The organism is Roseibium sp. AWQ4_254 (assembly GCF_056161025.1).
The window spans coordinates 1-53,141 of record NZ_JBSWYH010000033.1; the positions used below are offsets into that span (position 1 = coordinate 1).

Sequence of the window (53,141 nt, forward strand, 5' to 3'; positions counted from 1 at the left end):
GCTGGCCTCCTTGTCCAGCCCTCAGCTTGAATCACTATTCACCACAAAAGGGAACCCAAGACGATTCAGACTTTTTGGGAAATGCTCTAGTTGGCGCGGAGGCAAAGCGCGGATCCTTCAGCCAATTGTGGATCATATTGGCATTTGCCGAATACCGGCGCGCCACCTGCGCAACCGATGTGCCGGGACCACCCGCTTGCTGGCAGATCTCCCGCTTCTCCTCATCAGACCAACTCCGCCGTTTCTTTCGTTTGCTCATCACGCGCCTTTAAGTGTCCATTTGCATAAGTGGACACTTAAGGCGCAAAATCGAAAAGCGGGAGGTGGGGTTCAGCGGACGCTCACGGATGAAGTGCCGGGACCTTTCATAAGGAGACAGTCTGCGTGCTCTTGCTCAAGCCGAATTGTGAATGTTGCGACAAGGACTTGCCGCCAAACACCATGGACGCCATGATTTGCACGTTCGAATGCACATTTTGTGCCGGCTGTGCGCAGGACCGGTTTCAGGGAACCTGCCCCAATTGCGGCGGAAATCTTGTGGCCCGGCCGATCCGCCCGGCAGGTCTTTTGGACAAGGCGCCTGCCTCGCAGGACCGGTTTGTCAAACATCATCCGGAATGTGCTGCTTTGCAATCAGCGTGATCCGGCAGGCAACAGGTCCGTTACATGACTTCTTGCGGCTTGACGGTTGCACAGCCGTTTGTCTTGGGCAGCTGTGAGGTCATCAGGACCGGTCTGAGCGCATGCGTCTCTTGTCGATCCGGAAAAGAAGCTCGCCGATGAGGCCGCGGGGGAGAAACATGACGCAGCCGATGAACAGGCCCCCGAGAATCAAAAGCCAGGTTTCCTCGAAGACGGAAGAAAGATTGCTTTCCAGAAGCCGCACGATGATGGCCCCAAGGCAGGCGGCAATCAGCATGCTGCGCCCGCCAAGCGCGGCCCAGATCAGCACCTCTGCAGACAGGGTGAAGCCTATCAGCGACGGAGAGACGAAGCCGAACTGGGCCACGAACAGGGCACCAGCCAGTCCCGAAACGGCAGCCCCAATGGCAAAGGCAGCCGCCTTATAGGCGGTTGTGTCATAGCCAAGGGCGCGGGTCCGGCTTTCATGCAGGGAAATGGCCTTTGCGGCCAGACCCCATCTGGATTTCAATACCAGGGTCAAGACCAGAAATCCGAGGCTGAGAATAAGCAGGGACGCATAATAAAGCGGAACAGTGTCCCAGATCTCCGGCCCGCCGCCATTGAGGCCCAGATTCAGGGGCGGCACATTCATCAGCCCGTTGAGACCGCCGGCAAAGTCCCAGTTAATGAACAGCCGTTCCAGAACGAAGGCGATTGCCAGGGTCACGATACCGAAAAAGGGGCCTTCGAGGCCCTTGGCGGAAAACAGAAACAGGCCGAGCCCGTAGGCAAACACCGCAGGAACGAGCATGGCAGCCCCGAGCCCGGCCCAGGTCGACACAAGACCCTCGGCGGCAGGAACCATCCCGAGCGTCACAAAGCTCATGGAATAGGCCCCAAGGCCAAAAAACACTGCCTGGCCAAGACACAGGAGCCCGCAATGGCCCCAGACAAAGGCTAGGCTGGCGGCAAACAGGGCATAGGAGAAATAGATCGACAGGTCCGACAGGAGCCAGCCGGCAGCGAGGGCCGGCAGACAGAGAAAGACACCCAGACACACAAGGGCGGCTAGCGTTTGTGTGTCTGGAGCAGCGTAGGCGGTCCGGGTCATGTTTTGCGCCTCTTGCGGGCCAAAAGCCCACCGGGGGCCAGGCGGATGACGATGATGGCCAGAACGAACACAACAAGCTGCGCCCAGACCGGGGACAGGAAAGTGGCCGTCAGATTGTCCGCCATGCCGACGCCCCCGGCCCCGGCGATCGGGCCGGTGATGGTGCCAAGCCCGCCGACCAGAACGGCGAGGAAGGCGGGAACCAGAAAGCCCAGGCCCATTTGCGGGTCGAGAGAGATGAGCGGGGAAATCACCGCACCTGCAAGACCGGCCATTCCTGACCCAAAGGCAAAGGTCAGCCGGTCGAGACGGCGCGTATTGACCCCAAGACAGGCGGCCATGGACCTGTTGGCGATCACACCGCGCGCCGCCAGTCCGGTGCGGGTTTTGAAGAAGAACAGATATGTGGCCGCCACACAGGTGAGCGACACGGCCATGATGAACAGGCGGTAGGCAGGATAAGGGGTTCCAAACACCAAAACCGAGGCGCTCAAGGGGGCTTCGACGGAATAGGAGCCAGGACCGAACCCGATCACGATCAGCTGCTTGATCAGCAGGGACAGGCCCCAGGTCGCCAGAATGGTGTCGACCACCCGATGGTAAATGCGCCGGATCACCAGTTCCTCGATGACAAGGCCAATCAGCCCGACCACAAGCGGGGCCAGCAGCAGGCCGAGCCAGAAAGACCCGGTGTGGGTCTTCACCATGAGCAGCACATAACCGCCGAGCATCAGAAACTCGCCATGGGCCAGATTGATCACATTCATCAGGCCGAAAATCACGGCAAGACCAAGGGCAATCAGCAGAAGAATGAGCGCATAATTGGCTGCATCCAGAAGGGTTATGGCCATGTCACTCATGATCCGAACGCCAGGTATTTTTGAAGAAGGCTGGTGTTTCCGGCCAGTGTGCTGGCCGGTACGTCGTCCCGAATTGCCCCGTGGTCCATAAAGACGACCCGGTCGCAGGTGCGGGTCACCATATCGATATTCTGTTCCACAAGCAGGATCGCAACCCCCTGGTCCCGGCAGATCTTGCGCAGGATCTGGCCGATTTCGGTGACAATGGAAGGCTGGATCCCTTCAGACGGCTCATCCAGCAGGAGCAAGGCGGGCTTTCCCATCAGGGCGCGGGCGATGGCCAGCTGCTGCTGCTGCCCGCCGGAAAACGCTCCGGCCCGGGTTCCGGCCCGTTCACGCAGCACGGGAAAGATCCGGTAGACCGCCTCCAGATCTGCTCTGGCTGCGGCCAGATTGCCCAGAAGCAGGTTTTCCTCAACGGTAAAGTCCTGAAAGATTTCCCGTCCCTGCGGCACATAGCCTATTCCGGCGGCTGCGGCCTGAAACGGGGGAGCGTTGGTGAGGGGGCGGCCGCAGGAGCTGATCCGGCCGGTACGCACCTTCAAAAGGCCCATGATGGTTTTCAAAAGGGTCGACTTGCCAACGCCGTTGCGCCCCATCAGGCCGACCACCGTTCCCGCCTCGAGCGACAGGGACAAATCCTGCAGCACGGCGCCTTCGCCATAACCGGCGGTCACATGGTCCAATTCAAGCAGGGGTTGGGCCAATATATGCCTCCTGCACGGCTTTCATCTGCCGGATCTCCTCAAAGCGGCCATCCGCAATGAGCTTTCCTTCCATCATCACGGCCACCCGGGCGCCCAGTTTTTCGACAAACCACATGTCATGTTCAATCAGGATGACCGAGACGGTTTTGGAGCGCATCAAAGCGGCGATGAGATCGGCCGTCTTCCGGGTCTCCTGCCGGGTCATGCCGGCTGTGGGCTCATCCAGAAGCACCAGGTCCGGCTCGGTGCACAGAACCATGGCGATCTCCAGCCATTGCTTCTGCCCGTGGGACAGATGTCCGGCGGTCACACGGGCAAGACCGGCCAGCCCGGCTGTTTCCAGGATCTCCGCCATGCGGGCCGCCTTGGCATTTTCGGAGGAGAAAACGCCGAGCAGCCCGCGCTGGCCCGCCTTGGAAAAGGCGGCCACGTTCAGATTGTCCTGAACCGTCAGGTCGTCATAGACGGACGGCACCTGAAACTTCCGCCCGATCCCGCACCGTGCAATCTGGTGCGGGGCAAGCCCTTTCAAGGGGCGGCCGCGAAAGGCAACATTGCCACCGGTGGGGGTCAGAAACCCGGAAACCAGATTGAACAAGGTGGTCTTGCCGCAGCCGTTCGGCCCGATGATGCATAAAAGCTCACCATTACCGACGGACAGGTCAAGCCCGGCAAGGGCCTTGACCCCGCCGAAGCTCATCGACAAGTCCCGTATTTCCAGACACGCTCGGGACATGAGGGGCTCTTGATCTTTCAGGTCACGAACACAGGGCGTCCGGCGCGAGGCTGCCAAGGTCTTTGACGACCACCAGCTCCTGTCCCTCGGTCTTGGCCAGATACATGTTCATTGTGACGTGATGATCGGCCGCCCCAATGGTCAGCGGGCCTGTCGGCGTGTCGATTGTCAGGCCCTGCAGCCCGTCCACGAGAGCTTCCTTGTCCACAGTCCCTGCCTTTTGAACGGCGGCCTGAACGGCTTTCAGGGAGTTGTAGTGGGTCATGACATAGTGGGAGATGGGCGTACTGTCCCCCGCTGTTTTCCGGATCTTGGCCACGAACTCCTCAACGCCGGGTGTCTTGAGCGATTCCGCAAAGGGCACCGTGACCCACATGTTCTGACCCTTGCCATCGCCAAAAGCACCGAGATAGGTCTCGGCAAATCCGAGGAAGCCGACCGTCACCTGGTCCATAAGTCCCAGATCTTCCGCTTGTTTGATGAAGGTGATGCCATCTGCGCCCGGCAGGGCGAACAAGAGTACCTTGGCGCCGGATTCTTTGATCTTGCGGATGACCGGGGCAAAGTCCTTCACGCCCCAGGGGGTGAATTCGGTGCCGGCCACTGTGCCGCCCAGACTGTCGATCAGCCCGCTGGCGGTCGCGAACATTTTCTGCGGCCAGACATAATCTGCGCCGAACATGTAAAAGCTGTCGCCTGCATTTTCCTTCAGCGCCGGGACCAGTTTTTCCAGTTCCTGGTTGGGAACCGTGTTGAAGGCGAAGATATACCGGTCGCAGGCGCCGCCTTCATAGTTTGTCGCGTAAAGAAGCGGCGTTTTCATGCGTTTGATGGTAGGTGCCATGGCATCGCGCGCATTTGAGGTGATCGGGCCGCTCAGGGCCAGCACCCCGTCGCGCCTGATCAGGGACGTGGTCCGTTCAACGGAGGTTTTCGGGTCCGTCTTGTTGTCTTCATAGACCAGTTCCACAGGCTGTCCGAGAAGGCCGCCGGAGGCGTTTATTTCCTGGGCCGCAAGATCCAGTCCGAGTTTGGCCTGGTTGCCGAACAGTTCCAACCCACCGGAAAACGGCAGCACTGCTCCGATCTTGACCGGCTCTGCAGAGGCAAGGGCCGGGGCCGGCAGATGCGAGGCGGCAAGGGCGCCGCCGGCTGTGGTGAGCGTTGCCGACAAGAACCGGCGCCGAGACATATTTCCCATCAAATTGATCCCCTCTCTCATTCATGGAATTGCACAGCAGGTCTTCTGAACGCGCCTGATTAATTGTGTGTATACTAACAATTAAAGTGTGGCATGACAACGCCAGGCCGCCTGAAAATGCGGCGTGGCGAAAAAATGAGCAAAATTTAATGATTTGACGGCCACTCCCGATCCTTAAAGGAGTTTCTTCAAAAGCCGGGAGAGGGTGCGCCGTTCATTCATGGTCAGCGGGGCGATTGTGTCGGCGGAGACTTTGAGGCCAAGGGGGGCGTTGCGCAGAAAGTGCGCGCGCCCGTCTTCGGTCAAAGAGATCAATTGCCGACGCTTGTCGGTTGGGTCTTGATCAGAGCGAAGCAGACCGCGCGCGCCGAGGCGGTCGACAACCCCTTTTGTGGTGGCCACATCAAGCCCGACGGTCCGGCCCAGACGGTTTTGCGAGACCGAACCGAGTTCCGCCAGCCGGGCCATGACGGCAAACTGGGTCGGGGTCAGGTCTTCAATCGTGTCGGAGAAGATGACCGCATTGCGCTGATAGGCTTTTCTGAGAAGATAGCCGATCTGTTCGTCGAGCACATAAGGGGCGTCGGCGGTCTTCCCGCCTTCAGATGCTTCCGGAAAGGGTTGGTTCAGCCTGTTTTCGGCGCGATCTGTCACTGATGTCCCCAATCCCGGATGCCTGCTGGAGGGTCACACTGTCAGATAGGCATCTCGAATGTCCGGTTGGCTTTCAAGTTCGGCAAATGTGCCGTCGAACTTTTTCTCACCGCTTTCGATTATAACCGCTCGGTCCGCAACAATCCCGGCAAAATGCAGGTTTTGCTCGGAAATCACAACCGTCAGGCCCTCTTGCTTGAAGCGCAGGATGGTCCTGGCCATCTGTTCGACAATCACCGGGGCAATGCCTTCTGAGGGCTCGTCCAGCAGCAGAAGCTTGGGATTGCCCATCAGGGTCCGGGCAATGGTCAGCATCTGCTGCTCTCCGCCGGACAGGGCCTTGCCCCGGTTGTGGCGCCGCTCCAGAAGATTGGGAAAGATGTCGAACAGGGCTTCAAGCGTCCAGACTGGAGCTCCGTCCCGGGCGGGCTGGCGGCCCACTTCAAGGTTCTCCAAAATGGTCAGGTCCGTGAAGATGCGCCGTTCTTCGGGCACATAGCCAAGTCCCATGCGGGCGATCTTATGCGCCGGCAGTCCGCCAATCTCGGTGCCCTCGAAGCGGATGGTGCCGGATTTCGGGCGCACCAGTTGCATGACCGACTTCATGGTGGTCGACTTTCCGGCGCCATTGCGGCCCAAAAGCGCGACCACTTCGCCCCGCCCGACGCTGAAACCGAGATCGTTGAGAATGTGCGCCTTGCCGTAAAAGCTGTTTAGCCCGGAGACCTCAAGCATGGGCGTCTTCCTTTTCATAAAGCATGCCGCCGCCGAGATAGACGTCCTGCACCTTCTTGTTGTTGCGCACCTCTGAGGCGGTGCCATCGGCAATCAGAACGCCCCGGTTCAGCACCATGATGTGATGGGCATGGGCGAAAACCACGTCCATATCGTGTTCGGTAAAGAGCACGCTGACCCCGCGCTGCTTGACGATATCGGCGGTGAGCTGCATCAGCCGGACCCGCTCCTTTGGCGCCATTCCGGCCGTGGGCTCATCCATCAGCAGAAGGGTGGGGTCATGGGCCAGGGCAATGGCCAGCTCCAGACGTTTGAGGTCGCCATAGGCCAGAATGGCGCAGGCCCGGTCGGCCTGGTCCATCATGCCGACAATCTCCAGAAGGGCCAGGGCTTCGTCCCGGTAGAGTTTGTAGGCATAGGGGCGGATGGCAAACAGCTTGCGGTGATGAGACAGCAGCGCCATTTGCACATTTTCCGCCACCGTCATGCTCTGGTAGGTGCCGGTGATCTGAAAGGTCCGCCCGACGCCGCGCCGCCAGACCTGCCGGGGCGGCTTGCCGGTAATGTCCTCGCCATTGAGGAGAACCCGTCCCGAGCTGGGCTTCAACTGGCCCATGAGCATGTTGAAACAGGTAGATTTCCCCGCCCCGTTGGGGCCGATCAGGGCCTTCAATTCGCCGGGGGCGACCTCAAAGGAAACCCCGTCGACGGCCTTGATGCCGCCGAAGGATTTTTTCAGGTCGTCGACACGCAAAACAGCCGTCATCAGACAAACTCCCCGTTGCGGCCCCGGGTGACCCGGTCCTTGAGTTTGCGCAAGGTGCCGACAATCCCGTCCGGAGCGATGATGACCACGGCGATGATCAGAAGCCCCATGACAAGCCGCCAGTATTCCAGCCGGGTCAGCCAGTCCTTGATGCTTTCCATGAAGGCGGCGCCCACAACGCCACCTGAGAGGGTTTTCACCCCGCCGAGAAAGACAACAATCAGGGCATCGAAGCTTTTGGCGATCTCCAGCTCATTGGGAAAGACGGAGCCCTTGGAAAAGACGAACAGGCCACCCGCCAGTCCGGCCATGGCTCCGGCCACTGCGAAGCCGGTCCATTGCACGGTTTTCACATTGATCCCGGTGGCTTCCGCCTGCCGGGCACTGTCGCGGGTGGCGCGCAAGGTGTAGCCGAGCGGGGCGTGGTTCAGGTGACGCAGGGCAATGATCCCGCCGACAGCCACGATCAAGGTGAAATAATAATAGGCGGTGGTGTCCGACAGCCATTTTGCCGGCCAGATATTGACCAGCCCGTCATCGCCGCCCGTCACGTCATACCATTGGAACACCAGGGACCAGATCAACTGGCTGAAGGCCATGGTCAGCATGGCGAAATAGACCCCGCTGAGACGGATGCAGAACCAGCCAAAGAGGATTGCCAGCATGCCGGCGGCGACCGGCGCCAGCAGGAAAGCCAGTTCCATGGGCGTATTCGCATAGGTCACGAGCAGGGCGGCCGCATAGGCGCCGCCGCCGAAATAGGCCGCATGGCCGAAACTGACCAGACCGCCGGTACTCAGGATGAACTGGAGCGAGGCGGCAAACAGGCAGAAGATCAGGATGTCGATGATCAGCACCTGCTCGAAATTGCCGCCAAAGACCGGCACCAGCGCGAGCACCCCCAAAAGCGCTGCCACAAGCAGCCGGCCTGTGGTGCCTGCCGGGCGGATTGGCCGGTCCGGTTCACCGACCTGGCCGTGTTCCCCTGCCTTTTCCTCCCGGCCGAACAGGCCATAGGGGCGGATCAGCAAGACAACGGCCATGACCACATACATCAGCACCAGGGTGCTTTGCGGAATGTAGGCAACGCCGAAAACATTGAGCACGGAGATGAGGACAGACGCCACAAAGGCGCCGGGGATGGATCCCATGCCGCCAATGACCACCACCACAAAGACCGCTGCGATGATGTTGAAATCCATTAGAAGATCAGCGCCCCCCTTTGGCAGCTGGATTGCGCCGCCCAGGCCCGCCAGGGCAGAGCCGAGAAAGAAAACACCGGTAAACAGCCAGGCCTGGTTGACGCCGAGTGCCCCGACCATCTCCCGGTCCTGGGTGGCTGCGCGCACCAGAACGCCAACACGGGTCCTGGCAATAAGCCACCACAGGCCGAACAGGATGAAGGGCGTGATGGCGATCAGCGCCAGGTCATATTGCGGCACCGGCTCGCCCAGAATACGCACAACGGATTTCAGTCCGGGGGCTCGTGGTCCCAGCTGGTCCTCCGCGCCCCAGATCATCAGGGCCAGGTCCTGGATCACCAGAATGACGCCGAAGGTTGCCACAAGCTGGAACAGTTCCGGGGCCCGGTAGACCGGGCGCAGCACACAGATTTCGATCACGGCCCCGATCAGGCCGACAATCAGGCCGGACAGCAGGATCGAGCCCCAGAAGCCGAAGGCGCCAGGCAGGATCTGCATCAAGGTGACGCCAAAATAGGCGCCGAGCATATAGAGCGAGCCATGCGCGAAGTTCACGATCCGCGTCACGCCGAAAATCAAGGACAGTCCGGAGGCAACAAGAAACAGCGCCGCCGCGTTTGCAAGCCCCGTCAGGAGCTGCGCCACAAAGAGACCCATAGCGTCGTATCAATCCAAATGGAGGCCAAAAGCCGGGAAGGGGCCGAGGGGAACAAGGGCGCTCCGGAGCGGCCGGAAGGTCCGGTCCGGAGCGTCGCTACCACCGTGTCGGTTTATTTGGCCGGACGTTTGGCCTTCACTTCCTCGTCGCTCGGCATATAGGGGACCGGGTTCTTGTATTCCCAGTCGACCATGACCCCCTTGCCGTCCTGAAGGGCGGTGGTGCCCACATAGGCTCCCATCGTGGACTGATGATCCAGGGCCCGGTAAGTGATTTCACCCATGGGGGTGTCGACGTTCAGGCCTTCAAAGGCCTTGCGCAGGGCTTCTGTGTCGGTGGACCCGGCCTTTTCCAGGGCAGCGGCAATGCTTTCTACGGTCATATAGCCGACCAGCGAGCCGATTTTTGGTGTCTCGCCCGAATAGGCGGCCATGTATTTGTCGACAAATTCCTTGGCGGGGCCTTCGGTGAAACCGTACCAGGGATATCCGGTCACGAACCAGCCTTCGGGAGCCTCATCGGCCAGAGGCTCAAGATATTCCGGCTCCCCGGTGAGAAGGCCATAAACCTTGCGCCCCTCAAAAAGGCCGCGCGTCGTGCCTTCACGGACGAATTTCTGCAAATCGGTTCCGAAGGTCACGTTGTAGATCGCGTCCGGCTTGGCCGCTTCGATCGCCTGGACTTCAGCGCCCGCATCGATCTTGAACAGGGCTGGCCACTGTTCGGCGACAAATTCGACTTCCGGCTTCAGCTTCTTCAGGTTTTCCTTGAAAGCGGCAACGGCGGCCGTGCCATAGGCATAGTTCGGCGCGATGGTCGCAAAGCGGACAGCGTCCGTCTTGGCGGCGGCTTCTGCCAGCATGGCGGCCTGCACATAGGTGGAGGTACGCAAACGGAAGGTGTAGGGATTGCCCGATTCCCAGACAATGGCATCGGCCAGTGGTTCGGCAGCCAGATAGACATAGCCCTTTTCTCCGGCAAGGGAGGAAATGGCGAGGCCGATATTCGACAGGATCGTGCCGGTCAGCATGACGGCGCCATCCCGCGTCATCAGCTCTTCGGCAATCTTGACCGCATCGCCGGGCTTGCCATTGTCATCGCGGAAAATGAATTCCAGTGGTTTGCCGAGGACACCGCCATTGGAATTGACTTCGTCCAAAGCCAGTTCAATACCCTTCTTGTAAGGCTCGGCAAAGGCTGCCAGGCGTTTGTAGTGATTGATTTCGCCGATCTTGATGCTGTCTTCGGCAAGCGCTGTTCCGGTGAGTGCCAGCAGTGCGGTTGCCGCGGCCACCCATTTTGTCATCTTCTTCATACTTGTCCCTCTTTCTGGTCAGTGTCGGCGGTTTTGACCGCTCGTTATACTGTTGCACCGCCCGGATGAGCGGCGAAGCGCTCCGTCAATCGTGATAGACGAAGGCGAGCGTCGGATTGGACGCCAGATCCTGGGTTCTTTCCCGTTCAACGAGATCGTTGATGCGTTTGCGGTAGACCATCGGTCCCTTGTCGATGGCAATACGGATGGGGCGGCGCTTGGCGGGCCTGTCCTCTTCCTTCTGGATGGCCTCCAGCACCTCCTTGTCCTCCTGAAAGGCGATGCGGAACATGGCATCCATGGTCTCGGATGCCGTGTCATCGTCGATGGCTGTGTTGCGGATATGCAGCCAGCGGTCGATGGTGTAGTCGGCTGCGACCGGGGTCAAGAGATGCAAGGCATAGATCCGGTTGCCCTTGTCGCGCTCGTCTTCGCTCAGATTGTCTTTCGTCAGCGCGCTGCCGAAATCGATCACCGCCGTGCAGGGCGTATAGAGATAATAATAGTGCCAGCGGTCCACATTTTCGGTGAAGCCGCCGAAGGTCTTGAAGAACCCGATCGGGTCCGCGTCCCGGATCCAGCGCCAGGCGACAATGGCCTCGCCTTCCGTCGATACATGCACCGGCACGTTTTCAGAGGCCGAATTGCCAAGCGTCGTCGGGTGCACGAAACTCACATGGGCCGGGTCGACCAGGTTTTCCGCCACGTTCAGATAGTTCGATTTCAGATGCAGCGCATCGCCATGATGCACTGCCCAGGCGGGGTCGGTGAATTCGGGCATGTCGAAAATGGTATCCGGATCGGCCTTGTCCTTGTCCCCCATCCAGATCCAGGCAATGCCGTGCCGTTCATGCACCGGATAGGCCTCCACATATGCGGAGGCGGGCAGGTTGCTCTGCCCGGGAATGCGCACGCATTTGCCATCGCAGTCAAAGGTCATGCCGTGATAGCCGCACTGGATGTCATCCCCCTGGCGCTTGCCCCGGGAAAGGGGGAGCAGCCGGTGCGGGCACCGGTCCTCAAGGGCAGCGACCGTGCCGTCGGATTTGCGGAAGAGTACGATATGCTCGTCCAGAATGGTGAACCGGCGGAGCTCGTCGTCGATCTCCGAAGACCAGCCGGCGACGTACCAAGCGTTTCGAACGAATTCCATGTGCACTCTCCCTCTTGACCGGTCTATTTCAAGCCGTCTGCTCCGGTGATGTCCTCATGTCTCAGCCCGCCGACCCGTGGCAAGGGGCGCCCAGAAGGGGCCAGCGCAATGGCGATGAGCAGTTCGTCTGCGCGAGGGGCATCCGGAACGCGCACCGGCATGCCATCGAAATGAGAGCGTACATAGGCGGCATCCTTGTGACCAAGGGGCACATCCAGCACATCTCCCAGCGTGCCGTATTTCTTGCTGGAGGGCACGAGGGCCTTGCCGCCGCCCAGAACCGCGCGCAAGGGCGCCCCCATGGACGGGTGCAGAACGGCCGCCGCATGTTCCAGCTCTCCGGCTTCCCCGACAAGGGCGGCCTTGCCGAAACTCTGGATCTGGCCAGCGCTCAGACCGCTTAAAGTCAGGCAGTGTTCCGCAAGGATAGTGCCCATTTCGGCGCCGATGGCCACCAGATCCGGCAGGTCCTCGCTGTAGCGGCCCGCATAGGGGTTCTTGACCACGGCCGCACAACAGACCCGAACCGCAGCCGGTGTGACCGCCTGCCCGGCCTCGCGGCCGGTTGTCTCGATGAAGGTGACGAGCTTGCGGATCGCGGCGGTCATCTCAGGCCGTCTTCTCCCTTGACGTCGGCGGCCTTCAGGCCGCCAACCCTGGCATGGATGCGCGGGCCGGTGGTCATGACCAGCGCCATCAGGATCTCATCCGCCTTGGGGCCGTCGGGCAGGCCGACTTCCATGGAATCAAAATGGGACCGCACATAAGAGGCGTTGCAATGGGTGACGGGAATGTCCAGCCGTGTGCCCGGACCGCCAAGTTTCTTTGAGGACGGCACAATAGCATTGGAGGCGGGCAGGATCTCCCGCATGGAATAGCCGCCGGGCACGTGCCAGAGCGCGCCATGTTCGAGTTCGCCTCCGGCACCGACAATCGCGCCCTTGCCATAGCCTTCCACAACGCTGGCATCCCCACCAAGCGCGGCCACCATCTCTTTGGCCATTTGAAGGCCAAGCGGTTTCAGGTCATCCATGAACCCGCTGATATCTTCCACATATTTTCCCGCAAACGGGTTCTGGATCAGGCTGACCATGGCCACGCGGCGCAAGGGCGTGCCGGGCTTCGGGCCGCCTTCATGGAAAATCTCTTCAATCGTCAGCGCAGTCTTGCGCAGGATCGGTTCAGGCACGGGTGGCCTCCCTCACATCGTGTTGTGTCAAACTCTGTTCTGGTTCGGCCACCTTGCGCACGCCGTCAAGGGCAAGATAAGCCGTTTTGATCAGCCCGGCGGAGATAAAGGCCCGGGCCTTGTCCAGGCCCCGGGCAAGCGCCTCCTCGATTTCGCTTCCCTCCAGGGGGGCGACGCCGGTGGTCACCGACCGGGCGCCAAGATCGCTGTCTGGCGAAAGTGTGTCCGCCGGCTGCCGGGTGATCTTCGGCGATCCGGGCAGATCCACCGCATTGGCAATCAAGGTGGCGGCCGCATCCGCCTCTGCGGCGGACCCCGCCAGAACGGTGACCGCATCGGCAATGCCGAGCGAGTGGGAGCGGCCCCGCCAGCCGCTGGTGGCCAGCCCGCCGGCACCCGTGACCGGGCCTTTGCCACCCGGGCGGGTGTGGCCGGTCCCGAAAACATCCACGGCGCGCAGCCGGATCACACCGCCTGCGGTGCCGGTGGCCGGATCATCGCAGATGACGGTCCGCAGTTCGCCGGCGGCAACCGTGAAGGCAATGTCACCGCCATTGTTGACATAGGCCTTGTTGAGCGTCCGTCCCTCTGTGAGACGGCTCAGGACAAAATCCGCAACGCTTCCGGCGACTGCGGCCATGGGGGTGATGAACTCATGGGAGGCGAAAAGCGCGGTTGCCGCGACCATGCGTCTTGCAACGGGGCCTGCCGGGGCGGGGCCATTTGCTGCGCGCAGCCGGGGCAGTTCGCCGACAAGCGCGGGAAGAAGACTGTCAAAGGCGGCGCGGGCCTGGTCATAGGCGCTGGAAATGTCAGCCTCCTGACCGTCAGCCTCCACGATCAGATCAATCGGCCCGTGCTGCAAATGCAGGCGGCGCCCGTCCGGAAGCAAGTGTGCCGTGGCGGTTTCTGCCCAGGCCCCTGGCGTCATCCCGAGCCCCCCTTCCAGCGGTAGGACCCGGCCCGTGTCGGCCAGGGATTGTCTTTGGAGGACGACACGCCGCGCCGTCCGGTCAGGATGTGGTCGTTCTGCGGTCCGGTCTTGCCGGACATTGCCTCGCTCAAGGGCATGACATAGTCCATATGTCCGCCGAGCGCGCGGTAGTCTTCTGCCCGCATGGTGAATTCGATCGGGGCTACCAGCGCAGGGGTCGGCACATAGCCGAAGGCGTTTTTGGGCATGCGCGTGACATCGGCCATTACGGTGATACCACCGCCGGGCCAGATATAGACCGGGGCGCCGCCGCAGCTGACATAGGTCAGGGATTGCTGAACCGATCGCGTCAGGCCCACAGGATGTTCGGTGACCCCGGAGCGCAGAGAGCCGCCCGCTCCCGCCATGAAGAGCACGGAGGTCAAGGCCGGTTCGCAATTCTCCTCGATCCGCTTCACGGAGGGCAGCAACCGGTCCGGCATGTCCTTCTCAACCGGGGTGAGGTCCTCGTCCAGTTCGAAATAGGCCGCGTGTTCCCCGGTGGTGGACACCATCAAAAGGGACAGGCCGGGCCGGGCGGTTTTGGGATTGAAGCTGCCGATAATGGCCAGAGGGTCCCGCAGATTGGTGCCGCCCCAGCCGGTGCCGGGCTCAGCCACCTGAAAGTAGCGCCCGGGGGTGGACCGGCGGCCATTGATCTTGATGCCTGTGGGCTCCCAGCCGATGACCTTGCCAGCCTGATGCTCGGACATGACCCCGGTGATGTGGTCGTCAACCACCACCACCTCGTCAACCAGCCCCTTCCACTGGGAGGCGAACATGCCAACGGTTGCCGAGCCGCAGCCGACCCGCATGCGTTCTTCCGGAACGCCGTTGATTTCCGGCGCTTCGCCGGCCTGCACCTTCAGCGCGGCGCCGCCGTCTATCTCCAGATCCACCGCCTCGCCATTGCACAGCGCCAGCATGGTGGAACAGGTCAGGCGGCCTTCTTTCTTCGAACCGCCTGTCAGGTGGTGCACGCCGCCAAGGGACAGCATCTGGCTGCCATATTCGGAGGTGGTGACATGGCCGATAACCTCACCGTCCGCGCGTACGGACGCACATTCCTCGCCCAGATGCCGGTCCGTGTCGATCTTCAGCTTGACGCCGCAATAGCTGAAGATCCCTTCCGTCACTACGGTGATCATGTCGACACCGTCGACCTCGGAAGACACGATGAAGGGGGCTGGCTTGTAGTCCGGATAGGTGGTGCCTGCGCCGATGGCCGTCACAAACCCGTCCCGTGGGGTGACGATCTCCCCGTCCCATTCCTTTTCCAGAAAGGGCACCAGTTCGCCGCCGGAGGCTTCCGTCTTTTCCAGGATCTTCAAGGGGTCGAGGCGGATCAGCTGGCCGTTGTCGTTGGCATAGCGGTCACAGGCCCCGGAGCGCCCTTCGGCGATGTAGCACATCACCGGGCAAGCATCACAGCGGATCTTTTCAGGTTTCCCATCTGCGGCAGGCAAAGTCCTGTCTCCCCTCATGCAGTGCTTGCATTCGTTAGTATGCAAACATAATTTTGAAAAACGTGTCAATGCGGTTTGTGGCCGGAACGCGCCGAATTGCTGGGCAGGTTTGCCGCAATTGGCGCCAGATCCGTCAGTCGACGAAGGCCCGTTCGACCACAAATTGAGCCGGCTTGTTGTTTGCGCCCTCTTCCAGTCCGTGGCTGAGGCACAGCTCCTTTGTGTCTTTCAGCATGGCCATGGAACCGCAGATCATGGCACGGTCCTCTGCGGCTGTCATGCGGGGCAGGCCGAGGTCATCAAACAGTTTGCCGGTTTCAATCAGGTCGGTGATCCGGCCGGTGCGCGCGAAGTCCTCGCGGGTCACGGTGGTGTAGTGGACCAGCTTGTCCTGAACGAGTTCGCCCACCAGCGGATCGTCCCGCAGGGTGTTCACAAGGTCCTCGCCATATTTCAGTTCGGCAACCGTGCGGCAACCATGGGTCAGGATCACCTCATCGAATTTCTCATAGGTTTCCGGGTCCCGGATCAGGCTCGCAAACGGGGCAAGGCCGGTGCCGGTAGAGAACATCCAGACCCGCTTGCCCGGAATGAGTGCGTCATTGACCAGAGTGCCCGTTGATTTCTTGCGCATCAGAACCGTGTCGCCGGGCTGGATCTTCTGCAGATGAGAGGTCAGTGGGCCGTCCGGCACCTTGATGGAATAAAATTCCAGCTCCTCGTCCCAGGCCGGACTGGCCACCGAATAGGCCCGGAAGACCGGCTTATCCGCATTGGGCAGTCCGATCATGACAAATTCGCCTGAGCGGAAACGGAACTGGGCGGGCCGGTCGAGGCGGAAGCGGAACAGGCTGTCCGTATAGTGCTGGACCTCTTTCACGGTCAGGGCGTAACATCCTGCCGGCACCTGGAACGGGGACGGTTTGCCCTGAAGAATGGGCGTGTCTGCATCGAGCGTGTCCGTCATGGTCGAGGGTCTCCTGGCTGTCGAAGGCGCGCGCTGGGCATTAATTTCATTAGTATACAAACAAAAAAATCAAAAAAGGCAAACAAAAAAAGCATGATGAAAATTTAAGCTTAAATTTCCGGGACCTGCCTTGACAGCCTAAATTGTTTGAGGCTCTAATTCGTTAGTATGCAAATGAAATGCATTGAGGACGCCGATGCAATTCCACAGACCGCAAACGGTTCGTGCTGCGCTGGATGTCTTGGCCGGTGAGCCGGTGAAGATTCTGGCTGGCGGGACGGATTTTTTTCCAGCCCAGGCCGGGCGAACCCGGCAGGAGCCGGTGCTTGATCTCAGCCGGATTGACGCGCTGCGGGGCATCGCCTGGCAAGATGATGTCTGGCGCTTCGGGGCGATGACCACCTGGACGGATATCCGCACCGCAGACCTGCCCTCCTGTTTCTCAGCCTTGCAGCTCGCGGCAGCCGAGGTCGGCTCCGTCCAGATCCAGAATGCCGGAACGATTGCGGGCAATCTCTGCAATGCTTCACCTGCGGCCGATGGGGTGCCGCCGCTGCTGGCGCTGGACGCGAGCGTGGAAATCGCCGGTCCGCTTGGGGTGCGGGTGCTGCCGCTTGCGTCCTTCCTGCAAGGGGTGCGCAAGACGGCGCTGGAGCCGGGAGAGTTTGTCACCGCCGTCCTCGTGCCCGGCCGTCCTTGGGAGCGGGCCGCGTTTCGGAAGCTCGGCGCCCGACGCTATCTGGTCATTTCCATCGCCATGGTTGCGGCCAATGTCGCCTGCGGCAGCGATGGCACCTTGTCCCGAGTGTCTGTTGCGGTCGGGGCCTGCTCGGCCGTTGCGCAGCGGCTGAGGGGGCTTGAAAACGCCCTTTTGGGGCTGGTGCCCGGCTCGGACGCCTTTGCAAAGGTGATTGAAGAGACCGGACTGCCGGAAATCAAACCGATTGATGATGTCCGGGCTACGGCGGACTACCGGCTGGATGCGGTCAGAACACTCATAGCGCGGGCCATCACGGCTGCAGCCGAGGGAAGGGACTAGGTCATGGCGCTCATTGACGACGATACCCACACCGGCATTTCTTTCGATCTGAACGGCAAGCCCGTCCGTATCGACGGCCCGCCAAGCGAACGCCTGTCGCTTGCCCTGCGCGAGCGTGCCGGCGCAAGAGATGTCAAGGTCGGCTGCGATGCGGGGGATTGCGGGGCCTGTACGGTTCTGGTTGATGGCCTGCCGGTCTGTGCCTGCACAACGGCGCTGGGGCAGGTGGAAGACGCGAAGGTGGAGACCCTGGCGGGACTGGTTGACAACGATCCGCTGGCCGGAGCACTGGCCCAGTCGTTCCAGCGTCATCAGGCTGCCCAATGCGGCATCTGTACCCCCGGGATGATGGTGGCAGCGGTGCATCTTTTGCGCACAACGCAGCAGCCGGAGGAAGAGGCGGTCAAGGAGGCCCTCGGCGGGGTCCTGTGCCGCTGCACCGGTTACCGAAAGATCATCGATGCGGTGATGGAATGCGGACCGGATGCGGTCCCGGCGCCCGCCGGCTGGGTTGGTGCGGCCATGTCCCGCATCGACGGCCTGCCCAAGGTGCGTGGCACGGAAAAGTTCGGCGATGATGTTGCGCCCGAAGACGCCCTGACCGTCCGGGTCGTGCGCTGTCCGCACCACCGGGCGGAGGTGGTCTTTGGCGATCTTGAGGCCTACCGGCAGCGCGAAGGGCTGGATCTTGTCCTGACGGCCGCCGACATTCCAGGCGCCAATTGTTTCGGAGTGATCCCGGGTTTTGAGGATCAGCCGGTTTTTGCCGAGGGTGAAACCCGGTTCAAGAATGAGGCTGTAGCAGCCATTGCCGGTCCCGGCGAGGTGGTGAATGCGCTTGATCTGACGCAATTCCCGGTCTCTTTCATGGCCCTGCCTCATGTCTTGCTGCCTGAAGGGGCTGAAGAGGCGGCGAAGCTTCATGCGGAGCGGGACGGCAACGTCATGTGCCGGGGCTTTGTCCGCCACGGGGCGCCGGAAGACGCGATGAAGACCGCCGCAGTTGTTGCGGAAGGGTCTTTTTCAACCGGCTTTATCGAACACGGCTATATCGAGCCGGAAGCCGCCTTTGCCCGGCGGGTGGAAGACCGGATCGAGGTGGCCTGCTGCACCCAGGCCCCGTTCATGAACCGGGACGGCCTTGCCGGGATTTTGGGCCTGCCGCGCGAGAGCGTGCGCATCATGCCGACGGCCACTGGCGGCGGCTTCGGCTCGAAGCTGGATTTAAGTGCCCAGCCCTATGCGGCGCTGGCCGCCTGGATCCTGAACCGGCCGGTGCGCATCACCTACAGCCGGGAGGAATCGATCACAACCTCCACCAAGCGGCACCCGTCCGAGATCACCATGAAGATCGGGGCGGATGCCAGGGGCAAGATTGTTGCGGTCGAATTTGACGGTGTTTTCAACACGGGCGCCTATGCGAGCTGGGGGCCGACGGTCGCCAACCGGGTGCCGATCCATGCCTCTGGCCCCTACCGGACGCCCAATTATGTGGCCCGTAGCGTCGGCCTGCACACCAACACGGCCCCCGCAGGCGCCTTCCGGGGCTTTGGCGTGCCGCAATCGGCCCTGGCCCAGGAACCGCTTTATGATGATCTGGCCAAGGCGCTGGGCATCGACCGGCTGGAATTCCGGCGCCGTAATGCGCTGAAAAACGGCGAGCCGACCGTGACCGGTCAGGTGTTCGAAAAGGGCATGGGCATTGCCGAATGCTTCGATGCGCTGGCCGGACCCTGGCGCCGGGCCCTGGACGAGGCAGCGGACTTCAACAAAAAAGGCGGCCCGCTGCGCCGGGGTGTCGGGGTGGCGGGTGGCTGGTATGGCTGCGGCAACACCTCCATGTCCAACCCGTCAACCATCCGGGCCGGGATTACCGCACGCGGCACTGTGGTGCTGCACCAGGGGGCGGCTGACATTGGCCAGGGTTCCAATACGGTCATTACCCAGATTTTTGCGACGGCTCTTGGCTTGCCTGTCGATCAGGTCGAGATCATTGGCCCGGACACGGATGTGACACCGGATGCGGGCAAGACGTCCGCAAGCCGCCAGACCTTTATTACAGGCAATGCGGCCCGGCTGGCCGGAGAGGCCTTGCGGGGAAGGATATTGCGGCTGGCCAATGTCGCGGAAACCGCCGAGATCCGTGCCGGTGATGGCGTGATCCGGGTCCGCGACACCGGCGGCGAACGGGATATTCAACTGGACACCCTGACGCCGGACAACGGCGATTATGTGCTGGAAGTTCAGGAAACCTATGATCCGCCCACCAAGCCGCTCGATGAAAATGGCCAGGGCGCGCCCTATGCGGTGTTTGGCACCACCGCCCAGATGGCGGAGCTGGAAGTCGATATGGAGCTGGGCACGGTCCGTCTCCTGAAGATCACCGCAGCCCATGATCTGGGCAAGGCTATCAATCCGCTGCTGGTGGAAGGCCAGGTGCATGGGGGCGTTGCCCAGGGCATCGGTCTGGCCCTGATGGAGGAATTCCTGCCCGGGCGCACGGAAAACCTCCATGACTACCTGATCCCCACCATCGGCGATGTGCCGCCGGTGGATACAATCATACTGGAAACCGGGGATGAACACGGGCCTTATGGTGCCAAGGGGCTGGGGGAGCACTGCCTCATTCCCACAGCGCCCGCCATCATGAATGCCATTAAGGATGCCTGCGGCGCGCGGGTTGCCCATATGCCCGCCACCCCTGACAAGATCCGCGCCGCCATCAAGGCCGCAGCCAAAGCATAAGTGTGCTGCGGCTGCTGCCCGCCCTTTCCGGTCAAGACAAAGATTTAAGAGACATCCATGAACGTGCCCCCATCAAGTTCCACCGGCAGATCCGGGTCCAATGTGGCCGGGGTCGATGTTGGCGGAACCTTCACCGATCTCGTGCTTTACGACATGCACAGCCACACGGTGCGGCTCGCGAAGACGCCCACCACCCTGGACAATCAGGCCTTTGGGGTTCTGGCGGCGCTGGATCAGGCAGAGGCGCATCTGGCGGAGCTGGATCTGATTGTCCACGGCACCACCACGACCACAAACGCGGTTCTGGAGCGCACCTTGTGCCGCACCGGACTGATCACCACCACCGGTTTCCGCGATGTTCTGGAACTTGGCCGGCGCACCCGCCCCCAGCCCTATGGCATGAAGGGTGCGTTCCGGCCGGTGATCCCGCGCGATCTGCGCCTGGAAGTGCCCGAGCGCCTTTATGCCGATGGCAGCGTCTGCCTGGAGCTGGATGAAGAAGCCTTGAAGAACGCCCTGCAGGCGCTGCTGGACAAGGGCTGCGAAGCCCTCGTGATCCACTTCCTTCATTCTTATGCAAATCCGGCCCACGAGATCAGGGCCGGGGAGATCGCTGCACAGATCTGGCCCAATCAGAACATTACCCTTGGCCATGCGCTGTTGTCGGAAAGCCGGGAATTTGAACGGGGTGTGACCGCCGCCATCAATGCCTCGGTCCAGCCGCTGCTGCGCCGCTATGTGGAGCGACTGGCCGAACAGCTGGCGGACAAGGGCTACCGCCATGATGTGCTGGTGATGAATGGCAATGGCGGCATGGTCTCTGCCCGGCATGTGGCGGCGGAAGCTGCCAAGACCGTCATGTCCGGCCCGGCCTCCGGTGTCATGGCGGCAGCCTATACCGGCCGCCGGGCCGCCATGCCCAACCTCCTGACCTATGACATGGGTGGCACCTCCACGGATGTTGCCCTGATCCGGGAGGCGGAACCGGCGGTCTCCAACGAGATCGAGATCGAATATGCCATGCCGATCCATGTGCCTATGGTGGATGTGCGCACGGTCGGTGCAGGAGGGGGCTCCATCGCCCGGATCACCGAGGCGGGCCTCCTTCAGGTTGGCCCGGAAAGCGCCGGGTCCACCCCGGGGCCGATCTGTTATGGCCGGGGGGGCAAAGAGCCGACCATTTCCGATGCCAATCTTCTGCTCGGCCGGATGAACCCGGAAAAGCTCAATTCTGTTGCCGCCCGTGTGTCCCTTGCCGATATTGCGGCCATCTTTGAGGAAAAGATCGGAACCCCGCTCGGCCTTAGCGCCGAAGAGGCCGCTGCCGCCGTGCTGCGCATCGCCAATGCCCGTATGGCCGATGCGGTGCGCATGGTCTCCATCAGCTTAGGGGAAGACCCGCGGGACTATGCGCTCTTTGCCTTTGGCGGTGCCGGCCCGCTCCACGCCACCGCCATTGCCCGCGAGCTTGGCGTGCCCAAAGTGCTGGTGCCCTCCCGGCCCGGCATTACCAACGCCCTGGGCTGTGTGGTTGCTGATTTGCGCCATGACTTCGTCAACACGGTCAACCGGCCCCTGGCCGGGCTGGAGATTGACACCGTGCATACCCTGTTCGATCAGCAGGCCAAAGAAGGCCGGGCTCTGATTGAAAAGGAAAAGGTCGAGATCGAGGATCTGCGCGAGATCTATTCCGTCGACATGCAGTTTATCGGCCAGACCCATCTTCTGCGCGTTGCCCTGCCGGGCCCGCGCCCAAGCCTTGAGGAGCTGCAGGCCCGCTTCGAGGAAGTCTATTTCAACCGTTTCCATGTGACCTTGCCGGAAATCCGCGCCAATCTTGTCAATGTCAATTGCTCCGTCATCGGCCGCCGCGCCGAGATCGACCTGTCCCTGCTGATTGACCCGGCCGGGCGGGCGGCAACGCTGAACGCGGCACTGACTGGCCACCGCAAGGTCTGGTTTGACGGTTTGCTGGAAACGCCCGTCTATTGGCGCGACCGTCTGCCTCTGAATGCGGAGTTGACCGGCCCGGCCATTGTCGAGCAAATGGACACCACTATTGTGATCGGCCCGGGCGACCGGGCGGTGCAGGATGCCGACGGCAATATCATCATTGAACTTGGAGCGGCCTCATGAGCATCGATCCGATCACCTTGAGCGTCATCCAGTCCGGCCTGCAGCAGGTCTGTGACGAGATGGATCTGAGTTTTTCGCGGGCCGCCTTTTCCCCCGTGATTGCCGAAGCCAATGACCGGTCTGACGGGATCTATTCCGCCGTGGACGGATCCCTGATTGCCCAGGGTGCAGGCGGGCTGCCGGTTTTTGTCGGCACGATGCAATATTCCACGCGCACCCTGATCGAGATGATCGGCCGCGGCGAGGTGGCCGCCCCGGAGCCAGGCGATATCTATATTGTCAACGACCCGTATCTTGGCGGCACTCACCTGATGGACGTGCGTTTTGCCATGCCGTTCTACCGGGACGGAGAGATCTACTGCTGGCTGTCCAACACCGGCCACTGGCCCGATACGGGCGGGGCTGTGCCGGGTGGGTTTTCCGCCTCGGCCACCTCGGTAGAGCAAGAGGGCCTGCGTCTGCCGCCGGTGCGGCTTTTCAAAAAGGGCCAGCTGGACGCGGAAATCTACGCGATCATCTGTTCCAATATTCGGGTTGCCGAACAGCGCATCGGCGATGTGAAGGCCCAGGCAGCAGCCCTGCTTGTGGGCGCTGAACGGCTTGGCCGCATTCTCGACCGCTATGGCGATGAGGTGGTGAAGGAGGCGATCGAGGAGCTGCGCCAGCGCGCCAGCGATCAGATGCGCGCCAATCTGCGCCTCATCCCCGACGGCACCTACCGCTCCAAGGCATTCGTGGATTCAGACGGCGTGGTCAACGAGCCGCTGGTGATCGATCTGAAAATCACCGCAAAAGACGGCGAGTTGACCTTTGATTTTTCTGGTTCATCCGCCCCCTGCCGGGGGCCGATGAATTCCGTTCTCGCCACGACGCTGTCTTCGGTCTATCTGGCCATGCGCCACATCTTCCCCGACGTGCCGATCAGCGCCGGGGCCTTCGAGCCGCTCAAGGTGATCAGGCCCGAGGGCACATTTCTCGATGCGCAATATCCGCGCCCCGTTTCGGGCTGTGCAGCGGAAGTCAGCCAGCGCATTGCAGAAGCAGTGTTTGCGGCTTTGGTGGAGGCTCTGCCGGACCGGGTGACGGCGGCGCCTGCTGGCAGTTCCGGCAATTTCGCCCTGGGCGGGTTTGATCCGGCCCGTGGGCGCGGGTATGTCATGTACCAGATTTCCGGCGGCGGGTATGGCGGCAATTCCGATCATGACGGGCTCTCCAACGGCTGTTCCACCATCGGCATCTCCAAGGCCCCGCCGGTGGAAATCATGGAGCAGCAATTCCCGGTTCTCTATCACCGCTACGCGCTGCGGGAAGGTTCCGGCGGGGCCGGCAAACAGCGCGGCGGTTTCGGGCTGGACTATGAAATCGAGCTGTTGCGGGGGTATGCCACTGCCAGCTTCGTTATGGATCATGGCCGCTTCGGCCCCCAGGGGGCCCTTGGCGGCAAGGATGGCGAGCCGAACACGGTGACCGTTTGGCAGAACGGGCAGGAGATTGTGCCCGAACATCTCTCCAAGGCCCAGGATATTCCCTTGAGCCCGGGCGACCGGGTTCGTGTCGGCACCCCGGGCGGCGGTGGCTATGGCCCGCCGGAACACCGGGATCCTGCCGATATCCGCGAGGATGTCCGCTTGGGATATTATACGCAAGACAAGATCCAATCGGCTTTCGGCGTGGAGCCGTAGACGGCAGACGGCGGATTCTTTGACCTGCACATTGTTCCAGCCTCAACAAACAAGACGCAGCCAATAGGTTCTTGTTTGTTGAAGCCGGTACTTTTCCGTGCCGCCTTCCGATGGAGCCAAACCGATTTGTCTTTTGCGTTAGCGTCTCTGATATCACACCGTGAAAGGCAAATCCGGTGACCTGCGATTTGCGCTAAACTTTTGGCTTTTCCGGGACTTCATTTGACGACTTCGTGCCCGGAGCGTTGTCTAACGTCTGGCCGAAATCGAGGAGGATGGTATCAAAGGCACCACTGGAAAGGATCTGTTTCAGCCCCCTGTTGAAGTCCGCAATAATCTGCTCACCGTTCTCCAGATCTCTGGATACGGCAATATGCAGGCCTGCGCGGTTGAGTGGCGGCTTCAGAATTTTGAAGTCGCCAAGAGATGGCCCGACAAGTTGCTTTAGCGCAAACAAGTTGGGGGCCTTGCTGCCGGCAACCATATCCAGGCGGCCATAGACCAGTTTTCTGATGTTGTCGTCATAGTTGGTGGCCTCGACCTTGTTCAGAAAATCGGCCTTGTCGAAATCGGGCTGGTAAGCAAAGCCGCGGCCAACACCGATCGTGTAACCCTGAAGGTCCTGAAGGCTGTTGTAAGTGTTCAGCGCCACGGTCTTGCGCGCGATGAACACAAGTTCATCGTAGTAGACCACGTCACTGAAGAGAAAGGTTTGTCTCCGGTCCGCTGTGCTGCGAACGCCAAGGAGGATATCTGCTTCGGTCTTTTCAACCAGAACCATGGCGCGTTTCCACGGCACGAACCTAACGGTGACGGGCTGGTCGACGGCTTTGAAAGCTGCGGCAACCAGCGCAGTGAGAAAGCCGTTCTTGGGCAAATCTGCCGAATAGTAAGGAGGCCAGCTGGAGGTGACCATCTGCAAGGGGCGGGCCTGGACTTGCAGACAAGCAGAAAGCACCACCGAAAGATGTATAAACACGAGAAGAGATATGCGTTTTACGGCCACTTTCATAGTCGTCAAACCTGCAATTTTTCTGCTGTTGTCACACGCTACTCAGCCGTGACAAAAACGGCAACAGTGTAAGAACAAAAAAGAACTGTTGAAATTTCTTTAACAACTGAAGGAATTCAGCATTCAATTTCCTAGCGGAACTTTAGCAATTGACCTTCCGGTGAAGGTTGTGAAGCGCGCGAGCCGGTTTTTATTGAACGCTCGCCAGGGCAGATTTGAGCAGCGTTTCTACCATGGGGCGCCGGTCGAGCAGGCGCCGGGCAAGCGCAGTGTCCAGCGTCAGGCCTGTGTCGGATGACGCAAGGCAGGCGTCCGTCTTGTCGAACGGTGTCGGATAGTCGGCAGTGGCGGCAAATGGCCCGAACCCGGCCCGGGACAGGATGATGGCACCCAGCATGGTATCGGCTTCGGCAGCGGGATATTCGCCGTTACCTTGCTGCGCCTGACGGGCGAGCGCCCCCATCAGCACGGGCGCTTCAGCTCTGGGATAGGCGATCATGGGTTTACGCCTGAGCGGGTCCGGATCGCCGTCAAAAAGTGCCATCGGCGTGGACAGCAAAAAGGTTTCAGACAGGCCTGGGGCGTGCAACGGCGGATGCAGAAAGGCAGCGTCGAGCGTGCCCTGTTCAAGGCGTTTTTCCAGCCCGGCGGTCGTTCCCTCAACCAGCCTGACCCGCGCATGGGGGTAGTGCTGCCGGAAGGCGGTCAGCGTCGGAATGAGGATCTGATAGGCCGCTACCTGGGTCATGCCGATCCGCAAGGTCTGACCTAGCCCGGCATGGGCATTGCGCGCTGATTGCGCGGTTTCCAGCGCAGCGGCAATCACCCGCTCCGCCCCTTCGACAAATTGTACGCCGGCTGGCGTTGCGGCAACGCCGCTGCGGTCCCGGTCAAACAGTTTGACGCCAAGTTCTTCCTCAATGCGCCGAAGCCGAGAGGACAAGGCTGGCTGGGTGATATTCAGCCGGCGGGCTGCCCTGCCGAAATGCGCCTCTTCAGCAATGGCAATCACACTTTCATAGTCGAGCAAGGCAAACATTCGATAACCTTTTTTTATCGAACTTCTCAGCTGAAAGCATCGAAACACGGCTTCCATATCCCAAACTTATATTCCGATCCTCCCGGATCAAGTTCTTTAGGACCCCGGTACATGGAGAACCTCGTGAAGACCTTGCTCATCAATCTGTTTCTATCCACCAGTCTGGCTGCCTCTGCTTCTGCTCAGGTGGCCGGATCTCGTGACGCACGCGGACCAATGGATTTTAAAGGCCGTTTTCTGGTGTCGGCGCAAGACGCCGACATGGTCGCCTCGGCCTATGTCAACGGTCTGTTGGGGCCGCGCGAGGGGCGCGATACGCTGGCCGTCATACCGCTGGAGGGCGATCCGCGCGGCTGGCGCGCCCAGGAGGTGTTTGCCTCCAATTCCGTCGGCGGGCCGCCCGCCGTGGTCGACCTGTCGCCGGATGGCCGTTATGCGGTGGTGATTGAAACCTGGACCGAGCGGCCTCAGACGGATGAGGTTCATCGCTTCAGCGATCTTGCCTTCGGCAACCGGCTGACGGTTGTTGACCTGTCAGACCCGGCCAGCCCCAGGACCGTGCAGGAAATAGAAGGCCCGGCGCGTCCGGAGGCTGTCCGCTTTTCCCCAGACGGCTCCCTCTTGGCGGTCAGCTACCATCCGGCCGGAGGGGGCAAGGATGCGCCCCTGGCTCTATACCGCTTTGCCGATGGCCGGCTTGGGGAGATGGTGCGCCCGGAGATCGACGGCTGGGACACGAGCCAGCGGCTGATTGATCTCGATTGGCACCCGGCCGAGCCCATTCTGGCGCTGGTCGACGGGACCGGGGGCGCAACGCTGCGCTTCGCGCGTGTCACGGAGGATCTGGCAGTCGAACCTTTCGGCAATGTGGTTGATATTGAACGGGCGCCTTTCCGCGCGATTTTCACGCCCAACGGCAAGCATGTTGTCCTGAGCGGTCTTTATTGGGGTCCCGACATTCAGGGTCTTTGGACGGAAGCGCCGCGCGGCTCGGTTCTGACCGTGCGCATGAATGCAGAAACGCGTGAAGACGGTACCGTGCGCCATGCTTTTGTTGACCGCAGTCTGACGGGAGTATCACCTGAAGGGCTCGCCGTGTCTCCGGACGGGCGCTGGGTGGCCACAACCAATCTGGAGCGCAGCTATCTGCCTTATGACGATAAGCGGATTACCTGGTATTCGTCCATCACCCTGGCAGCGCTTGACCAGGAGACCGGCGACCTGACCGAAGTGGGAACATTCGCTTATGACGGCATTCTGCCCGAAGCTGCGGTGTTCGACAATTCCAGCTCTTATCTGGCAGTCGCAAACTATGATCACTTTGATGACCGCAAAGAAGGCTCCAGTATCGACTTCTGGCGGCTTCAGAGCGATCCGCTTGATCCGGGCAACACCCAACTGATCAAGACCGGCTATACCGTGCCGGTGACGCGGGGTGCCCATTCCATGGTGATCGCGCGTTAGGGCGTCGGCCAGAGTCACGGACCTGGACTGTTCCGGCGGGGCGTCTGTCCGCACAAACGGGTAATAGCCTTGAAAGTAAGCCGCGTTTCATAAGGTGGGCCGTTCGCTGCCTGACTTCAAATAGGTCAACGCAAAGGGCAGAACGGTCTGTTTTCCTTGAAACGCGGCGCGCTTTGGGATGCCTTTGGCCTCCCGAGATACAAGGCGCACTGACCGATGTCCCGGCCTGGCATCCAGCCTCGAGGGTTTGCCTCAGCCATCGTCCCGATGGGATGGCAGTCTTCTTGCTTGCGCCTGAGCGGGTCCTGATTGCCGTCAAACAGTGCCATCGGCCTGGACAGCAAGAAGGTGTCAGACAGGCCGGGGGTGTGTAGCGGCGGATGCAGAAAGGCGGCGTCGGGCATGCCCTGTTCGAGGCGTTTTCCAGCCCGAATTGCATAAAAACAACCATTTCTAGATGATTTTGTTCGATTTGCTTCGCTGTCTTTTATTTGTTTGAGGACACACGTCGAATGCAGGAATGTCAGGGCGCTTTTTAGCAAGAACGGCGGCCTGCTTGCACGGCCAGGGCCTTTGTGAGGCGTCCTGCTTCTCCCTAAAGTGTCACGATTTACGGTACAGTTATCGACTGCTCGTGGATGGGGTGCTGAGGGCGGACGTGGGTTGAGCCGTCACAAAAACGTCGTAAAACCGGGAAAATACTTCCTGATCCTTTAAAAAAATGTCGCATATCCATGATATGGCGCAGTCTTATTGTCCCGATAAACGGGACGATTATTTCAAAATACGTTTGCCTCTCTTCTTGCTGGCAACACGGGCGCTCCGCATAGTCGCGGGGCAACGGGCCAAGCAGTTTTCCCAGCCCCGCATTTCACAGGAGCCGAACAATGATCCGCATGTTTACGACTTCGATGCTCGTCCTGATGACGGCGACGGCCGCGTCCGCAGCAGACCTGACGGTCTACAGCGCCGGTCCGAAGCCGCTTTCGTCAGCACTGGCCGAAGCCTTCACCGCCAAGACCGGTATCAAGGTCAATCTCTTCCAGTCCAATTCGGGCAAGGTCATGGCCCGCTACCAGGCCGAAAAAGCCAACCCGCAGGCCGATGTCATCATCTCTGCCTCCTGGGGCCATGCCATCACCCTGTCGGAGGCCGGAGAGCTGGTTTCCTACAGCTCCCCCAATGCGGCAACCGTTCCCGACAGCCTGAAGACGGAAGACTATGTGGCCCAAGGCGCCGCGGCCCTCTCCATCGCCTATAACACGTCCCTGGGCCTGCCCGCGCCGGCCGAATGGACGGACCTGACCGCAGACGCTTACCGTGACATGGTCACCATGCCGGACCCGTCGGCCTCCGGCTCCGCTCTCACCTTGGTGCAGGGATTGGCCAGCCGCGACGCCGACGGCACCTGGACACTGCTGAAAGAACTGAAAGCCAATGGCATGATCGTGCCGGGCGCCAACAAGGCCGCCCTGAACCCGGTCCTTTCCGGCGCACGCGGCGTCGTCTTCGGTGCAGTGGACTATATCGCGCTGGGCCTGAAGGCCAAGGGCGAGGCCATCGAGGTCGTCTATCCGTCCAGCGGCACCGTTCTTGCGCCGCGCCCGATCATGATCCCGAAATCGACCGATCAGCTGGCAGACGCCGAGAAATTCGTCGATTTTGTGCTCTCCGATGAAGGTCAGGCGCTCGTGGCCAAGCGCCTGATCCTGCCGGCGCGTACCGATGTCGAAGCGAAGCGGGCCGGCTGGGACGAGCTGAACCTGATCGAGTTTGACTATGTTAAAGCCGCAGCCGATGCGGCCAAGACCAAGGCAACGTTCAAAGACCTGGTCGAGTAAGCACGTGATACAAATGGCCCCCCGCAAACCGGTCCAGGCCCGGTCGGGAGGCGCGATCCGCGCCTCCCTTTTCACCGCGACCATGGGCACCGCCCTTGCCGTCGTGGCTCTGCCGATCCTGGCCATCGTCCTGTTTGCCATCTTTCCCAAACTGAACGAATTGTCCTTTGCCGGGGCCTTCACCAATCTGGGCCCGCATCTGGCGGACCCGCGGCTCGTGCCTGCAGTTGTCAACTCCGTTTCGCTGGCTCTGTCGGTCTGCGCCATAGCCACCATCATTGCGGTGATTGCCGCGCTCATCCGGGTCAATCTGGGGCGCAGCGGCGCCATCTGGGATCTATGTTTCCTGGTTCCCTTCCTGATCCCGCCCTTTACCGGTGCCTTTGCCTGGATCCAGCTTGGCCAGCGGCACGGGTTCATCGAACAGCTGCTGGGGTTCAATCTCACCTTTGTCCTGTTCACCTTTTCCGGTGTTGTCGCGGTGATGGCGCTGAACCTGTTTCCGATTGTCTATTTCACCACGTCCAGCTCGCTGCAGATTGTCGGCAAGCGTTATGACGAGGTGGCCCGCGTCTTTGGCGCAGGCGCGTTGCGCCGCCTCTTCCGCATTGTTTTGCCGCTGGTCGGCACCGCGATTGTGTCGAGCAATCTTCTGGTCTTCATTCTGTCCATTGAGGAATTCGGCACGGCCGAAATCCTCGGCCGCCGGGCCGGTATCGATTTTGTGGTCACCTATATCCACGAAAAGCTCAGCGACTGGCCGATCGACCTTCCGGGCGCCTCGGTGCTTTCGCTGATCCTGATTGTCATCGCGCTTTGTGCCTATTTCCTGCATTTGCGGCTCACGCAGCACGTGGCAACCAGCGTCGATGAAGTTCAGGCGCAATCCTCCCGCCCGCAGTTCGGCCCGCTCTGGACCGCCCTCGGCCATGGGGTGCTGTCGGTGATCGCCTTTGTCGCTGTGTTCCTGCCGCTGCTTGCCATACTGCTCAGCGCCATGATGCAGCGCATGACGGCGGGGCTTACCCTCTCGAACCTGAATTTTTCCGCCTTTGTGGAGCTGTTCACCACCCAGGAAGATGCGCTGGATGCGCTGTTGACCAGTCTGCATCTGGCCACCGTGACCGCGTTGGTTTCGGTCGTGATCGGCGTTCTGGCAGCGTTTTTCATTGTAAGATGGCGCAGCGCCCTGTCGGCGCCTTTGGACTTTCTGTTAACCCTGCCCAACGCGATCCCGTCCATGACCGTTGCAGTCGGACTGATCCTGGTGTGGAACCAGGCCTTCTGGCCCTGGACCCCGTATAACACCTGGTGGATCATGCTGCTGGCCTATACCTGCATTCTGCTGCCCTATCCTGTGCGCATGATTACCGGCACGCTGCGCCAGTTGCCCATGTCCATGCAGGATGCTGCCGTGGTCTATGGGGCAACGGATCTCGGCGTGATCTGGCGGGTCAACGGCCCGGCGCTGCTGGGGGTGTCGGTCGCCGCCGGTTTCATTGTCTTTTCCATTGCCTCCCGCGAGCTGGTCACCTCGCTCATGCTCACCCCGCCGGGTTTTGAGACCGTCTCAACCTTTGTTTTCAACCAGTTCGACCAGGGCTCCGTGAACATGGCCATGGCGATGAGCATCGTTTCGGTCCTGATTTCCGGCAGTTTCATCGCCCTTGGAAATTATCTTCACAGCCTGCGCGGCGAGAAAGGGCACTGACCCGTGATCCAGATCGAGAACCTTCGCAAAAGCTTCGGGCCGGCCGAGATCCTCAAGGGCATTTCCCTGGATATTGAGGAAGGTGAATTCGTCACCCTTCTGGGCGCGTCCGGCTGCGGAAAATCAACCTTGCTCCGGATCCTTGCCGGGCTGGAGCGGGCAGACAGCGGCGCGCTGGTCTACAACGATACCAAGCTTGATGCGGCCGCCGAGGGCCGATTTGTCCCGGCCCAGGCGCGGAAATTCGGCTTTGTCTTTCAGGATCATGCCCTGTGGCCGCATCTGTCGATTGACGACAATATCGGGTTTCCTTTGCGCAGCTATGGCTGGGCCAAGGCCGACATCGCCCGCCGCGTTGCCGAGGTGCTTGCGCAGGTGCAGATGTCGGACCAGGCGGGCAAGTTTCCGCGCCAGCTGTCGGGCGGGCAGCGCCAGCGTGTCGGCATTGCCCGGGCGCTGGCCCTGTCGCCGAAAGTCATCCTGCTGGATGAGCCGCTGGCGAGCCTTGATTCCAACCTGCGCGACGATCTGGGCCACGAGATCCGCAAGCTGGCCAAGCAGTTCGGCCTCACCTGTATCAATGTCACCCATGACCGGCGCGAGGCGCAGATCCTGTCCGACCGCATCGCCGTGATGGTGTCCGGCCAGATCCAGATGGCCGGGGCGCCGCTGGACGTTTTTACCAAGCCCAGGTCGCGGGAAATTGCCAAATTCTTGAATGCGGGCAACATTCTGCCCAGCACGCTGCTGGCGCTTGAGGGCAGCGGTCCGGAGGCGGCGTCAGCGGAGTGGGGCCTTCTGCCCAGAAATGCGGTGCAGATTGTGGACAACAACGGAGACGTGACCGCCCGCATTGAGGACATGGTGTTCATTGATGGCCGGTTTGAGGTCACCGTGGGCCTGAAGGGCCACAGCATCACCTTCTTTTCGGACACACGGCCGGACCCAAGCAAAGAGGTCGCCTTGAGTATTCGCAAAGACCAGATTGTTCCCCTGGAAGCTTGATGTCCGGAACGCCAGATGCAGACCCTGAATGACCTCAAGATCCTGGACGCCATTGCCCAGTTCGGCTCCATCCGCAAGGCCGCCGACCACATGTCGATGACCTCGTCTGCGCTCAGCCGCAAGATCCTGGCGCTGGAGGCACATTTCGGCGTGGATCTGTTTGAACGCACCTCCAGGGGGTTGCGGCTGAACCCGTCCGGGCAATATCTTGCTGTCCATGCGCGCGCGCAATTGGCGGAGCTGGAAAAGGTGCGCGGTGAGCTTCTGGCCATCAAGAAGTCGACCATCGGCCATGTGCGGATCTGCGCGAGCCAATCGGTTTTGGAGAGCTTTCTGCCGGTGTATCTGGCCAAGTTCCAGCAGAAAAACCTGAAAGTGACCGTGGCCGTCAACCATTCCTCTTCCGCTCGGGCGCTCACCGATCTGCAGGAATTCCATTCCGACATTGCCCTTTGCCTCAATCTGCCGGACCACCCCGATTTGGCCGTCCTGGGGGCGGCGGACCAGGAGATTTATGCGGTCGTGTCTCTGGACCATCCGCTTGCCGGGCGCAAGGAAGCGGGTCTTCCGGAGATCGCAAAACACCGGGTTGTGCTGCCGCCACAGGGGTCTGGCCTGCGCCTGATGCTGGACCGGCAGGCCAGTGAAGACGGTGTCTCTCTTCATCCCGTGGTGGAGAGCAACACCTATGCGTCCATTGCCCGGGCCTGCCGTTCGGGCGGGCTGATCACCTTTGGACTGTCCCTTTATGACCAGGGCGGGGACGGCGACTGCGATGTTGCGTTGCTGCGGATCCGCAACATGAAACCGGCCAATGTGCGGTTGGTAAAGCTGCGCGAGCGCACCCTGTCGCCGGCTGCGGCCAAACTGGCCCAGTTCCTGGCCAAAAATCTGCGCAATGCCGGGCGGGAGAGCCCTCTTTCTCAGGCATCCACCTAGAACAGGTCCTGCAACAGCGGAGCCGGTTTGCCGGCGGACGTGCGGAAGATCCCAAGCGCCGGGCTTTTGCGTCCCGCACCTTTCTACCGGGCGCTGTCCTCAAGACACAAGGAAAACAAGATGACACTTTGGGTCACCGCCGACACTCATTTTGGAGATTGTGAGGTTCTTGGGGCAGGGGGGAACGGCTCCAAAACCGCCCGGGCGTTCCGCAGTCTTGAGGACATGAACGCATGTATCGCCGACAACTGGAACGACCGGATCAGCGATCAGGATGTCGTCTATCACCTTGGCGATGTCTTCAGCGGCGAAGGATGGCAGATGCTGGCGCGGCTAAAGGGCCGCAAGCATCTGATCCTGGGAAATCATGACAATCCAGCGTCACCTCATCTGACGGCGGTCTTCGCAAGCATCTCCTTGTGGAAGACGTTTGCGGACAGCAAAACGGTTCTGACCCATCTGCCCCTGGATCTTTCGGAGCGCAGCGGGCTGGGCCTGCGGTTCGAGCGCAACATCCATGGCCACTTGCACCACCGGCCCGCGCCAACGCCACGGCATATTTGCACCAGTGTCGAGCAGACAGCGTATAAACCGGTCAATCTGGAAGACCTGATGAGGGACCGGCAAGATCGCCCTCGCCAGCCACCCGCCCCGGAGGTGCCGCGCTCATAGGAAGGCAAACCCGCGCGATTGGATGCCACGCCGAACTTCGGCAAGGGCGCCTTATACCTTGGGAGGCCGAAGCTAAAGGGTCCTATCATCAAGCGCCCGGCTCAAGCCGATGGGAATGACTTCGAAGACAACCGTGAATCCGGTGGGAACAAAAGAGGCTTGGGGCTTGACCATTTGAACGGAATTAGACCACCAATCTCGCCCGATAGAGCACCCTCTGACCGGTTTTGGAGGGCTTGGCGAGGCGCAAATGGCAGCGCGATGCGGGTATCGGGCACGATCTTCAACAAGATCAGCGGTTGCTTATCCGCAAGCGGATCAGAAGTGCAAAACTGATCGCCACTAAAACGATCCGCATCTTTTGTTCGATCAAAGACCGGGCGATGCACCGGCCGAAGGTGCTGCAACAGCGGCCTTGTGTGGCGTGTTTCAACCTGCAGGACGGCGTTGCGATGCTTGAGCGGCCAATCGGCCGCGCTTCACTTCGCGCCTTGCCGGCAAATTGGAACAAGCCACCAGATGGGTCTCCATCAAGGGAGATTGCGGCGAGGCGGCGGCGGGTGGTCTTGCGCTGCACAACGGAATTTAGTTGACGTTTTTGACGAACTGAAATTAATTTCATTTGTGGAATAAATTTCAAAATACGCACGGCTGGCTTGGGAGGGCCTTTTGGCGAAAGGTGTGTCGCATCTGAAACTGCAGGAAGAAACCGAGCTGGCCGCCCGGGCCGCCTGGTTGCACTTTGTCGGCGGGCTGACCCAGTCGGAAGTGGCTGTCAGGCTTGGCGTATCCGGAACGCGCGCGCATCGTCTGATCGTCAAGGCGCAGGGGCTTGGCTTCGTCCACATTTCCGTCGACGCCTCCGCCGCGCCCTGTGTGGAGCTGGAAAACACGTTGATCGACGCCTTCGACCTGACCATGTGCCGGGTGGCCATGGATCTGGGCGAGCCGGGCCCGATCCCATTGAAAGCTCTCGGAGCTTTGGGCGGCCATTGGCTGACCCGGCTTCTGGACACGCAGAGCCACAAGGTCATAGGTGTCAGCCATGGGCGTACCATTGCCGCCTCCGTTGAGGCCATGCAGCGCCGGGAGGCGGGCGCAACGGTGTTTGTCTCGCTGCTGGGCGGGTTGACCCGCTCGCTGGCGGCCAACCCCTATGATGTGATCCACCGGCTGGCGCAGGTGACCGGCGCAGAGGCCTATCTGATGCCGGCGCCGCTGTTCACGGATTCGCCAGAGGACAAGGCGGTGCTGGCGTCCCAGTCCATGGTCCGCGATGCGTTCCGGCGCATGCAGGATTGTGACCTTGCGGTGGTCGGCATTGGCGATCTGAAAACCTCGGCCGGGTCTCTTGCCTACGGGCCGGAGGGGATCGCGGGCGAGCTGGCTGGGCAGGGCGCGGCCGCGGAAATTCTGGGACAGTTTCTGGACGGCGCGGGCCGCCAGATTTCAACGTCGCTCGACGGCAAGGCCATGGCCATGCCGCTTGAGGACTTGCGCGGCCGGGAGGTGGTCGCGATTGCAGGAGGTCTCGGCAAGGTCGAGGCGGTCAGGGCCGCGCTCTGCAGCGGGCTTCTGACGGGACTGATTATCGACGAGGCAGCCGCCCGGTGTCTTGTTGAGGGTCTGAGCGGCCGCCGCGCCGCCGGAGCCGCTTAAACCCGCGGGCGATCTGGGAGGAACGTCATGTATGAGAAAGAGAAGGACCTCGTAAACGCCTATATCAGGGGTCAGATGAGCCGCCGCAGCCTGCTGCGCTCGCTGGCGGCCCTGGGCGTATCGGCCGCAGGCGCCGGAATGCTGGTGAACGCGGCGGCGACCCGCGCTCTGGCAGCGGATTTTGACTGGAAAAAACACTCCGGAAAATCGGTCAAGCTGCTGCTCAACAAGCATCCCTATACCGATGCGATGATCGCCAATCTGGACAATTTCAAATCCCTGACGGGCATGGATGTCGCCTATGACATATTCCCGGAGGATGTTTATTTCGACAAGGTGACGGCGGCCCTGTCCTCCGGCTCCAGCGAGTATGATGCCTTCATGACCGGCGCCTACATGACCTGGACCTATGGTCCGGCGGGCTGGATCGTCGATCACAATGAATGGCTGAACGACCCGTCCAAGACCAATCCGCAATACAACTGGGCGGACATGAATGAAGGCGTGCGCAAATCCTGCGCCTGGAACGGCAAGCCGGGCGGTGCCCTCGGCTCCGACGATGCCAAGCAATGGTGCATTCCCTGGGGATATGAGCAGAACAACCTGACCTACAATGCCGCCATGATGGAACAGGCGGGGGCGCAGGTGCCGACCAACCTGGATGAGCTGATCGAGGTGGCGGCCAAGCTGCAGGCGGCCAACAGCGGGACCTACGGCATAGGCGTGCGCGGCTCGCGCAGCTGGGCCACCATCCATCCGGGCTTCCTGTCCGCCTATGCCAATCTGGGCGAACATGACCTGAATGTCAGCGGTGATGGCAAATTGTCGGCGGCCATGAACACGGCCGGGTCCAAGGATTTCCATGCCAAATGGGTCAAGATGATCCAGGATTCCGGCGCGGCCGACTGGTCCACCCACACCTGGTATCAGGTCGGCACGGATCTGGGCGCTGGCAAATCCGGCATTATCTATGACGCCGATATTCTCGGCTATTTCATGAATGGCGGTGACAACGCCATGGCGGGCAAACTGGCCTATGCCCCCTTTGCCGCCTCCGGCAATGGCGCACCGACGCCCAATATCTGGATCTGGTCCCTGGCCATGTCGAAATTCTCCAAGGATCTCGATGCCACCTGGTACTTCATGCAGTGGGCATCGGGCCCCGAACACGCCCTGTTCGGGGCCACTCAGATGGACTTTGTCGACCCGGTGCGCAATTCGGTCTGGGCCGACAGCGGCTTCCGCGACCGACTGAACAGGTCCTATCCGGGCTATGTGGAAATGTATGACGCGTCCGCACCGGGTGCATCCATCAAGTTCACCGCCCAGCCCCTGTTCTTCGATCTGACCACCGAATGGGCGGCCACGCTGCAGAAGATGGTGGCCAAGGAAGTGCCGGTGGATGAAGGGCTGGACCAGCTGGCCGCCAGCGTCAACCGGCAGCTCAAGGAAGCCGGCCTCGGCTGAGCCCCCTTTCGCAAGGCGGGCCGGTTGTCCGGCCCGCCTCCTGTGACCCGACCAGGTTTTTAAGACATGGCCAATGACACCGTGGCCCGTGCTGCGCCGACGCGCATCCGGGTTTCGAGACAGCTGTTTCCCTATCTCCTGAGCCTTCCGGCCCTGCTGGTCTGTATCGGGATCCTGATCCCGTTCTTCACGGCGGTCTGGTTTTCGCTCCAGCGCTACCGTCTGTCCCAGCCCTGGAACAGGGGCATGAACTGGGGCGAGAATTATCTCAACTTCCTTACAGATCCCTCTTTCTGGAACACGCTGAAGGTCAGCCTGGTCTATGCGGGGCTGACGGTCGGGCTGGAGCTGCTGCTGGGCCTGGCCATCGCGCTTTTGTTGCAGAAGCGCTCCACCTTCAACAATTTCATCTCCATCATGCTGCTGATGCCCCTGATGACGGCCCCGGCGCTGGCCGCGCTCATGTTCAAGCTGATGACCAACCCGAATTTCGGGATCTTGAGCTATTTTGCGCAGGTTCTGGGGTTCGGCGACATGCGCTGGGGCTCAGATCCCTCTACCGCGCTTCTGACCGTGATTCTGGTGGATATCTGGGTCTATACGCCCTTCATCATGATCCTGCTTCTGGCCGGGCTCCGCTCCCTGCCCAAACAGCCCTTTGAGGCGGCTGCCCTCGACGGGGTGCCCCGGCTACAGCAGTTCTGGCGCATCACGCTGCCGATGCTGCTGCCCTATATCCTGACCGCCTCACTGTTCCGCCTGCTCGATTCCATCCAGCAATTCGACATCATTTACGCCATGACCCAGGGCGGGCCCGGCGACCGGTTGATGGTGTTCCAGGTGGAGGCCTATCTGAACTTCTTCCAGTCCACCAATGTGGGCCGCTCTGCTGCCCTGCTTCTGATCCTGTGGGCGATCACCTTTGTCCTGTCCAATCTCTTCATCAAGAACTGGCTGCGCCTGCGCGAACGCGCCAGAGGGGAGGCTTGAGCCATGCACCAGTATTCACCGCTTGAGCGGGTGCTCCGGGGCATTGCCCTGACCGCGATCGTGATCTTCTTCATGTTCCCGATCCTCTGGATCGTGCTCATGAGCCTGCAGACCAACGAGACGATCCTGCGCTCGCCGCCTTCCATGGTGTTCCAGCCGACCCTGTCCAACTATGCGGCGATCATTGCCGGCCGGCTGGACAGCAATGTCGCCTCCATGGACATCGCCTTCATGCACAATCTGATGAATTCGGTGATCCTGTCGGTGGGCTCCGTCGCCCTGTCGCTGGTGCTGGGCGTTCCGGCGGCCTATGCCTTTGCCCGGCACAAGTTCCGCGGATCGGAGGACATTGCTTTCACCCTGCTCAGCTTCCGTTTTGCCCCGCCCTTGCTGGTGCTGCTGCCGCTGACCATGTATTTCCAGCAGATCGGCCTGGCCAACACCTATATCGGCCTGATCTGGGTCTACCAGCTGATCTGCCTGCCGCTTATCCTATGGATTGTGCGCGGCTATTTTGAGGATATCCCGCAGGATATCGAGCATGCCTACCGCATTGCCGGGCACAGCTGGCTGTCCACCTTCCGCAAGATTGCGCTGCCGCTGGCCGGGCCGGGCATTGCGGCGGCTGCGCTCCTGGCCTTCATCTTCGCCTGGAACAATTTTGTCTTCGCCCTCGTTCTGGCAAGCGCGGACAAACAGCCGGTGACCGTTGGCGCCCTCGCCTTTGTCACCGCCAGCGGCATTCAATATGGCCAGATTGCCGCTGCGGTCGTGCTGTCCATCACCCCCACTCTTGCTCTGGCGCTTTATGCGCAGCGCTATCTTGTCGAGGGCCTGTCCCTTGGTGCCGTGAAAGGATGACGCCATGAGCGGTATTCAGATCCAGTCCCTGACCAAGACCTTCAAGTCCGAAAAAGTGCTCGATGACCTTACGCTTGAGGTCCCGAAAGGTGAGACCCTGGCCCTGTTCGGCCCGTCCGGTTCCGGCAAGACCGTGCTTCTGCGCTGCATCGCCGGGGCGGTTGATCCGGAAGAAGGCCGGATCCTGCTGGACGGCCGGGATGTGACGGACCTGCCGCCGGAAGCGCGCAATCTCGGCATGGCTTTTCAGAATTTTGCGCTGTTTCCGCACATGTCGGCGGCGGAGAACATTGCCAGCCCCCTGAGGGCCCGCCGCTCCACCAGGGAGCAGGTAAGTGCAGGGGTGCGCAAGATTGCAGAGCTTTTGAAGATTGACCATGTGCTTGGCCACGCGCCGAAAGCCCTCTCCAATGGGCAGAAACAGCGCACGGCTCTGGCCCGCGCCCTGGTGGCCGAGCCGGAGGTCCTGCTGCTGGATGATCCGCTGCGCAATGTGGATGCCAAGCTGCGCTTTGAAATGCGCCTGGAATTGCCCCGGCTTCTGGCGGGGCAGGGCGCAACGGTCATCTATGTGACCCAGGACTACAAGGAAGCCATGGCCCTTGGCCATACGATTGCGGTTCTGGATGCGGGCCGCATTGTCCAGATCGGCACGCCGGAAGACATCTATCTGCGCCCGGCCAACACCACGATTTCCCAGCTCTTCGGGGATCCGGTGATCAATCTTCTGGATGTAAAACCGGAGCGCGACGAACTCGGGGTCTTTGTCCGCCTGTCGGACCAGAAAGTGCGTCTGGCCGCAGGCTATGACGCCTTTGTCGGCAGCGAGGCCATCGTCGGCCTCCGGCCGGAAATGCTCAGCTTTGCCGGTACCGGCATTCCGGTGGAGATCGAGGCCGAAACTCCGTTCAACGAGAAAATCGTCACCCTGACCCAGACCAAGCGGGGGCGGGAGATTTTCGTCTCCCGCCCGGCGGGCATAGAGGCTCCGTCCTCCGGCTCGGCCTGTCTTGAGGTGGACGGTGATGGGGCAATCCTGTTTGACCGGGCAACCGGCGAGCGGATCGTGCCCGTGCCCGATGCAAAGGAGCAGGCCGCATGAGCTATCTGACACTTTCCGGGGTGAACAAGGTCTATGGCGGCGTAGTTCATGCGGTCAAGGATCTCGATCTGGAGATCGAAAAAGGCGAGATCGTTGCCCTTCTGGGCTCGTCCGGCTGCGGCAAGACCTCAACTTTGCGCATGATTGCAGGGTTCGAGGGGGTGACAGGAGGCGCCATCGCGCTCAATGGCAAGCAGATCCACACGCTGCCACCGGCGCGGCGCGGGGTGGCGATGGCCTTTGAAGGCTATTCGCTCTATCCGCCGCTGACCCTTTACGAGAACATCGCTTTTGCCCTGAAAGGCGAGCGGTTGGCGGCAGGCGAGGTGGACAACCGGGTGCGGGACGTGGCCCGTCTGGTGGAAATTGAAGACATTCTGGAGCGCTATCCCTCCTCCATCTCGGGGGGGCAGCAGCAGCGGGCTTCGCTCGCACGCGCCCTTATCCGCAACGCGTCCCTGCATCTGCTGGACGAACCCATGGGCCAGCTGGAACCCCAGCTGCGGGCGTTGCTGCGCGGGCGGGTCAAGCATTTCATTCAGGAGCGGGGCCTGACCGCCATTCTTGTCACCCATGACCAAACGGAAGCCAATGCGCTGGCCGACAGGATCGCCGTCATGGAAAATGGCGAGCTGCAGCAATTCGACAGTCCGGCGGCCTTGAAGACACGGCCGGCCAATCTCTTCACCGGCACGTTTATCGGCGAGCCGCCGATGAATGTCTTTCCCGCAAAGGCCAGTCTGCGCCAGGGCCGGGTTCAGTTCGATCTGGAGGGCGGGGTGGCTTTGGACTTCGAGCAAGGCGCGTTTCCGGACCAGGTGGTCGGCCATCTTGATGCAGGGGCGGAGGTGACGGTCGGCATCCGTCCGGATGCGGTCCGCCTGGACACGAGCGGACAACCCGCAAGGGTGTTCGTCAATCAATGGCTTGGCGATCAGTCCCATATCGCTGCCGAATTTGCCGGACGCGCGATTGTCTCCGTCGAGCATGCCCGTCTCCCCCTCAAAGAAGGGGAAACCATCGGTATCGCCATCGCGGCTGAGGACCTGCACCTGTTTGACAGCGCCAGCGGCGAGGCGCTCAGCCATGGCAAAAGCCCCGGCGCCCGTCTTGGAGGGGCTGCCGGATGAGCGGCGACGTTCTAATCGGTGTCGATGCGGGCACGTCCGTCATCAAGGCGGTGGCCTTCGATCTGAGCGGCCGTCAGATTGCGGCAGCAAGCCGGCGCAACACGTATGAGAGCCTACCCGGCGGCGGGGTGGTTCAGGATATGCTTCGGACATGGGCAGACACGGCAGCGGTGCTGCGCGAAGTCACCCAGACCGTTGGGGCGGGGCGCGTGCTGGCCCTCGGGATCACCGCTCAAGGGGACGGCACTTGGCTGGTGGATCGGGACGGAGACCCGGTGCATGACGGCTGGCTCTGGCTGGACGCAAGGGCGGCAAGGGAGGCCGAGGAGCTGAGCGCCTCATCCGGGATCGAGACGATCTACAGTTCCACCGGGGCGGGGGTAAATGTCTGCCAGATGCGCACGCAGCTTTTGTGGATGACCCGTCATGCACCGGAGCTTCTCGAAAAAGCCGAGACTGCGCTTCACTGCAAGGAATGGCTCTATCTGTGCCTCACCGGCGAGCGGGCCAGCGATCCGACCGAAGCGGTTTTCACCTTTGGGGACTACAGGACACGGACCTATAATGACGAGGTTCTGGAGGCCCTTGGCCTTGCCCCTCTGCGCCCGATGCTGCCGCCCATCGTCGATGGCGCCGAAACGGCTCATGGCCTGTGCCGCAGGGCCGCCGCAGAGACTGGTCTGCCTGAAGGACTGCCCGTTTCCCTTGGTTATGTGGATGTGATCTGCACGGCCCTTGGCGCCGGGCTCCATGACGCTGAGGCGATGCCAGGCTTTTCGGTTTTGGGGTCCACCGGCATGCATATGCGCTTTGCCCCGGATGCGGCCTCTGTCTGCCTGAATGCGGACCGGTCGGGCTACACCATGGCGTTGCCGGGTAAAGCCTTCGGCCAGATGCAGACCCACATGGCGGCAACGCTCAACATTGACTGGCTGCTGGATCTGGCGGCCGGGCTTCTGGCCAGCGAAGGCGTAAGCCGCAGCCGGTCTGATCTCCTGGCCGGTCTGGATGACAAGGTTCTGGCGGCCCGGCCGGGCGCAGCGCTTTACCACCCCTATATTTCCGCAGCCGGGGAGCGGGGCCCGTTCGCCAACCCGGCTGCCCGGGCCAGCTTTACCGGCCTTCATCAAGGCTGCGGCTGGTTCGATATGGTGCGGGCGGTTTATGACGGCCTCGTGCTGGCCACCCGCGATTGTTACACCGCCCTTGGTGAGACCCCGCGCGAGATCCGCTTGAGTGGCGGCGCAGCCCGCTCTTCTGCCCTCGTCCATCTGCTGGCCTCGGCCCTGAACCGGCCCGTGCGTACGGTCAACCAGCCAGAGGCCGGGGCGGCCGGGGCGGTCATGATCGCAGGTCTTGCCCAGGGGATCTTTGAGGATGCGGCCGAAGCCACCCGCCGCTGGGTGCATCCGCTGTTGAACGGCCCGCACCAGCCTGACAGCAGCTTGACCGGAACCTATGACGCGCTTTTTGAAGGCTATCTGGCCACGCGACAGGCCATGGGACCGGTCTGGCAGGCGCAATCCAAGATGCGGGAGGCATTGGCATGACCACCAGGATCGCCATCATCGGGGACCGGTTCATGCTGCCCGACATGTTCGAAACGGCTCTTCAGGAGGCCTGCGGGGCGCAGGTGGCCTGTCACAAGCTGGAGCAGCCCTGGCCCGACAAGCCCATGGAGCATGGTTACGCGGTCGCCGGTATGGACGGGTTGAAGGAATATATGGGCACAGCTGAAGAGGTGATTGCCCATGTGGAAGATGCGCCGGTTCTGGTCACCCATCTGGCGCCCCTCTCACGGCAGATGTTTGAAGCCCTGCCTGCGCTCAAGCTGGTTGCAGTCTCACGGGGTGGGCCGGTCAATATCGACATGGAGGCCGCCCGCGAGCATGGCGTTACAGTGGTGAACACGCCGGGCCGAAATGCGTCTGCAGTGGCCGAATTCACCATCGGCGCGATCATTGCCGAAACCCGCAACATCACAAAAGGTCATGATGCCCTGCGCAAGGGCGACTATCGCGGCGACCTTTACCGGGCCGATGTGACCGGGGACGAATTATCCGACATGACCGTCGGCATTATCGGGTATGGCGCGGTCGGCACAAGGGTGGTCAAGCTGCTGCGGGCCTTCGGCTCCCGGGTTCTGGTCTGCGACCCTTATGTCCAGCTGGACCCAGACGATGCCAAGGGCGGCGTGGAAAAGGTGGATCTGGCCACGCTGCTCAGCCTGTCCGACGTGGTCAGCCTGCACCCAAGGGTGACGGCAGAGACCCGCAACATGATGAATGCGGACACGCTTCGGGCCATGAAACCGGGGGCTGTTCTGGTCAATACGGCCCGCGGGCCGCTGATGGATTATGACGCGCTCCATGAGGTTCTGGCGGAGGGGTATTTGGGTGGCGCCATGCTGGAGACCTTTGCCATCGAGCCGGTGCCGCCCGACTGGCCGCTGCTCGGGCTGCCCAATGTCACCCTGACCCCGCATATCGCGGGCGCGTCCTTAAAAACTGTCCGGATCGCGGCTGCCAAGGCAGCTGAAGAAGTCAGACGCTGGCTGGCCGGTGAGCCGCCACTCAATCCGTGTTGAGGAGAGAAACTTGAAAAAAGCTGAAAAAGACCTGCGCCAGGCCATTATCGACAAATGCCGGTTCATGAATGCCTCCGGCCTGAATCAGGGCACATCCGGCAATATTTCGGCCCGGTTCGAGGACCGGATGCTGATCACCCCGTCGGCGACCCCCTATGAGGCGATGACGCCGGACATGATCGCCTCCATGCCCTTTGAGGCGGACTATGGCACCTGGGAGGGGCCGCTGAAACCCTCGACCGAATGGCGCTTTCACTTCGACATTCTGAAAGCCCGGCCGGAGGCGGGCGCTGTGGTGCATGCCCACCCGACCTATTGCACCACTTTGGCAATTGCCCGCAAACCGATCCCGCCGGTCCACTATATGATGGCGGCCTTCGGCGGCACGGATGTCCGCTGCGCGCCCTATGCCACGTTCGGGACGGCGGCCCTCTCCAAACATGCGATTGATGCCTTGAAGGACCGCTGCGCCTGCCTTTTGGCCAATCACGGTTCGATTGTGGTGGGGGAAAATATCGAAAAAGCCATGTGGCTGGCGGTCGAACTGGAGACCATCGCCAAGCAATATTACAACACGCTGCTGATCGGCGGGCCGGTGCTGCTGTCCGAGGCCGATATTGCCGAAACCGCCAAGGCGTTCGGCTCCTATGGCGTTCAGGACGACCACAAGAAACTCGCCAAACCAGCCCCTAAATCCAAGAAACCTTCCAAAAAGGCCTGATCTGATGGCAACCCCTTATGATCTCGTTGTGATTGGCGGCGGTATCAACGGAGCTGGCACTGCCCGGGATGCGGCGGGGCGGGGCCTGAAAGTGCTGCTGGCGGAAAAGGATGATCTGGCCCAGGGCACCTCGTCGAGATCGGGAAAATACATCCATGGCGGGCTGAGATATCTGGAATATTATGAATTCCGGCTGGTGCGCGAAGCCTTGATCGAGCGGGAAGTGGTGTTGAATGCCGCCCCGCATCTGGCCTGGCCGCTCCGGCTTGTGCTGCCCCATTCCCCGGGGCAGCGGCCGCGCTGGCTGATCCGTCTCGGACTGTTCCTCTATGACCATCTGGGCGGGCGCCGGAAGATCCCTGGAACCAGTGCGCTCCGGCTCGACCGGGAGCCGGAAGGCGACATGCTGCGTGAGGCCTATAAACACGCTTTTGCCTATTATGATGTCTGGGTGGATGATGCCCGGCTGGTGATCCTGAATGCTGTGGACGCGGCCCGCCGGGGCGCGGAGGTCCGGCCGCGTACGGAAGTCATCTCGGCCCGCCGGGAGGGAGACCTGTGGCGGGTGGCCTTGCGGGGGCAGGAGGGCACCAGCGAGGTGATGGCCCGTGCAGTCTTCAATGCGGCCGGGCCTTGGGTCGAACAGGTGATCGGTCAGGCGGCCGGGGTGAACTCCGCCAAGAGCATCCGTCTCGTGAAGGGCTCCCACCTGATCCTGAAACGCTGGTGGCAGGGCAATCACGGCTATGTGCTGCAGGCCCCGGACAAACGGCTGATTTTCGTCAATCCTTATTTTGACGATCTTGCCCTTGTCGGCACGACGGACATTCCCTTTTCCGGCCAGCCCGAGGAGGTGGCCGTTGATGCGGCGGAAACCGGCTATCTGCTGGAAATCCTCAATACGTATTTCAAGACGGATCTGACCTCTGACGACGTTGTCTCCGCCTATTCCGGTGTGCGCCCGCTCTTTGACGATGACAGTTCAAAAGGCGCTTCGGCCGTCACGCGGGACTATACGTTTGAGCTGGATGGCGGCACAGACGGGCGGGCTCCGCTCCTGTCGGCCTTTGGGGGCAAACTGACCACCTATCGCAAGCTTTCCGAGGCTGCTCTGGATCATTTGCGCCCGCTCTTCCCGCAGATGGGGGGGGCATGGACCGGAGCAGAAGCGCTGCCGGGAGGTGATCTGCCGCAGGGGGAGTTTATGTCTTGGTTTGAGGGCTTTCAGACGGCTTACCCCTGGCTGCCGCCGGCGCTGGCCCGCCACTATGCGCACAGCTATGGCAAGGAAGCGGAAAAGCTGCTGGGCAGGGCCGGGGAACTGGACGATCTCGGTCAGCATTTCGGCGGACTGTTTTATGCGCGTGAGGCGGAATGGATGATGGAGCATGAATGGGCCCTGACCGCCGAGGACATGCTGACCCGCCGCTCAAAGCATTATCTGTTTTTGGACGGTTCGGAGCGTCAGGCGGTAGAAAAGTGGCTTGAAAGAAAGTGTGCTGCATGACGATTGACGCGCTATCCCGCAGTCCGGAATTCAGTGCCCTGAAAGCAGCTGCCGTGCGCCTTGGCACCAACCCGCTGCAGATCCAGGGGCCGGGCGGCAATGTCTCCTTGAAGGCTGATGGGCAGATGCTGGTCAAGGCTTCCGGAACCTGGCTGGCCGACGCCCAAAAGGACACTATTTTTGCGCCAGTCGATGCGGCAGCGATGAAAACGGCTCTCTTGCAAAAGAGCCCGGCGGCGGACACGCCCGGTGCGTTTCTGCTGGGCGGTGATCTGCGCCCCTCCATTGAGACCAGTTTCCATGCGGCCCTTGACGAGCCCGTTGTGTTGCACACCCATTGTGTGGCCACGCTGGCCTGTTCCACTGGCCCTGTGTCCGCTGCCGCTCTGGACCGTCACAGGCTGGTTCTGGTGCCCTATTGCAAACCCGGGGCGGAGCTGGCGGCTGCCATTCTGGACGCTTGGAGACCGGGCACCAAAGGGGCCGTATTGCAGAACCACGGCCTGATTGTGACCGGGGAGACCGTGGCGGACGCGGAAGCCCGTTTGAATGAGGTTTCCCGGCAATTTGACCCCGGTCCTGTGCCGGAGGCCGCTCCGGCCCGGGAGCTTGCTCAGGCCCTTGAAGGGACGGGTTGGTCGGCGCTCGGCGCCGGGGCGACAACTGCGCTTGCCTTTCATCCGGCGGTTTTGAAAGCAGCTCTCGGGGCGGCGCTCTTTCCCGATCAGGTGATCTTTCTGGGGCCGGAACCGTTCAGCAGCGGCTTGCCGGTCACCCCGCCGCCGGGGCCGCCGGCCAAGCTGGCGTTTTTAGAAGGGCTGGGCGCGGCCCTTCCGGAGGATGCGACCCCGGCCTGCTGGGCGGTGGCTGAAATGATGGGCGAGGTGGTGTTCCGCCTGCCGGAAGCCCCGACGCGGTTGACCCATGAGGACGTGTCCCAGCTCCTGGGGTGGGATGCGGAAAAATACCGTCAGGCGCTTGAAAACCAGCGCACAGCGAGACTGGCGCAGAAGACGCCATGACTGGGTCCCATGCGCTCGGAATTGATATTGGCACCTCCGGCGTCCGGGGCGTTGTGCTGGGCCCGGACGGGGAGATCACGGCGGAGGCTGGAGCCCGCATGGAGGCCTTTGGTGCCAGCCGGCGCGCCCCGCAGATCTGGCAAGCAGCTTTGGAAAAGGTGCTCGCGGACCTGCGCGCCGAGGGTGCGCTGACGGCGGTCGGGGCCGTGTCTGTCGACGGAACGTCCGGAACGGTGCTGGCGCTGGATGCGGCAGGCGCGCCCATTGGTGAGGCGTTGATGTATAATGATGCGGTGGATAATCCGGCAATCGTTGACATGATAAAACGCGCGGCCCCGCGCGAGAGCGCTGCCCATGGGGCGGCTTCCGCGCTGGCGCGGGCCATCGTGTTGCAGGACCGGCCCGGTACGGCGCGGATCGTGCACCAGGCGGACTGGATTGCCGGGCTTCTTGCCGGAGCGCCGGTTCCGTCCGATGAAAGCAATGCCCTGAAGACGGGCTATGACCCCGTTGCCCGGACCTGGCCTGCGTGGCTCGCGCAAACGCCTTTGCGTTTGCAGCTTCTGCCTGAAGTCGTTCCGGCAGGCACCCGCTCAGGCACGGTTTATGGGGGCCATGGCATTCCGGCAGGAGCGATGCTGATCGCAGGCGTTACCGATGGCTGTGCGTCTTTTCTGGCAACAGGCGCCTCCCGGCCCGGGGACGCGGTGACTGCCCTTGGCACGACGCTGACGCTGAAACTCTTGTGCGAACAGCCGGTCTTCGCCCCTGAATATGGCATCTACAGCCACCGGATCGGCGACATGTGGCTTGCGGGCGGGGCGTCCAATACAGGGGGCGGCGTGCTGGCCCATTTCTTTTCCGGCGAGGTGCTGGACAGTCTGTCCGCCCGCATTGACCCGGCAATTCCGTCCGGCCTAGACTATTATCCCCTACTCAAGCTTGGAGAGCGGTTTCCGGTCAGTGACCCGGATCTTGCCCCAAGGCTGTCCCCCCGGCCCGCAGATGACGCCCTGTTTCTGAAAGGCATGCTGGAAGTCATGGCCCGGATCGAAGCGGATGGATACCGCCGTCTTGTGGAGCTCGGCGCTCCGGCGTTGCGGTCTGTGCGGACGGTCGGTGGCGGTGCAGGCAACGCTGTCTGGCGTGCCTTGAGGTTTGCCGCCCTCGGGATGGATGAGGCGCCCGCGCGCTCTGATCAGGCGGCTGCCGGGGTTGCCCGTCTGGCTCTTGCGGGCCTTCAGCCATGACCCGGGAAATTGCTGGCCTGTCCGGGATCATATCTGCATTCGACGCCATCATTGTTGACCAGTATGGGGTGCTCCATGACGGGGAAAGGGCCTTTCCGGGTGCTGTTGAAACCCTTTCGGCGCTGAAGGCAAGAGACATTCCCGTTGCCGCTCTGACCAATTCCGGCAAGCGGGCACGGACCAACGCAGCCCGGCTGGCCCGGCTCGGGTTTCCCGAAGATCTCTTTTGCGCAGTCATCAGCTCCGGCGAGTTGGCCCGGCAGAAAATCAGGACATATTCCGGATCCCCTTCGGTGCTGCTGATCGCCCGGGAGGGGGAAACGGAGTTGCTGGACGGGCTTGATTTGGTCCAGGTGCAGCCGGGCGCCCCTGCGGACCTGATTGTCCTGGCGGCTGTCGAACCGTTTCAAAAGAGCCGGGAGACATATGCGGACAGTCTGCGGCCCTATGCTGAAAGCAAGGTTCCGGTGCTTTTGGTGAACCCGGATCTTCTGCTGGCCGACAAGGGACGCAGCGGTTTTGCCCCCGGGGCGGTGGCTGCCGACTACGCGCAAATGGGCGGGCCGGTGGAGGTGGTCGGCAAACCGGCACGCACCCTGTTTGCCGCAGCGCTGGAAACTCTTGGAAACCCGGCTCCCGGACGGGTGCTGATGATTGGAGACAGCCCGACGCATGACATTGCCGGTGCGGCAGCGGTGGGCCTGAAAACCCTGCTTGTGCGCGGCGGCGTCCAGGCAGGTCTTGAGGGAGCCCCGCCGGATTTTGCGCTTGACCGGCTGGTCTGGGCCTGATCCTGATGCTGGAAAGGTTCGCGCGTCTGACCGGGTGAGTGTTCCGATTTGCTCTGGCGGGCCGCATTCCAGCGGTGTAAGAGCAGAGCATCTCCTGCCGGTCAGACTGCGTCAGCCCCGTCCTGGCGGTTGATCCGGCAGCTTCCCGATCCGTCTGCCGCCCTGGATGCCCCCATGTCCCAGTCTCTTTCCTTCACGTGTGAAAAACAGCCGGCCTATGGCCCGAACGGCATGGTGGTGACAAACCATCCGCTTGGCAGCGCCGCCGGGGCGCAGATGCTTGCCGCCGGGGGGAATGCCATTGATGCGGCTGTGTCTGCGCTTTTGACCCTGACCGTGGTTGAGCCGATGATGGTTGGGATCGCCGGGGGCGGCGTTTCCCATGTGCGCCTCAGCGATGGCTCCCATGTCGTGATGGATGCGCTCGCCTGTGCTGCAAAGACCATGCATGCGCAGATCTATGAGCCGCTGTCTGACAGTCCCCATTCCATGGATGTGACAGACCGGCGCAACACGGTCGGCCCCTCTGCAGTGGCGGTCCCAGGCAATCTGGCCGGCTGGTGCAAACTGCATCAGGCCCATGGCAAACTTCCCTTCGCCGATCTGGTGGACCCGGCGATCCGGGCCGCTGAAAAGGGCTTTCTGGCAACCCATTATCTGGGCGGTGCCATTAGCGAGACCCAGGCCGATCTGGCGGCTGACCCGGCCATGGCAAAGGTGATGCTGCCGGAAGGCCGCCCGCCGCGCTTTGGCGAGCGTGTGTTCATGCATGACTACGCCGACAGCCTGCGTCTGATCGCGAAGGAAGGCGCTGGCGCCCTTCACGGCGGCGCTTTGGGGGAGGCGCTGGTGGAATGCCTGGCCACCGGCGGACCGGATGCAGGCTGGGTGACCTCGCAGGACCTGCGCGACTATGCGCCGGTGGAACGTGGGGTCATTACCGGCAGCTATCGCGGTTTTGAGATTGCAGGGCCGCCACCTCCAGCCTCCTCCGGGGTTCATATCACCCAGATGCTGAACATCCTGGAAGCCTTCGACGTGAAGGCCATGGGTTTTGGAACTCCGGACAGCCTGGATCTGCTTGTGCGTGTCATGGCCCTGGCCTTTGAGGATCGGAGGGCGGCCTCCGGCGATCCGGATTTTGTCGATGTGCCAGTGGAAAGACTGACCTCCAAAGCCTACGCTGACGAGTGCCGCGCACGCCTGGAAGCCGCTGGAGCGCCGGGTGCTGCGCCCGGCGCCTATGAAAGCCGGGACACGACCCATGTCACGGTGGCGGACCGGGACGGCAATATCGTTTCGGCCACCCACACGATCAATGGCCTGTTCGGGGCACGCATCATGGTGCCGGGCACCGGGATCGTCCCCAACAATTACATGATGAATTACGACCCGCGTCCAGGCCGGGCGCTCTCCATTGCACCGGGCAAACGGGTGCCGACGTCGATGGCGCCCATGATCGTGAGCAAGGACGGGGCGCCCCGCTTTGCGCTCGGCCTGCCGGGGGGCTTGAGGATTTTCCCGTCTGCGTTCCAGGCCATCGTCAACCTGATTGATCACGGCATGAGCCTTCAGCAGGCGGTCGAAGCGCCGCGGCTGTGGACCCAAGGTGCGGAAGTGGAACTGGAACAGGCGTTCGCACCGGTGGCTGGCGCGCTTGAGACCAAGGGGCATGAGGTCAAAATGGTGCCCCATGTTGGTGGCGGCATGAATGCCGTTGGTTTTGACGAAGAAGGCATGGCGGGCGCGGCCTGCTGGCGTGCTGACGGCACAGTGATGGCCCTTGGCGGAGGTTTGGCGCGCCCCGGCGTGCGCTTCTGGCCGGACAAGGCGCCGGACGAGGACAAACATTCCCGACAAGAGGCAAAGATGCAAGACGGAGGCGCCGCATGACCCGGCTGGTTGTTCTCGACCCGATGCCGCAAGAGCGGCTGGAGCGGATGCAGGCCTTGATGCCGGAGGGGTGGCATTTGGCCACGGCCGCCTCCAGAGATCCGGATGCGCAGCGGCAAGCGCTGGAGGGCATGAGCTTTGCGATTGTCTCCGATGTTCCGGTGACCGCCCAGATGATGGCAACCCCGGGGCTAAAGGCGGTCCATAAATGGGGGGTGGGCTATGATGCGATTGATTGCGCGGCGGCCAGGGACCACGGCGTCCGGGTGCTGCGCACTACCGGATCAAATGCGGTTGCTGTTGCGGAAACAGCCCTAGGCCTGATCCTGGCCCTTAACCGCAATCTGGTGCGCGGCCATGTGGCAGTCGCTGCCGGAGGCTGGCCCAAGGGGGACCTTGCGGCGACGTCCATGCGGCTTTCGGACAAGACGGTCGGAATTGTCGGGCTTGGCCATGTGGGCAAGGCGCTTGCCCGTCTGCTCGCGGGCTTTGGATGTGAGATCCTTTATACGGGCAGAACGCCGCAGCCAAAGGAGACGGAAGAGGCGCTGGGCGTGCGCTATGCGCCGCTGGAGACGCTCTTGCAAACCGCCGATGTGGTCAGTCTCAATTGCGCTCTGACGGATGCCACACGAGGCCTGATCAACACGCGCACGCTTGGCCTGATGAAGCCGGGCGCGCTCCTGGTCAATGTGGCGCGGGGCGGCGTTGTGGTGGAGGCGGATCTGGCAGAAGCCTTGCGGAGCGGGCATCTGCGCGGCGCTGCAAGTGATGTCTTTTCCCAGGAACCGGCGGCCCCGACCAACCCGCTGATTGGCCTGGACACGGCCATCAACACCCCGCATATCGCGGCTGTCTCGGCCGATGCGTTTGCCCCAAGTGTCACCCGCATGGTCGCCAATCTGACCGCTCTGCTTGAGGGCCGGGACCCGCCGGAGATCGACGTGGTGGTCTGAAGGGCACAAGCCGCGTCAGGCTGCAATCGTGGTTGAAATTGCCCCCAGCCCTTCGATGGAAACAGTACAGGTGTCCCCTTTCACCAGCGGGCCAACCCCTGCCGGGGTGCCAGTCATGATCAGGTCGCCCGGTTTCATCTCGATCGAGCGGGACAGGATGGCGATGATTTCTGCAACGGACCAGATCATTTCCGCCAGGTTGGCTTCCTGTTTTGTGGCATTGTTGACGGCCAGGTGGATTGATCCCTCCTCCGGGTGGCCGACCCGTTCCACCGGATGGACCGGCCCGACAACCGCAGAGCGGTCAAATGCCTTGCCCAGATCCCAGGGATGTCCCTGGGCACGGGCGGCCAGTTGCAGGTCCCTTCGGGTCAGATCGTTCCCGACGGCATAGCCCCACACATGGGCGAGGCTGTCGGGCTTGGCAATGTTGTTCCCGCCTTTGCCGAGAACCACCACGAGTTCAGCTTCATAGTGCAGATGGTTGGTGTCGAGCGGATAGGGGATCGTCTGCCCCGAATCCACGACCGCATCGGCCGGTTTGGTGAAGAAAAACGGGGGATCCCGGTCCGGATCATTGCCCATTTCACGGGTATGGGCGGCAAAGTTGCGCCCAACGCAGAAGATCCGGCGCACGGGTATGCGGTGCTCAGAGTCCTGAACGGCCACGCTGGGCCTGTCATGGGGTTCGAAAATATATGCCATTTCGCCTCCTTCCGTTTCTGAGCGGGTCGGGGACGGTCAACCTTGGTCACGGGTCTGGCAACAGCTTGACGTGCCAGATGACAGGAGACAAGGCCGATTTGCGCCGTTGCCACAACAGGTCCTTGCGGACCCGGTTATGCACCCAGTCTGAAACCGAATGTCATCCATCCGGCACAGTGTTGATGCGCCGTAGCGGGCGGGGAATGGAGAACGCCGGAAAATGCGGCGGACCGGGTCTGTGCCTGGGTCCTGTATTAAATGCCTCCAAGCACATAGCCGGGCCATTCATCCCCCTCAACAAATGTGTCGACTGACTGAAAAAGTAAAATGCTTTTCTATATTGCGCAATTCATTTCACCATTTAGAAATTTGAAAAATATGCTGATCTCGTATCAAATTTCCTTAGCGTAAGTAAGCGGGAAATTAAAATCAATAAATCCAATAATTTGAAGATTTTAACGCCACGGACTTCGACAATTTTTGAACTGTAGTGGTGAATTTTTTTTGTTGTCGCCCATGATATCTGGCTCGGTGAAGTTGAGGTGTGGTGCCTGGTGTGACTTTAGATTGCGGCGCGTAAGATGCCTGTGGCCGGGAGTCTCCTATACGATTTCCGCTGCAGATTTGGCCGCGCGGGACGTCCGCCTCGATAGCAAAGCAGAGCTTCATGCCAACCTCACTAGATAGAAACCCATCTGATGGCGCTGGTCCGGATTGGCCGGCAAGGCGCGTTGCGCAGGACGGCTTGGTTGGCCGTTCAAGCGGCGCAACGCAGTCCGGCGGGCCGGAGCAGGCCACCGAGGCCGAGTTTGAGGACTGTTCAGCTGCGTCCCAGGTTTTGAACGATAAACCATATCGCCCTGCAACCTGCTCCTTGCCGAACAGTCCCCAAACACCG

Annotated in this window: 47 protein-coding genes and 1 pseudogene; 27 read left to right on the forward strand and 21 right to left on the reverse strand. The window is 61.5% G+C overall.

Translation table 11 applies throughout. From position 1 onward, the window contains the following. Together ACXAIC_RS20850 and ACXAIC_RS20855 are read left to right on the forward strand one after the other, a co-directional pair. A pseudogene (locus ACXAIC_RS20850) lies at positions 1 to 272 on the forward strand (hypothetical protein); the annotation flags it as partial. Between the two features lie 112 nt (positions 273 to 384). Then, positions 385 to 642 carry a DUF1272 domain-containing protein gene (locus tag ACXAIC_RS20855; RefSeq protein ID WP_475184831.1) on the forward strand — a complete coding sequence of 86 codons (258 nt, stop codon included), beginning with the start codon at positions 385 to 387 and terminating at the stop codon, positions 640 to 642. An 82-nt stretch (positions 643 to 724) separates the two neighbouring features. On the opposite strand, the gene ACXAIC_RS20860 is transcribed toward ACXAIC_RS20855, so the two are convergent. From ACXAIC_RS20860 to ACXAIC_RS20935, 16 genes are all read right to left on the reverse strand, one after another. After that, complete coding sequence (locus tag ACXAIC_RS20860) at positions 725 to 1,735, reverse strand: branched-chain amino acid ABC transporter permease (protein WP_475184836.1); 1,011 nt, start codon at positions 1,733 to 1,735, stop codon at positions 725 to 727. Then, complete coding sequence (urtB, locus tag ACXAIC_RS20865) at positions 1,732 to 2,595, reverse strand: urea ABC transporter permease subunit UrtB (RefSeq protein ID WP_475184843.1); 864 nt, start codon at positions 2,593 to 2,595, stop codon at positions 1,732 to 1,734. Before urtB ends, ACXAIC_RS20860 begins: the two co-directional genes overlap by 4 nt. Further along, positions 2,592 to 3,302 (reverse strand): ABC transporter ATP-binding protein, encoded by a 711-nt coding sequence (locus tag ACXAIC_RS20870; RefSeq protein WP_475184846.1) that lies wholly within the window; start codon positions 3,300 to 3,302, stop codon positions 2,592 to 2,594. Before ACXAIC_RS20870 ends, urtB begins: the two co-directional genes overlap by 4 nt. Beyond that, positions 3,283 to 4,038 (reverse strand): ATP-binding cassette domain-containing protein, encoded by a 756-nt coding sequence (locus ACXAIC_RS20875; RefSeq protein WP_475184850.1) that lies wholly within the window; start codon positions 4,036 to 4,038, stop codon positions 3,283 to 3,285. Before ACXAIC_RS20875 ends, ACXAIC_RS20870 begins: the two co-directional genes overlap by 20 nt. A gap of 22 nt (positions 4,039 to 4,060) precedes the next feature. Then, positions 4,061 to 5,239 carry a substrate-binding protein gene (locus tag ACXAIC_RS20880; protein ID WP_475184853.1) on the reverse strand — a complete coding sequence of 393 codons (1,179 nt, stop codon included), beginning with the start codon at positions 5,237 to 5,239 and terminating at the stop codon, positions 4,061 to 4,063. 174 nt (positions 5,240 to 5,413) lie between these two features. Next, positions 5,414 to 5,893 carry a MarR family winged helix-turn-helix transcriptional regulator gene (locus ACXAIC_RS20885; RefSeq protein ID WP_475184857.1) on the reverse strand — a complete coding sequence of 160 codons (480 nt, stop codon included), beginning with the start codon at positions 5,891 to 5,893 and terminating at the stop codon, positions 5,414 to 5,416. A 33-nt stretch (positions 5,894 to 5,926) separates the two neighbouring features. Further along, positions 5,927 to 6,628 carry an ABC transporter ATP-binding protein gene (locus ACXAIC_RS20890; protein ID WP_475184858.1) on the reverse strand — a complete coding sequence of 234 codons (702 nt, stop codon included), beginning with the start codon at positions 6,626 to 6,628 and terminating at the stop codon, positions 5,927 to 5,929. Continuing rightward, positions 6,621 to 7,394, reverse strand: a complete 774-nt coding sequence (locus ACXAIC_RS20895; RefSeq protein ID WP_475184863.1) for an ABC transporter ATP-binding protein — start codon at positions 7,392 to 7,394, stop codon at positions 6,621 to 6,623. The genes ACXAIC_RS20890 and ACXAIC_RS20895 overlap by 8 nt, the downstream gene beginning before the upstream one ends. Then, a complete protein-coding gene (locus ACXAIC_RS20900) occupies positions 7,394 to 9,253 on the reverse strand; it encodes an ABC transporter permease (RefSeq protein ID WP_475184867.1) in 1,860 nt (619 codons plus the stop codon). Before ACXAIC_RS20900 ends, ACXAIC_RS20895 begins: the two co-directional genes overlap by 1 nt. A 113-nt stretch (positions 9,254 to 9,366) precedes the next feature. Further along, a complete protein-coding gene (locus ACXAIC_RS20905) occupies positions 9,367 to 10,569 on the reverse strand; it encodes an ABC transporter substrate-binding protein (RefSeq protein WP_475184872.1) in 1,203 nt (400 codons plus the stop codon). Between the two features lie 85 nt (positions 10,570 to 10,654). After that, the gene (locus ACXAIC_RS20910) at positions 10,655 to 11,722 is read right to left on the reverse strand and encodes an aromatic ring-hydroxylating dioxygenase subunit alpha (RefSeq protein WP_475184875.1); all 1,068 of its coding nucleotides are present in this window, start codon (positions 11,720 to 11,722) and stop codon (positions 10,655 to 10,657) included. 23 nt (positions 11,723 to 11,745) lie between these two features. Further along, positions 11,746 to 12,330 carry an amino acid synthesis family protein gene (locus tag ACXAIC_RS20915; protein ID WP_475184878.1) on the reverse strand — a complete coding sequence of 195 codons (585 nt, stop codon included), beginning with the start codon at positions 12,328 to 12,330 and terminating at the stop codon, positions 11,746 to 11,748. Beyond that, entirely contained in the window at positions 12,327 to 12,911 is a 585-nt protein-coding gene (locus tag ACXAIC_RS20920) for an amino acid synthesis family protein (protein WP_475184882.1), read from the reverse strand. Before ACXAIC_RS20920 ends, ACXAIC_RS20915 begins: the two co-directional genes overlap by 4 nt. After that, on the reverse strand, positions 12,904 to 13,842 hold the full coding sequence (locus ACXAIC_RS20925) for a UPF0280 family protein (protein WP_475184886.1): 939 nt from the start codon (positions 13,840 to 13,842) through the stop codon (positions 12,904 to 12,906). Before ACXAIC_RS20925 ends, ACXAIC_RS20920 begins: the two co-directional genes overlap by 8 nt. Further along, positions 13,839 to 15,368 (reverse strand): 6-hydroxynicotinate reductase, encoded by a 1,530-nt coding sequence (locus ACXAIC_RS20930; protein ID WP_475184890.1) that lies wholly within the window; start codon positions 15,366 to 15,368, stop codon positions 13,839 to 13,841. The genes ACXAIC_RS20925 and ACXAIC_RS20930 overlap by 4 nt, the downstream gene beginning before the upstream one ends. A 115-nt stretch (positions 15,369 to 15,483) precedes the next feature. After that, positions 15,484 to 16,317: a ferredoxin--NADP reductase gene (locus ACXAIC_RS20935; RefSeq protein WP_475184894.1), complete on the reverse strand. Its 834-nt coding sequence runs from the start codon at positions 16,315 to 16,317 to the stop codon at positions 15,484 to 15,486. A gap of 196 nt (positions 16,318 to 16,513) precedes the next feature. Here ACXAIC_RS20935 and ACXAIC_RS20940 point away from each other — a divergent pair, with 196 nt between their 5' ends. From ACXAIC_RS20940 to ACXAIC_RS20955, 4 genes are read left to right on the forward strand one after another with little or no spacing between them, the layout of a single operon-like run. Continuing rightward, a complete protein-coding gene (locus tag ACXAIC_RS20940; RefSeq protein WP_475184899.1) occupies positions 16,514 to 17,356 on the forward strand; it encodes an FAD binding domain-containing protein in 843 nt (280 codons plus the stop codon). 3 nt (positions 17,357 to 17,359) lie between these two features. After that, a complete protein-coding gene (locus ACXAIC_RS20945; protein ID WP_475184904.1) occupies positions 17,360 to 20,101 on the forward strand; it encodes a molybdopterin-dependent oxidoreductase in 2,742 nt (913 codons plus the stop codon). Positions 20,102 to 20,158: 57 nt separating this feature from the next. Continuing rightward, positions 20,159 to 22,237, forward strand: coding sequence for a hydantoinase/oxoprolinase family protein (locus ACXAIC_RS20950; protein ID WP_475184909.1), 2,079 nt, complete (start codon positions 20,159 to 20,161; stop codon positions 22,235 to 22,237). Then, positions 22,234 to 23,919, forward strand: coding sequence for a hydantoinase B/oxoprolinase family protein (locus tag ACXAIC_RS20955; RefSeq protein WP_475184914.1), 1,686 nt, complete (start codon positions 22,234 to 22,236; stop codon positions 23,917 to 23,919). The genes ACXAIC_RS20950 and ACXAIC_RS20955 overlap by 4 nt, the downstream gene beginning before the upstream one ends. 193 nt (positions 23,920 to 24,112) lie before the next feature. Here the strand turns inward: ACXAIC_RS20955 and ACXAIC_RS20960 are convergent, their stop codons facing one another. Both ACXAIC_RS20960 and ACXAIC_RS20965 read right to left on the reverse strand, forming a co-directional pair. After that, positions 24,113 to 24,931 carry a substrate-binding periplasmic protein gene (locus ACXAIC_RS20960; protein ID WP_475184920.1) on the reverse strand — a complete coding sequence of 273 codons (819 nt, stop codon included), beginning with the start codon at positions 24,929 to 24,931 and terminating at the stop codon, positions 24,113 to 24,115. 190 nt (positions 24,932 to 25,121) lie between these two features. Continuing rightward, positions 25,122 to 25,970 (reverse strand): LysR family transcriptional regulator, encoded by an 849-nt coding sequence (locus ACXAIC_RS20965; RefSeq protein WP_475184925.1) that lies wholly within the window; start codon positions 25,968 to 25,970, stop codon positions 25,122 to 25,124. A 111-nt stretch (positions 25,971 to 26,081) separates the two neighbouring features. Here ACXAIC_RS20965 and ACXAIC_RS20970 point away from each other — a divergent pair, with 111 nt between their 5' ends. From ACXAIC_RS20970 to ACXAIC_RS20995, 6 genes are all read left to right on the forward strand, one after another. Continuing rightward, positions 26,082 to 27,434: a lactonase family protein gene (locus ACXAIC_RS20970; protein WP_475184932.1), complete on the forward strand. Its 1,353-nt coding sequence runs from the start codon at positions 26,082 to 26,084 to the stop codon at positions 27,432 to 27,434. Positions 27,435 to 28,321: 887 nt separating this feature from the next. Further along, entirely contained in the window at positions 28,322 to 29,275 is a 954-nt protein-coding gene (locus tag ACXAIC_RS20975) for an ABC transporter substrate-binding protein (RefSeq protein WP_475184938.1), read from the forward strand. Between the two features lie 13 nt (positions 29,276 to 29,288). Further along, a complete protein-coding gene (locus ACXAIC_RS20980) occupies positions 29,289 to 30,986 on the forward strand; it encodes an ABC transporter permease (RefSeq protein ID WP_475184944.1) in 1,698 nt (565 codons plus the stop codon). 3 nt (positions 30,987 to 30,989) lie between these two features. Continuing rightward, positions 30,990 to 31,991 carry an ABC transporter ATP-binding protein gene (locus ACXAIC_RS20985; protein WP_475184949.1) on the forward strand — a complete coding sequence of 334 codons (1,002 nt, stop codon included), beginning with the start codon at positions 30,990 to 30,992 and terminating at the stop codon, positions 31,989 to 31,991. A 15-nt stretch (positions 31,992 to 32,006) separates the two neighbouring features. Further along, positions 32,007 to 32,930, forward strand: coding sequence for a LysR family transcriptional regulator (locus ACXAIC_RS20990; RefSeq protein ID WP_475184955.1), 924 nt, complete (start codon positions 32,007 to 32,009; stop codon positions 32,928 to 32,930). Positions 32,931 to 33,050: 120 nt separating this feature from the next. Next, on the forward strand, positions 33,051 to 33,602 hold the full coding sequence (locus tag ACXAIC_RS20995; protein ID WP_475184962.1) for a metallophosphoesterase: 552 nt from the start codon (positions 33,051 to 33,053) through the stop codon (positions 33,600 to 33,602). Between the two features lie 292 nt (positions 33,603 to 33,894). Here the strand turns inward: ACXAIC_RS20995 and ACXAIC_RS21000 are convergent, their stop codons facing one another. Then, entirely contained in the window at positions 33,895 to 34,251 is a 357-nt protein-coding gene (locus tag ACXAIC_RS21000) for a hypothetical protein (protein WP_475184970.1), read from the reverse strand. Positions 34,252 to 34,271: 20 nt separating this feature from the next. Between ACXAIC_RS21000 and ACXAIC_RS21005 the strand changes: the two genes are divergently transcribed. The 15 genes from ACXAIC_RS21005 (at position 34,272) to ACXAIC_RS21075 (ending at position 51,538) form a co-directional block, all read left to right on the forward strand. After that, positions 34,272 to 35,261 (forward strand): sugar-binding transcriptional regulator, encoded by a 990-nt coding sequence (locus tag ACXAIC_RS21005; protein ID WP_475184977.1) that lies wholly within the window; start codon positions 34,272 to 34,274, stop codon positions 35,259 to 35,261. A gap of 27 nt (positions 35,262 to 35,288) precedes the next feature. Continuing rightward, on the forward strand, positions 35,289 to 36,728 hold the full coding sequence (locus ACXAIC_RS21010) for an ABC transporter substrate-binding protein (protein ID WP_475184980.1): 1,440 nt from the start codon (positions 35,289 to 35,291) through the stop codon (positions 36,726 to 36,728). A gap of 66 nt (positions 36,729 to 36,794) precedes the next feature. Beyond that, on the forward strand, positions 36,795 to 37,718 hold the full coding sequence (locus tag ACXAIC_RS21015) for a carbohydrate ABC transporter permease (RefSeq protein WP_475184985.1): 924 nt from the start codon (positions 36,795 to 36,797) through the stop codon (positions 37,716 to 37,718). A gap of 3 nt (positions 37,719 to 37,721) precedes the next feature. Beyond that, on the forward strand, positions 37,722 to 38,579 hold the full coding sequence (locus ACXAIC_RS21020; protein ID WP_475184988.1) for a carbohydrate ABC transporter permease: 858 nt from the start codon (positions 37,722 to 37,724) through the stop codon (positions 38,577 to 38,579). A gap of 4 nt (positions 38,580 to 38,583) precedes the next feature. Then, positions 38,584 to 39,681, forward strand: a complete 1,098-nt coding sequence (locus ACXAIC_RS21025; RefSeq protein ID WP_475184991.1) for an ABC transporter ATP-binding protein — start codon at positions 38,584 to 38,586, stop codon at positions 39,679 to 39,681. Further along, positions 39,678 to 40,811: an ABC transporter ATP-binding protein gene (locus ACXAIC_RS21030; RefSeq protein WP_475184997.1), complete on the forward strand. Its 1,134-nt coding sequence runs from the start codon at positions 39,678 to 39,680 to the stop codon at positions 40,809 to 40,811. The genes ACXAIC_RS21025 and ACXAIC_RS21030 overlap by 4 nt, the downstream gene beginning before the upstream one ends. Then, a complete protein-coding gene (locus tag ACXAIC_RS21035) occupies positions 40,808 to 42,361 on the forward strand; it encodes an FGGY family carbohydrate kinase (protein WP_475185000.1) in 1,554 nt (517 codons plus the stop codon). The genes ACXAIC_RS21030 and ACXAIC_RS21035 overlap by 4 nt, the downstream gene beginning before the upstream one ends. After that, positions 42,358 to 43,398 carry a 2-hydroxyacid dehydrogenase gene (locus tag ACXAIC_RS21040; RefSeq protein ID WP_475185005.1) on the forward strand — a complete coding sequence of 347 codons (1,041 nt, stop codon included), beginning with the start codon at positions 42,358 to 42,360 and terminating at the stop codon, positions 43,396 to 43,398. Before ACXAIC_RS21035 ends, ACXAIC_RS21040 begins: the two co-directional genes overlap by 4 nt. A 10-nt stretch (positions 43,399 to 43,408) precedes the next feature. After that, complete coding sequence (locus ACXAIC_RS21045; RefSeq protein WP_475185010.1) at positions 43,409 to 44,119, forward strand: class II aldolase/adducin family protein; 711 nt, start codon at positions 43,409 to 43,411, stop codon at positions 44,117 to 44,119. Positions 44,120 to 44,123: 4 nt separating this feature from the next. Further along, positions 44,124 to 45,626 (forward strand): glycerol-3-phosphate dehydrogenase, encoded by a 1,503-nt coding sequence (locus tag ACXAIC_RS21050; RefSeq protein ID WP_475185014.1) that lies wholly within the window; start codon positions 44,124 to 44,126, stop codon positions 45,624 to 45,626. Beyond that, positions 45,623 to 46,648: a class II aldolase/adducin family protein gene (locus ACXAIC_RS21055; RefSeq protein ID WP_475185020.1), complete on the forward strand. Its 1,026-nt coding sequence runs from the start codon at positions 45,623 to 45,625 to the stop codon at positions 46,646 to 46,648. The genes ACXAIC_RS21050 and ACXAIC_RS21055 overlap by 4 nt, the downstream gene beginning before the upstream one ends. Continuing rightward, positions 46,645 to 47,898 carry an FGGY-family carbohydrate kinase gene (locus ACXAIC_RS21060; protein ID WP_475185024.1) on the forward strand — a complete coding sequence of 418 codons (1,254 nt, stop codon included), beginning with the start codon at positions 46,645 to 46,647 and terminating at the stop codon, positions 47,896 to 47,898. The genes ACXAIC_RS21055 and ACXAIC_RS21060 overlap by 4 nt, the downstream gene beginning before the upstream one ends. Further along, entirely contained in the window at positions 47,895 to 48,689 is a 795-nt protein-coding gene (locus tag ACXAIC_RS21065; protein WP_475185029.1) for a TIGR01459 family HAD-type hydrolase, read from the forward strand. The genes ACXAIC_RS21060 and ACXAIC_RS21065 overlap by 4 nt, the downstream gene beginning before the upstream one ends. Positions 48,690 to 48,863: 174 nt before the next feature. Beyond that, complete coding sequence (ggt, locus tag ACXAIC_RS21070; RefSeq protein WP_475185033.1) at positions 48,864 to 50,582, forward strand: gamma-glutamyltransferase; 1,719 nt, start codon at positions 48,864 to 48,866, stop codon at positions 50,580 to 50,582. Beyond that, positions 50,579 to 51,538 carry a 2-hydroxyacid dehydrogenase gene (locus ACXAIC_RS21075; RefSeq protein WP_475185036.1) on the forward strand — a complete coding sequence of 320 codons (960 nt, stop codon included), beginning with the start codon at positions 50,579 to 50,581 and terminating at the stop codon, positions 51,536 to 51,538. Before ggt ends, ACXAIC_RS21075 begins: the two co-directional genes overlap by 4 nt. A 15-nt stretch (positions 51,539 to 51,553) precedes the next feature. Here ACXAIC_RS21075 and ACXAIC_RS21080 read toward each other — a convergent pair whose 3' ends face one another. Together ACXAIC_RS21080 and ACXAIC_RS21085 are read right to left on the reverse strand one after the other, a co-directional pair. Further along, a complete protein-coding gene (locus ACXAIC_RS21080) occupies positions 51,554 to 52,243 on the reverse strand; it encodes a fumarylacetoacetate hydrolase family protein (RefSeq protein ID WP_475185038.1) in 690 nt (229 codons plus the stop codon). A gap of 429 nt (positions 52,244 to 52,672) precedes the next feature. Next, positions 52,673 to 53,141 (reverse strand): hypothetical protein (locus ACXAIC_RS21085; protein WP_475185040.1); only part of this gene is annotated, 469 nt, incomplete at its 5' end.

Excerpts from the sequence above, each read along its gene's own strand:
- ACXAIC_RS20950 (WP_475184909.1), top strand. The coding sequence starts at position 20,159 with ATGAACGTGCCCCCATCAAGTTCCACCGGCAGATCCGGGTCCAATGTG.
- ACXAIC_RS20875 (WP_475184850.1), bottom strand. The coding sequence starts at position 4,038 with ATGTCCCGAGCGTGTCTGGAAATACGGGACTTGTCGATGAGCTTCGGC.
- ACXAIC_RS21020 (WP_475184988.1), top strand. The coding sequence starts at position 37,722 with ATGCACCAGTATTCACCGCTTGAGCGGGTGCTCCGGGGCATTGCCCTG.
- ACXAIC_RS20900 (WP_475184867.1), bottom strand. The coding sequence starts at position 9,253 with ATGGGTCTCTTTGTGGCGCAGCTCCTGACGGGGCTTGCAAACGCGGCG.
- ACXAIC_RS20860 (WP_475184836.1), bottom strand. The coding sequence starts at position 1,735 with ATGACCCGGACCGCCTACGCTGCTCCAGACACACAAACGCTAGCCGCC.
- ACXAIC_RS20980 (WP_475184944.1), top strand. The coding sequence starts at position 29,289 with ATGGCCCCCCGCAAACCGGTCCAGGCCCGGTCGGGAGGCGCGATCCGC.
- urtB (WP_475184843.1), bottom strand. The coding sequence starts at position 2,595 with ATGAGTGACATGGCCATAACCCTTCTGGATGCAGCCAATTATGCGCTC.
- ACXAIC_RS20910 (WP_475184875.1), bottom strand. The coding sequence starts at position 11,722 with ATGGAATTCGTTCGAAACGCTTGGTACGTCGCCGGCTGGTCTTCGGAG.
- ACXAIC_RS20890 (WP_475184858.1), bottom strand. The coding sequence starts at position 6,628 with ATGCTTGAGGTCTCCGGGCTAAACAGCTTTTACGGCAAGGCGCACATT.
- ACXAIC_RS20935 (WP_475184894.1), bottom strand. The coding sequence starts at position 16,317 with ATGACGGACACGCTCGATGCAGACACGCCCATTCTTCAGGGCAAACCG.
- ACXAIC_RS21055 (WP_475185020.1), top strand. The coding sequence starts at position 45,623 with ATGACGATTGACGCGCTATCCCGCAGTCCGGAATTCAGTGCCCTGAAA.
- ACXAIC_RS21050 (WP_475185014.1), top strand. The coding sequence starts at position 44,124 with ATGGCAACCCCTTATGATCTCGTTGTGATTGGCGGCGGTATCAACGGA.
- ACXAIC_RS21060 (WP_475185024.1), top strand. The coding sequence starts at position 46,645 with ATGACTGGGTCCCATGCGCTCGGAATTGATATTGGCACCTCCGGCGTC.
- ACXAIC_RS21075 (WP_475185036.1), top strand. The coding sequence starts at position 50,579 with ATGACCCGGCTGGTTGTTCTCGACCCGATGCCGCAAGAGCGGCTGGAG.
- ACXAIC_RS20940 (WP_475184899.1), top strand. The coding sequence starts at position 16,514 with ATGCAATTCCACAGACCGCAAACGGTTCGTGCTGCGCTGGATGTCTTG.
- ACXAIC_RS21025 (WP_475184991.1), top strand. The coding sequence starts at position 38,584 with ATGAGCGGTATTCAGATCCAGTCCCTGACCAAGACCTTCAAGTCCGAA.
- ACXAIC_RS20930 (WP_475184890.1), bottom strand. The coding sequence starts at position 15,368 with ATGAGGGGAGACAGGACTTTGCCTGCCGCAGATGGGAAACCTGAAAAG.
- ACXAIC_RS20995 (WP_475184962.1), top strand. The coding sequence starts at position 33,051 with ATGACACTTTGGGTCACCGCCGACACTCATTTTGGAGATTGTGAGGTT.
- ACXAIC_RS20970 (WP_475184932.1), top strand. The coding sequence starts at position 26,082 with ATGGAGAACCTCGTGAAGACCTTGCTCATCAATCTGTTTCTATCCACC.
- ACXAIC_RS20975 (WP_475184938.1), top strand. The coding sequence starts at position 28,322 with ATGATCCGCATGTTTACGACTTCGATGCTCGTCCTGATGACGGCGACG.
- ACXAIC_RS20945 (WP_475184904.1), top strand. The coding sequence starts at position 17,360 with ATGGCGCTCATTGACGACGATACCCACACCGGCATTTCTTTCGATCTG.
- ACXAIC_RS20960 (WP_475184920.1), bottom strand. The coding sequence starts at position 24,931 with ATGAAAGTGGCCGTAAAACGCATATCTCTTCTCGTGTTTATACATCTT.
- ACXAIC_RS20895 (WP_475184863.1), bottom strand. The coding sequence starts at position 7,394 with ATGACGGCTGTTTTGCGTGTCGACGACCTGAAAAAATCCTTCGGCGGC.
- ACXAIC_RS20955 (WP_475184914.1), top strand. The coding sequence starts at position 22,234 with ATGAGCATCGATCCGATCACCTTGAGCGTCATCCAGTCCGGCCTGCAG.
- ACXAIC_RS21035 (WP_475185000.1), top strand. The coding sequence starts at position 40,808 with ATGAGCGGCGACGTTCTAATCGGTGTCGATGCGGGCACGTCCGTCATC.
- ACXAIC_RS21065 (WP_475185029.1), top strand. The coding sequence starts at position 47,895 with ATGACCCGGGAAATTGCTGGCCTGTCCGGGATCATATCTGCATTCGAC.
- ACXAIC_RS20925 (WP_475184886.1), bottom strand. The coding sequence starts at position 13,842 with ATGACGCCAGGGGCCTGGGCAGAAACCGCCACGGCACACTTGCTTCCG.
- ACXAIC_RS21080 (WP_475185038.1), bottom strand. The coding sequence starts at position 52,243 with ATGGCATATATTTTCGAACCCCATGACAGGCCCAGCGTGGCCGTTCAG.
- ACXAIC_RS20915 (WP_475184878.1), bottom strand. The coding sequence starts at position 12,330 with ATGACCGCCGCGATCCGCAAGCTCGTCACCTTCATCGAGACAACCGGC.
- ACXAIC_RS20880 (WP_475184853.1), bottom strand. The coding sequence starts at position 5,239 with ATGGGAAATATGTCTCGGCGCCGGTTCTTGTCGGCAACGCTCACCACA.
- ACXAIC_RS21040 (WP_475185005.1), top strand. The coding sequence starts at position 42,358 with ATGACCACCAGGATCGCCATCATCGGGGACCGGTTCATGCTGCCCGAC.
- ACXAIC_RS20905 (WP_475184872.1), bottom strand. The coding sequence starts at position 10,569 with ATGAAGAAGATGACAAAATGGGTGGCCGCGGCAACCGCACTGCTGGCA.
- ggt (WP_475185033.1), top strand. The coding sequence starts at position 48,864 with ATGTCCCAGTCTCTTTCCTTCACGTGTGAAAAACAGCCGGCCTATGGC.
- ACXAIC_RS20965 (WP_475184925.1), bottom strand. The coding sequence starts at position 25,970 with ATGTTTGCCTTGCTCGACTATGAAAGTGTGATTGCCATTGCTGAAGAG.
- ACXAIC_RS20990 (WP_475184955.1), top strand. The coding sequence starts at position 32,007 with ATGCAGACCCTGAATGACCTCAAGATCCTGGACGCCATTGCCCAGTTC.
- ACXAIC_RS21010 (WP_475184980.1), top strand. The coding sequence starts at position 35,289 with ATGTATGAGAAAGAGAAGGACCTCGTAAACGCCTATATCAGGGGTCAG.
- ACXAIC_RS21015 (WP_475184985.1), top strand. The coding sequence starts at position 36,795 with ATGGCCAATGACACCGTGGCCCGTGCTGCGCCGACGCGCATCCGGGTT.
- ACXAIC_RS21030 (WP_475184997.1), top strand. The coding sequence starts at position 39,678 with ATGAGCTATCTGACACTTTCCGGGGTGAACAAGGTCTATGGCGGCGTA.